The 55,547-nt window shown below is 65.4% G+C and carries 56 protein-coding genes, 1 pseudogene and 1 riboswitch (2 of these 58 running past the window's edge); of the genes and pseudogenes, 32 read left to right on the top strand and 25 right to left on the bottom strand.

What is annotated here, in order from left to right:
- Positions 1-483: the 5' portion of an SDR family oxidoreductase gene (locus MTX34_RS01380; protein ID WP_243608186.1), read on the bottom strand. The gene continues 393 nt to the left of window position 1, outside the view; 483 of the gene's 876 nt are visible here — the first part of the coding sequence; it begins with the start codon at positions 481-483; its stop codon lies beyond the left edge, outside the window.
- Between the two features lie 43 nt (positions 484-526).
- A complete protein-coding gene (locus MTX34_RS01375; RefSeq protein WP_243608185.1) occupies positions 527-991 on the bottom strand; it encodes a tRNA (cytidine(34)-2'-O)-methyltransferase in 465 nt (154 codons plus the stop codon).
- A 33-nt stretch (positions 992-1,024) separates the two neighbouring features.
- On the opposite strand from MTX34_RS01375, the gene MTX34_RS01370 reads away from it, so the two are divergent.
- From MTX34_RS01370 to MTX34_RS01360, 3 genes are read left to right on the top strand one after another with little or no spacing between them, the layout of a single operon-like run.
- Positions 1,025-1,633 carry a pentapeptide repeat-containing protein gene (locus tag MTX34_RS01370; RefSeq protein ID WP_243608184.1) on the top strand — a complete coding sequence of 203 codons (609 nt, stop codon included), beginning with the start codon at positions 1,025-1,027 and terminating at the stop codon, positions 1,631-1,633.
- A 56-nt stretch (positions 1,634-1,689) separates the two neighbouring features.
- On the top strand, positions 1,690-2,547 hold the full coding sequence (locus tag MTX34_RS01365) for a bifunctional methylenetetrahydrofolate dehydrogenase/methenyltetrahydrofolate cyclohydrolase (protein WP_243608183.1): 858 nt from the start codon (positions 1,690-1,692) through the stop codon (positions 2,545-2,547).
- Positions 2,548-2,558: 11 nt separating this feature from the next.
- A complete protein-coding gene (locus MTX34_RS01360; RefSeq protein ID WP_243608182.1) occupies positions 2,559-2,876 on the top strand; it encodes a DUF3017 domain-containing protein in 318 nt (105 codons plus the stop codon).
- Positions 2,877-2,912: 36 nt separating this feature from the next.
- Here the strand turns inward: MTX34_RS01360 and MTX34_RS01355 are convergent, their stop codons facing one another.
- Positions 2,913-4,061: a homoserine O-acetyltransferase gene (locus tag MTX34_RS01355; protein ID WP_374638805.1), complete on the bottom strand. Its 1,149-nt coding sequence runs from the start codon at positions 4,059-4,061 to the stop codon at positions 2,913-2,915.
- On the bottom strand, positions 4,055-5,404 hold the full coding sequence (locus MTX34_RS01350) for a bifunctional o-acetylhomoserine/o-acetylserine sulfhydrylase (protein ID WP_243608180.1): 1,350 nt from the start codon (positions 5,402-5,404) through the stop codon (positions 4,055-4,057). The genes MTX34_RS01355 and MTX34_RS01350 overlap by 7 nt, the downstream gene beginning before the upstream one ends.
- Positions 5,405-5,575: 171 nt before the next feature.
- Positions 5,576-5,698: riboswitch (SAM riboswitch) on the bottom strand.
- Between the two features lie 338 nt (positions 5,699-6,036).
- On the opposite strand from MTX34_RS01350, the gene MTX34_RS01345 reads away from it, so the two are divergent.
- The 10 genes from MTX34_RS01345 (at position 6,037) to yhjD (ending at position 15,293) form a co-directional block, all read left to right on the top strand.
- Positions 6,037-7,176 (top strand): MFS transporter, encoded by a 1,140-nt coding sequence (locus MTX34_RS01345; protein ID WP_243608451.1) that lies wholly within the window; start codon positions 6,037-6,039, stop codon positions 7,174-7,176.
- 169 nt (positions 7,177-7,345) lie between these two features.
- Complete coding sequence (locus tag MTX34_RS01340; protein WP_243608179.1) at positions 7,346-8,020, top strand: response regulator transcription factor; 675 nt, start codon at positions 7,346-7,348, stop codon at positions 8,018-8,020.
- On the top strand, positions 8,017-8,991 hold the full coding sequence (locus tag MTX34_RS01335) for a HAMP domain-containing sensor histidine kinase (RefSeq protein WP_243608178.1): 975 nt from the start codon (positions 8,017-8,019) through the stop codon (positions 8,989-8,991). The genes MTX34_RS01340 and MTX34_RS01335 overlap by 4 nt, the downstream gene beginning before the upstream one ends.
- A gap of 88 nt (positions 8,992-9,079) precedes the next feature.
- Positions 9,080-10,510 (top strand): DUF4153 domain-containing protein, encoded by a 1,431-nt coding sequence (locus MTX34_RS01330; protein WP_243608177.1) that lies wholly within the window; start codon positions 9,080-9,082, stop codon positions 10,508-10,510.
- Between the two features lie 40 nt (positions 10,511-10,550).
- Positions 10,551-10,835, top strand: a complete 285-nt coding sequence (locus MTX34_RS01325) for a DUF6412 domain-containing protein (RefSeq protein ID WP_243608176.1) — start codon at positions 10,551-10,553, stop codon at positions 10,833-10,835.
- Between the two features lie 62 nt (positions 10,836-10,897).
- Positions 10,898-11,236, top strand: coding sequence for a DUF6412 domain-containing protein (locus tag MTX34_RS01320; protein WP_243608175.1), 339 nt, complete (start codon positions 10,898-10,900; stop codon positions 11,234-11,236).
- A 63-nt stretch (positions 11,237-11,299) separates the two neighbouring features.
- Positions 11,300-12,202 (top strand): membrane protein insertase YidC, encoded by a 903-nt coding sequence (yidC, locus tag MTX34_RS01315; RefSeq protein WP_243608174.1) that lies wholly within the window; start codon positions 11,300-11,302, stop codon positions 12,200-12,202.
- A 66-nt stretch (positions 12,203-12,268) separates the two neighbouring features.
- Complete coding sequence (locus MTX34_RS01310; RefSeq protein WP_243608173.1) at positions 12,269-13,075, top strand: exodeoxyribonuclease III; 807 nt, start codon at positions 12,269-12,271, stop codon at positions 13,073-13,075.
- Positions 13,076-13,118: 43 nt separating this feature from the next.
- On the top strand, positions 13,119-14,159 hold the full coding sequence (gene trpS / locus MTX34_RS01305; RefSeq protein WP_243594819.1) for a tryptophan--tRNA ligase: 1,041 nt from the start codon (positions 13,119-13,121) through the stop codon (positions 14,157-14,159).
- A 114-nt stretch (positions 14,160-14,273) separates the two neighbouring features.
- Complete coding sequence (gene yhjD, locus MTX34_RS01300; protein WP_243608172.1) at positions 14,274-15,293, top strand: inner membrane protein YhjD; 1,020 nt, start codon at positions 14,274-14,276, stop codon at positions 15,291-15,293.
- 31 nt (positions 15,294-15,324) lie between these two features.
- On the opposite strand, the gene MTX34_RS01295 is transcribed toward yhjD, so the two are convergent.
- A complete protein-coding gene (locus MTX34_RS01295; RefSeq protein ID WP_243608171.1) occupies positions 15,325-16,635 on the bottom strand; it encodes a D-alanyl-D-alanine carboxypeptidase family protein in 1,311 nt (436 codons plus the stop codon).
- A gap of 255 nt (positions 16,636-16,890) precedes the next feature.
- On the opposite strand from MTX34_RS01295, the gene MTX34_RS01290 reads away from it, so the two are divergent.
- Positions 16,891-17,343, top strand: a complete 453-nt coding sequence (locus tag MTX34_RS01290) for a hypothetical protein (protein ID WP_243608170.1) — start codon at positions 16,891-16,893, stop codon at positions 17,341-17,343.
- 34 nt (positions 17,344-17,377) lie between these two features.
- Here the strand turns inward: MTX34_RS01290 and MTX34_RS01285 are convergent, their stop codons facing one another.
- From MTX34_RS01285 to MTX34_RS01275, 3 genes are read right to left on the bottom strand one after another with little or no spacing between them, the layout of a single operon-like run.
- Complete coding sequence (locus tag MTX34_RS01285; RefSeq protein ID WP_243608169.1) at positions 17,378-18,040, bottom strand: response regulator transcription factor; 663 nt, start codon at positions 18,038-18,040, stop codon at positions 17,378-17,380.
- The gene (locus MTX34_RS01280; RefSeq protein WP_243608168.1) at positions 18,025-19,494 is read right to left on the bottom strand and encodes a HAMP domain-containing sensor histidine kinase; all 1,470 of its coding nucleotides are present in this window, start codon (positions 19,492-19,494) and stop codon (positions 18,025-18,027) included. The genes MTX34_RS01285 and MTX34_RS01280 overlap by 16 nt, the downstream gene beginning before the upstream one ends.
- Positions 19,495-19,518: 24 nt before the next feature.
- The gene (locus MTX34_RS01275) at positions 19,519-19,830 is read right to left on the bottom strand and encodes a hypothetical protein (RefSeq protein ID WP_243594825.1); all 312 of its coding nucleotides are present in this window, start codon (positions 19,828-19,830) and stop codon (positions 19,519-19,521) included.
- 214 nt (positions 19,831-20,044) lie between these two features.
- Here MTX34_RS01275 and MTX34_RS01270 point away from each other — a divergent pair, with 214 nt between their 5' ends.
- The 4 genes from MTX34_RS01270 to MTX34_RS01255 all read left to right on the top strand — a co-directional run bounded on the left by MTX34_RS01270 (position 20,045) and on the right by MTX34_RS01255 (position 24,211).
- Positions 20,045-21,037, top strand: coding sequence for a substrate-binding domain-containing protein (locus MTX34_RS01270; RefSeq protein WP_243594826.1), 993 nt, complete (start codon positions 20,045-20,047; stop codon positions 21,035-21,037).
- 29 nt (positions 21,038-21,066) lie between these two features.
- Complete coding sequence (locus tag MTX34_RS01265; protein ID WP_243608167.1) at positions 21,067-22,125, top strand: ABC transporter permease; 1,059 nt, start codon at positions 21,067-21,069, stop codon at positions 22,123-22,125.
- Between the two features lie 2 nt (positions 22,126-22,127).
- Positions 22,128-22,910, top strand: coding sequence for an ATP-binding cassette domain-containing protein (locus MTX34_RS01260; protein WP_243608166.1), 783 nt, complete (start codon positions 22,128-22,130; stop codon positions 22,908-22,910).
- Between the two features lie 95 nt (positions 22,911-23,005).
- The gene (locus tag MTX34_RS01255) at positions 23,006-24,211 is read left to right on the top strand and encodes an acyl-CoA dehydrogenase family protein (RefSeq protein ID WP_243608165.1); all 1,206 of its coding nucleotides are present in this window, start codon (positions 23,006-23,008) and stop codon (positions 24,209-24,211) included.
- Between the two features lie 62 nt (positions 24,212-24,273).
- Here MTX34_RS01255 and MTX34_RS01250 read toward each other — a convergent pair whose 3' ends face one another.
- Genes MTX34_RS01250 through sdhC form a run of 4 tightly spaced genes read right to left on the bottom strand, consistent with a single transcriptional unit; the run spans position 24,274 to position 27,688 of the window.
- Positions 24,274-25,056 carry a succinate dehydrogenase iron-sulfur subunit gene (locus MTX34_RS01250; RefSeq protein WP_008718029.1) on the bottom strand — a complete coding sequence of 261 codons (783 nt, stop codon included), beginning with the start codon at positions 25,054-25,056 and terminating at the stop codon, positions 24,274-24,276.
- Position 25,057: 1 nt separating this feature from the next.
- A complete protein-coding gene (sdhA, locus tag MTX34_RS01245; RefSeq protein WP_037188148.1) occupies positions 25,058-26,809 on the bottom strand; it encodes a succinate dehydrogenase flavoprotein subunit in 1,752 nt (583 codons plus the stop codon).
- Between the two features lie 16 nt (positions 26,810-26,825).
- Positions 26,826-27,278 carry a succinate dehydrogenase hydrophobic membrane anchor subunit gene (locus MTX34_RS01240; RefSeq protein WP_027496419.1) on the bottom strand — a complete coding sequence of 151 codons (453 nt, stop codon included), beginning with the start codon at positions 27,276-27,278 and terminating at the stop codon, positions 26,826-26,828.
- Entirely contained in the window at positions 27,278-27,688 is a 411-nt protein-coding gene (gene sdhC / locus MTX34_RS01235; RefSeq protein WP_082073728.1) for a succinate dehydrogenase, cytochrome b556 subunit, read from the bottom strand. The genes MTX34_RS01240 and sdhC overlap by 1 nt, the downstream gene beginning before the upstream one ends.
- Positions 27,689-27,953: 265 nt before the next feature.
- Between sdhC and MTX34_RS01230 the strand changes: the two genes are divergently transcribed.
- A complete protein-coding gene (locus MTX34_RS01230; RefSeq protein ID WP_243608164.1) occupies positions 27,954-28,367 on the top strand; it encodes a cytidine deaminase in 414 nt (137 codons plus the stop codon).
- The gene (locus tag MTX34_RS01225) at positions 28,360-29,643 is read left to right on the top strand and encodes a thymidine phosphorylase (protein WP_243608163.1); all 1,284 of its coding nucleotides are present in this window, start codon (positions 28,360-28,362) and stop codon (positions 29,641-29,643) included. Before MTX34_RS01230 ends, MTX34_RS01225 begins: the two co-directional genes overlap by 8 nt.
- 9 nt (positions 29,644-29,652) lie before the next feature.
- On the opposite strand, the gene MTX34_RS01220 is transcribed toward MTX34_RS01225, so the two are convergent.
- Together MTX34_RS01220 and MTX34_RS01215 are read right to left on the bottom strand one after the other, a co-directional pair.
- Positions 29,653-31,020, bottom strand: a complete 1,368-nt coding sequence (locus tag MTX34_RS01220) for an aspartate aminotransferase family protein (protein ID WP_243608162.1) — start codon at positions 31,018-31,020, stop codon at positions 29,653-29,655.
- Positions 31,017-31,481 carry an Lrp/AsnC family transcriptional regulator gene (locus MTX34_RS01215; RefSeq protein ID WP_243594834.1) on the bottom strand — a complete coding sequence of 155 codons (465 nt, stop codon included), beginning with the start codon at positions 31,479-31,481 and terminating at the stop codon, positions 31,017-31,019. The genes MTX34_RS01220 and MTX34_RS01215 overlap by 4 nt, the downstream gene beginning before the upstream one ends.
- A gap of 142 nt (positions 31,482-31,623) precedes the next feature.
- Between MTX34_RS01215 and MTX34_RS01210 the strand changes: the two genes are divergently transcribed.
- Both MTX34_RS01210 and MTX34_RS01205 read left to right on the top strand, forming a co-directional pair.
- Entirely contained in the window at positions 31,624-33,129 is a 1,506-nt protein-coding gene (locus MTX34_RS01210; RefSeq protein WP_243608161.1) for a gamma-aminobutyraldehyde dehydrogenase, read from the top strand.
- Positions 33,126-34,547 (top strand): annotated as a pseudogene (locus MTX34_RS01205) (NAD(P)/FAD-dependent oxidoreductase). Before MTX34_RS01210 ends, MTX34_RS01205 begins: the two are co-directional and overlap by 4 nt.
- Before the next feature lie 73 nt (positions 34,548-34,620).
- On the opposite strand, the gene MTX34_RS01200 reads toward MTX34_RS01205, so the two are convergent.
- Both MTX34_RS01200 and MTX34_RS01195 read right to left on the bottom strand, forming a co-directional pair.
- Positions 34,621-35,475 carry a universal stress protein gene (locus MTX34_RS01200; RefSeq protein WP_243594837.1) on the bottom strand — a complete coding sequence of 285 codons (855 nt, stop codon included), beginning with the start codon at positions 35,473-35,475 and terminating at the stop codon, positions 34,621-34,623.
- A 19-nt stretch (positions 35,476-35,494) separates the two neighbouring features.
- A complete protein-coding gene (locus MTX34_RS01195; protein WP_243608160.1) occupies positions 35,495-36,997 on the bottom strand; it encodes an APC family permease in 1,503 nt (500 codons plus the stop codon).
- Positions 36,998-37,242: 245 nt separating this feature from the next.
- Between MTX34_RS01195 and MTX34_RS01190 the strand changes: the two genes are divergently transcribed.
- Positions 37,243-38,367 (top strand): adenosine deaminase, encoded by a 1,125-nt coding sequence (locus MTX34_RS01190; protein ID WP_243594839.1) that lies wholly within the window; start codon positions 37,243-37,245, stop codon positions 38,365-38,367.
- A 20-nt stretch (positions 38,368-38,387) separates the two neighbouring features.
- On the opposite strand, the gene MTX34_RS01185 is transcribed toward MTX34_RS01190, so the two are convergent.
- The 5 genes from MTX34_RS01185 to MTX34_RS01165 are packed head-to-tail and all read right to left on the bottom strand — an operon-like array spanning position 38,388 to position 41,808.
- Positions 38,388-39,668 carry a primosomal protein gene (locus tag MTX34_RS01185; protein ID WP_243608159.1) on the bottom strand — a complete coding sequence of 427 codons (1,281 nt, stop codon included), beginning with the start codon at positions 39,666-39,668 and terminating at the stop codon, positions 38,388-38,390.
- A gap of 15 nt (positions 39,669-39,683) precedes the next feature.
- Entirely contained in the window at positions 39,684-39,998 is a 315-nt protein-coding gene (locus MTX34_RS01180; protein ID WP_243594841.1) for a YbaB/EbfC family nucleoid-associated protein, read from the bottom strand.
- Positions 39,995-40,333: a hypothetical protein gene (locus MTX34_RS01175; protein WP_243608158.1), complete on the bottom strand. Its 339-nt coding sequence runs from the start codon at positions 40,331-40,333 to the stop codon at positions 39,995-39,997. Before MTX34_RS01175 ends, MTX34_RS01180 begins: the two co-directional genes overlap by 4 nt.
- A gap of 11 nt (positions 40,334-40,344) precedes the next feature.
- A complete protein-coding gene (locus tag MTX34_RS01170) occupies positions 40,345-41,469 on the bottom strand; it encodes a C40 family peptidase (protein WP_243608157.1) in 1,125 nt (374 codons plus the stop codon).
- A gap of 6 nt (positions 41,470-41,475) precedes the next feature.
- Complete coding sequence (locus MTX34_RS01165; RefSeq protein ID WP_243608156.1) at positions 41,476-41,808, bottom strand: type VII secretion target; 333 nt, start codon at positions 41,806-41,808, stop codon at positions 41,476-41,478.
- 133 nt (positions 41,809-41,941) lie between these two features.
- Here MTX34_RS01165 and upp point away from each other — a divergent pair, with 133 nt between their 5' ends.
- Positions 41,942-42,565, top strand: coding sequence for a uracil phosphoribosyltransferase (upp, locus tag MTX34_RS01160; RefSeq protein WP_243608155.1), 624 nt, complete (start codon positions 41,942-41,944; stop codon positions 42,563-42,565).
- Positions 42,566-42,645: 80 nt separating this feature from the next.
- Positions 42,646-43,494: a DUF2797 domain-containing protein gene (locus MTX34_RS01155; RefSeq protein ID WP_243608154.1), complete on the top strand. Its 849-nt coding sequence runs from the start codon at positions 42,646-42,648 to the stop codon at positions 43,492-43,494.
- Between the two features lie 14 nt (positions 43,495-43,508).
- Here the strand turns inward: MTX34_RS01155 and MTX34_RS01150 are convergent, their stop codons facing one another.
- On the bottom strand, positions 43,509-45,110 hold the full coding sequence (locus MTX34_RS01150; RefSeq protein ID WP_243608153.1) for a phospho-sugar mutase: 1,602 nt from the start codon (positions 45,108-45,110) through the stop codon (positions 43,509-43,511).
- Positions 45,107-46,009 (bottom strand): purine-nucleoside phosphorylase, encoded by a 903-nt coding sequence (locus tag MTX34_RS01145; protein WP_279392708.1) that lies wholly within the window; start codon positions 46,007-46,009, stop codon positions 45,107-45,109. The genes MTX34_RS01150 and MTX34_RS01145 overlap by 4 nt, the downstream gene beginning before the upstream one ends.
- Here MTX34_RS01145 and MTX34_RS01140 point away from each other — a divergent pair.
- The 4 genes from MTX34_RS01140 to MTX34_RS01125 all read left to right on the top strand — a co-directional run bounded on the left by MTX34_RS01140 (position 46,008) and on the right by MTX34_RS01125 (position 49,627).
- A complete protein-coding gene (locus MTX34_RS01140; RefSeq protein ID WP_243608151.1) occupies positions 46,008-46,712 on the top strand; it encodes an enoyl-CoA hydratase-related protein in 705 nt (234 codons plus the stop codon). The two genes, MTX34_RS01145 and MTX34_RS01140, sit on opposite strands and share 2 nt — an antisense overlap.
- Before the next feature lie 112 nt (positions 46,713-46,824).
- Positions 46,825-47,988, top strand: a complete 1,164-nt coding sequence (locus MTX34_RS01135; protein WP_243608450.1) for a M20 family metallopeptidase — start codon at positions 46,825-46,827, stop codon at positions 47,986-47,988.
- Complete coding sequence (locus tag MTX34_RS01130; RefSeq protein WP_243594850.1) at positions 47,985-49,148, top strand: M20 family metallopeptidase; 1,164 nt, start codon at positions 47,985-47,987, stop codon at positions 49,146-49,148. Before MTX34_RS01135 ends, MTX34_RS01130 begins: the two co-directional genes overlap by 4 nt.
- Before the next feature lie 14 nt (positions 49,149-49,162).
- A complete protein-coding gene (locus MTX34_RS01125) occupies positions 49,163-49,627 on the top strand; it encodes a TrmO family methyltransferase (RefSeq protein WP_243608150.1) in 465 nt (154 codons plus the stop codon).
- Between the two features lie 13 nt (positions 49,628-49,640).
- Here MTX34_RS01125 and MTX34_RS01120 read toward each other — a convergent pair whose 3' ends face one another.
- Positions 49,641-50,105, bottom strand: a complete 465-nt coding sequence (locus tag MTX34_RS01120) for a gamma-glutamylcyclotransferase (protein ID WP_037188123.1) — start codon at positions 50,103-50,105, stop codon at positions 49,641-49,643.
- Positions 50,106-50,286: 181 nt separating this feature from the next.
- Between MTX34_RS01120 and MTX34_RS01115 the strand changes: the two genes are divergently transcribed.
- The 3 genes from MTX34_RS01115 to glpD all read left to right on the top strand — a co-directional run bounded on the left by MTX34_RS01115 (position 50,287) and on the right by glpD (position 54,900).
- Complete coding sequence (locus MTX34_RS01115) at positions 50,287-51,690, top strand: NAD(P)H-quinone dehydrogenase (RefSeq protein ID WP_243594852.1); 1,404 nt, start codon at positions 50,287-50,289, stop codon at positions 51,688-51,690.
- A gap of 139 nt (positions 51,691-51,829) precedes the next feature.
- Entirely contained in the window at positions 51,830-53,050 is a 1,221-nt protein-coding gene (locus tag MTX34_RS01110; RefSeq protein WP_243608149.1) for a PLP-dependent aminotransferase family protein, read from the top strand.
- A gap of 119 nt (positions 53,051-53,169) precedes the next feature.
- Complete coding sequence (gene glpD, locus MTX34_RS01105) at positions 53,170-54,900, top strand: glycerol-3-phosphate dehydrogenase (RefSeq protein ID WP_243608148.1); 1,731 nt, start codon at positions 53,170-53,172, stop codon at positions 54,898-54,900.
- A 148-nt stretch (positions 54,901-55,048) separates the two neighbouring features.
- Here glpD and MTX34_RS01100 read toward each other — a convergent pair whose 3' ends face one another.
- Positions 55,049-55,547 carry the end of an RNA polymerase sigma factor gene (locus tag MTX34_RS01100; RefSeq protein ID WP_243608147.1) on the bottom strand. 758 nt of this gene lie beyond the right edge of the window, so 499 of the gene's 1,257 nt are visible here — the last part of the coding sequence; the start codon falls outside the window, past its right edge — the gene reads right to left on this strand; its stop codon occupies positions 55,049-55,051.

Raw genomic sequence — 55,547 nt, 5'->3', positions numbered from 1 at the left:
CAACGCGAATTTTCCAGCGGAGTACGAGCCCGCACCAGGGAACGAGATGCGGCCGCCCTGGCTGCTCATCTGCACGATCGTGCCGGTGCCTCGCACGCGCATTCCCGGCAGCACGGCGCGGGTGAGAGCGGCAGGACCGACCACATGCTGTTCGAGCATGTCCCGCAGCCGGGCGTCGTCGATTTCCTCGGCGGAACCGATCTGTCCGACGCCACCGTTGTTGACGAGTACGTCGATCCGTCCGAACCGGCTGATTGCCGCCTCGATCACGGCGGGCGCGGACCCGGTGTCTCGGACATCGAACTCGATCGGCAGTAGCGACTCCGGATACTCGGCGAACAGGTCGTCGATGCGTTCGGGGCGACGCATCGCCGCGACCACGGTCTCACCTGCTGCCAACGCGGTCTCGGTCAGAGCGCGACCCAGACCGGAGGATGCCCCGGTGACGAGCCATGTTCGTGGTGGAGTAGGTGTCCGAGTCATGAAACGCACGCTATGACTTCGAGCGCGCTCGAACGCAAACCCGTCAGACGCTGCCCTGATAGCCGTGTTGCCGCCAGGCCTCGTACATCGTGACCGCCGCCGCGTTGGCCAGGTTCAGGGATCGGCGGCCGGGGATCATGGGGATTCGCAGTCGATCGGTCACGTGTGGGTCGTCCAAGACGTCGTCGGGCAACCCGGTGGGTTCCGGCCCGAAGAGGAGGACATCGCCGGGTTCGTACGCGACGTCGGCGTAGGACCGGGTCGCGTGGGCGGTGAAGGCGAACACACGCGTCGGAGCCATCGCTGACCAGGCCGACGGCAGGTCGGCATGCACCGTCACCGACGCCAGATCGTGGTAGTCGAGCCCGGCCCGCTTGAGCTTCGGTTCGGACATGTCGAAGCCGAGCGGGCCCACCAGGTGCAGTTCGCAGCCGGTCCCGGCGACCAGGCGAATCGCGTTTCCGGTGTTCTGTGGGATGCGGGGCTCGAAGAACATGAGTCGAAACACCCGGTTCACTCTGCCATCACGAACCCGGGAAGTATGGGGCAGGTGGACGACGAACAGACGATCGGCGAGGACTTTTCCGACACGCGACTGGACGGGCAGGAGTGGACCGGCAGGCAATTCGTGCGGTGCACCTTCCGCGACGCGGACATGAGCGGCGTCCGAACCGAGTCGGTGGTGTTCACCGAATGCGACTTCACCGGCACCGACCTGACCGAATCGATTCACACGAACTCCGCATTTCGATCGTGCACCTTCACTCGTACCAATCTGCAGCACAGCACTTTTCGTCACTCGACCATGATGGGGTCGATGTTCGTCGACAGTCGCATGCGTCCAGCGACGTACGACGAGGTCGACTTCACCCTCGCGTCACTGGGCAACGCGGACCTTCGGGGCCTCGATCTGACGGGGTGCCGGATGCGGGAAGCGAACCTTGTCTCCGCAGACTTTCGGAAGGCCACTGCACGCTCGGTCGATTTCACAGGTGCCCGTACCGTCGATGCGAAGTTCGACGATGCCGATCTCCGCGGAGCCGTCGCCGACGCATCGCTGTGGGTGAGCGCGAGCTTGCGTAACGCGAAGATCGAACTGATGCAGGCCGTGGCGCACGCGGGAGCACAGGGGCTCGTCGTCGAGGGCTGACGGCGGTGACCGGACCGGCGCGCCGCTGCTGACGCCGAACCTGGAACAATGACCGGGTGACTGCAACGATTCTCGATGGCAAAGCGACCCGTGACGAGATATTCGTCGATCTCACCGCCCGCGTGGCGACGCTGCGTGAGAAGGGCATCACCCCGGGTCTGGCGACCGTGTTGGTGGGCGACGATCCCGGTTCGGCCGCGTACGTCCGGGGCAAGCACAACGACTGCGCCAAGGTCGGCATCACCTCGATTCGTCGAGACCTGCCTGCGGACATCACCCAAGCGGATCTCGAAGCCGTCATCGACGAACTCAATGCCAACCCCGATTGCACGGGTTACATCGTCCAGCTGCCGTTGCCGAAACATCTCGACGAGAATGCTGCCCTCGAGCGAATAGATCCGGACAAGGACGCGGACGGTCTGCACCCGATCAACCTCGGCCGTCTCGTGCTCGGCAAGGAGGCCGCACTGCCGTGTACGCCTCGCGGGATCGTGCACCTGCTCCGCCGGTACGACGTCGAGCTCGACGGTGCGCACGCGGTGGTCATCGGCCGCGGTGTGACGGTCGGGCGACCCATCGGCCTGCTGCTCACGAGACGTTCGGAGAACTCGACGGTCACGTTGTGCCACACCGGAACTCGCGATCTGGCGGCCGAGGTCTCACGCGCAGACATCGTCATCGCCGCGGCCGGGGTGCCCGGATTGATCACTGCGGACATGGTCAAGCCCGGCGCTGCCGTGCTCGACGTCGGGGTGACCCGCACCGAGGACGGACTGCGCGGCGATGTCGCCGACGGTGTCGCGGAGGTGGCCGGATTCCTGTCGCCCAACCCCGGCGGCGTCGGACCGCTGACGCGGGCCTTCCTGCTCACCAATGTCGTCGAGCGCGCCGAACGCGTCGCCGCCGAGAACTGAGCGAACCGGACGTGAACGACACAGAGGATGCGCGGAGCGAGCCCGACGCGGGATTTCGCGCGGCAGTTGCGCGCAACCTACCGATCGTCGCAGTCTCGGTCGTCGTCCTCGCCGCGCTGATCCTGGTGCTGGCCGATCGCTGGCGGCGCGGTTCGTTCATCTTCGGGTGTGCCGCGCTGCTCGCAGCCGTGTTGCGGCTGTGTCTACCCGAAACCCGTGTCGGCACACTGCAAGTACGCAGCCGCGGGTTCGATGTGCTGGCGCTGGGCTGCGTCGGCGGAGCGATCGTGTTCCTGTCGCTGTCGATCGATCCGTTGGGAACCGACTGACTCAGGGCCGACGCGCCGGTCCGGACAAGAGCGGCGTCAGCGTCGTCCGAGGCGGGCCAGCTCCATCGTCTCGGCGAGCAGCTTCGCCACCGAATCGGCCTCGGTGAGGAAGCCGTCGTGTCCGTCACGAGACTGGATCACTTCGAGTCCTCGGCACTGGGGGAGTTCGCGAGCGATCTCCTTCTGCAGTCGAAGCGGATACAGCCGATCGGAATCGACTCCGCCGACGATGGTCGGAACAGCTGTGGACGCAAGGGCTTCGGCCACTCCGCCGCGGCCGCGGCCCACATCGTGGCGGTTCATCGCCTCGCTGAGCAGGACGTACGTCGCAGCGTCGAACCGGTTGACGAGCTTGGCAGCCTGATGCTCGAGGTAGCTCTGTGCGGAGTATCTGCCACCGGCCCACGGGTCTTCGTCGTTCTGCGGTGAGTTTGCGAACCTGATGTCGAGTTCGCTCTCGGTCCGGTACGTCAGGTGCGCGATGCGCCGAGCGATGCCGAGTCCGGCCGTCGGCGAGGTGCCGGTGTCGTGATAGTTGCCACCGAGCCATCCTGGATCTGCCTTGATCGCGGCGATTTGCGTTGTCTGCGTACCGATCTGGTCGGCAGTTGCCCTGGCACCGACCGCGAGGACCAACGCGGCAGCCACTCGGTCGGGATGGCCCACGATCCATTCGAGTGTGCGCATCCCGCCCATCGAGCCGCCGACGACGGCTGCGAACCGCTCGATTCCGAGGACGTCGGCCACGGCCGCCTCGGCAGCGACCTGATCGCGGATGGAGATGTCCGGGAAGCGAGACCCGTAGGGCGTTCCGTCGGGAGAGACGCTGCTCGGGCCCGTGGTACCGCCGCAGCCACCGAGCACGTTGGTCGCCACGACGCACCACTCGTCGGTGTCGATGGGGCAGCCGGGACCGACCATTCCGTTCCACCAACCTGGCAGAGCGTGATCGGCGTCCGGCGGACCGGACACATGCGAGTCCCCGGTGAGGGCGTGTTCGACCAGCACGACGTTGCTGCGGTCGGTGGCGAGTTCGCCCCACCGCTGCACCGCGACGGTGACCTCGGGGATTCGCGCGCCGTTCTCGAGATCGAGACCGCCGATGTCGATGGTTCCCAACCGCCCGTCCGGAGACGGAAGAACCGCCTCCGGACGAACGCCTGTGTCGCAGCTGTGACTCAAGATGCCGCCGCGCTGAATCCGACCTCTAGATCGGCGATGATGTCGTCGATTCCTTCGATGCCCACGGCGAGACGCACCAGGCCGGGCGTGACGCCCGATGCCAGTTGCTCTTCGGGGGTCAGCTGGGAATGCGTGGTGGATGCGGGGTGGATGACGAGTGAACGCACGTCTCCGATGTTAGCGACATGGCTGTGCAGAGTCAGAGCGTCGACGAACTTCTTACCCGCGTCCACACCACCCTGCAGCTCGAACGCGATGATCGCGCCCTGGCCCTTCGGCAACAATTCCTGCCCGCGCTGGTACCACGGGGACGATTCGAGTCCGGCGTAGTTGATCGAGACGACATCCTCGCGTCCGGCGAGGAAGGCTGCCACCTTCTGAGCGTTCGCCACATGCCGCTCGATCCGCAGGCTCAATGTCTCCAGACCCTGACTGATGAGGAAGGCGTTGAACGGCGAGACCGCAGCACCGATGTCACGCAACAGTTGAACGCGTGCCTTCAATGCGAACGCGGGCGCACCCAGATCGGCGAACACGACGCCGTGGTAGCTGGGATCCGCGGTGGTGAAGTTGGGATGACGGCCCTGCGTCCAATCGAAGGTGCCACCGTCGACGATGACGCCCGCGATGGCCGTTCCGTGCCCGCCGAGGTATTTCGTCGCCGAGTGCACCACGATGTCGGCACCGTGCTTCAGCGGCTGCAACAGGTACGGAGTCGCCACGGTGTTGTCCACGATCAGCGGGATGCCGTTCTCGTGGGCCACTGCCGAGATCCCGGGGATGTCGAGAATGTCGTTCTTCGGGTTGGAGATCGACTCGCCGTAGAAGGCCTTGGTCGACGGAGTGATCGCGGCGCGCCACTGCTCGAGGTCGTCGGGATCGTCGACGAACGAGACGGTGATGCCCAGCTTGGGGAGTGTGTAGTGGAACAGGTTGTACGTGCCGCCGTAGAGGCGCGGGCTCGAGACGATGTGGTCGCCTGCTTCCGCGAGGTTGAGAATCGCGAACGTTTCGGCGGCTTGACCCGACGCCACCAGTAGTGCCGTAACGCCGCCCTCGAGTGCGGCGATGCGCTGCTCGACGACATCCTGCGTGGGGTTGATGATGCGGGTGTAGATGTTGCCCGGCTCGGCGAGACCGAACAATGCAGCCGCGTGATCGGTGTTGTCGAACGTGTACGAGGTGGTCTGGTAGATCGGCAACGCGCGAGCGTTCGTGGTGCCGTCCGGGGTCTGACCGGAGTGGATCTGCTTGGTCTCGAAGCTCCACTCGGCCGAGGGGTCCGTGAACGGATCCTCGGTGGGAGCTCCGGTGGCGTCGACGACGTCTGGGGTCGAATCGGTCATGGCTGGTGATACTCCGTTTTCTGAGACGAGTCTGTCTAAGACGAATCGAATGTCGAATGAAGCTCGAGAAGTCGAGCGCTACGGGGCGTATCGGTACAGCAACACATGAGAGAACCTCCTGACAGGCTTCGGACCCTGAGGTCCGAAGGTTCAGTGGGTCCGCTTCCTGCGGACCCGCGCTTGTCGATCCGGCACTGGCGTGCCGGATCGGCCTGGTCGTTCACCCGGGGCACCCCACCGCGGTTGGAGGGTTGCCGGCCAGCAAGCCGGGGCTCGATGCTGGCACTCATGACCTGGCGAAGATCTTAGCGGGTACGGCAGTGCCGCAGGAAGAAGGGCTCGGGTAGAGCTCGAGCAGATGCTCTGGTGAGCACAATCACCACGGAGAAACTCGAAAGCTCGTCGATTCGAGGAAGACAATGGACTGCAGGTGCGTTCCCTACGGGGTCGTGCCACCGTCGCGGTCGCTCGCCGACTCGAAGTTCTTGCTCGTTTCCCCTGATGCATACGAAGGTAGTACCGCTGTGACTGTCACCGATTCCGCTCTGTCCCGAGTCAGCGCTGTGCGCGGCAAGGTGTCGAGTGGCCTGAGTGTCAGTCATCGACCGCACTCGACCCGCCGCAAGCTCGCGATGTTGGCGCTGTCCATCGGCGGATTCGGGATCGGCACCACGGAGTTCGCGTCGATGGGACTGCTGCCGGACATAGCGACGACGATGGGGATCTCCGAGCCCTCCGCGGGCCACATGATCTCCGCGTACGCGCTCGGCGTGGTCGTCGGCGCACCGACCATCGCGGCCCTGGCTGCCCGCGTTCCGCGCCGGATGTTGTTGCTGGCACTGATGGTGGCCTTCACCCTCGGCAACCTCGGCACCGTCTTCGCACCCAGCTTCGACGAGTTGGTGGCCTCGCGGTTCGTCGCAGGTCTGCCTCACGGTGCGTACTTCGGTGTGGCGGCCCTCGTGGCTGCCCACCTCGCCGAACCGGGCAAGCGAGCCAAGGCCGTCGCGATGGTGATGATGGGACTCTCGGTGGCCAACGTCGTCGGCGTGCCGGTGGCGACCTGGATCGGGCAGGCGCTGGGATGGCGCAGTGCATTCACTCTCGTGGCGGTCATCGGTGCCCTCACCGTCGCCGCACTCGTCCTCTGGATGCCACGACTCGACGCCATGCCGACCACCAGTCCCATCACCGAGCTGGGCGCACTGCGCCGCAGCCAGGTGTGGATGACCCTGTTCGTGGGCATCGTCGGATTCGGTGGCATGTTCGCGGTGTACACGTACATCGCGTCGACTCTGACCGACGTCGCCGGTCTCGCCCGCGCGCTCGTTCCGGTCGCCCTGATGATCTACGGACTCGGAATGGTCGCCGGAAACTATGCAGGCGGATGGCTCGCCGACCGGTACCAGCTCAAGGGCACCTTCGTCGGCCTGGCCGCAACGGCCGTGTCCCTGGCCGCGTTCGTGGTGGCGGCACACAACCCGGTGACCGCGCTGCTTCTCGTCTTCCTGATCGGGGCATCCGGCTCGTCGGTGGTCCCCGGACTACAAACTCGTCTGATGGATGTTGCGGAGGACGCTCAGACGCTCGCCGCGTCGCTCAACCACGCAGCGTTCAACCTGGCCAACGCCATCGGAGCGGCAGTCGGTGGAGCCGTGATCGCCGCAGGCTTCGGCTACACGGCACCTGCCGCCGTCGGCTCGGGCCTGGCGGTGGCCGGTCTCGGTGTGCTGGCAACCGCCATGTGGATGGACAAGCGTTCCGCCGCATAGAAACGCCCAGGGTCGGTGGCCAAGGGCTGGTCGCCGTACCGCTCGGTGACGCCGGCCGGAGTGTCAGGACCGTGTCCCGACTCGACGTGAAGCGCCTGGCCTCAACCTTCACCGAACCTCCACATTTCCCGACGGGCTCCTCCACGTGCGCCCTCTAGGGTCAGTTCTCATGAGCCGCACAGTTCTTGTCGTCGACGACGAGCCCACGATCTCCGAGGCCGTCGCAGCTCGGCTGCGCGGCGAAGGGTACGAGGTCGTCACCGCCGCCGACGGCCCGTCTGCCGTCGACGCGTGCGCCCGGATCGATCCCGACGTGGTGGTGCTCGATCTGATGCTGCCCGGGTTCGACGGGCTCGAAGTGTGCCGCCGTATCCAGGCCTCCCGCCCGGTCCCGGTGCTGATGTTGACCGCCAAGTCCGACGAGACGGACATGCTCGTCGGCCTGGGCGTCGGCGCGGACGACTACCTGGGTAAGCCGTTCAGTATGCGCGAGTTGGTCGCTCGCGTGCATGCCCTGGTTCGGCGTGCCGAGCGTTCGGTGGCCGCCGAACCCCACGCGGTTCGAGTCGGTGACGTGCAGATCGATCACCGGGAACGGCGGGTGACCAATTCCTCCGGTGACATTCACTTGACCAGAACAGAATTCGACATTCTCGCCTATCTTGCCGCTCGGCCGCGCACTGCGGTCTCGCGGGAAACGCTGCTGTCGGAACTGTGGGGCTGGGCCGATTCGGCCAGCAGTAGGACGGTCGATTCTCACGTGAAAGCGTTGCGTCGCAAACTCGGTGGCGAGCTCATCCGCACCGTGCACGGCGTGGGCTACGCCGTGGAGTCGCCGCGATGACGCGCATGCTGCCGCGCCCGTTGGATCCGTTGCGGTCGTTCAAGCTCAAGGTCTCGCTCGTCGTGGGCATCGTGCTGGTGCTCGCGAGTGTCGTCTTCTGGATCGGGGCGGGCTGGCAATTTCGCTACACCCTCCTCGCCGCGCTCGTCGTGTCCTTGGCCGCAACACAATTCGTCGCCCATGGGATGACGTCACCGCTGCGCGAGATGACCTCGGCCGCCACAGCGATGGCGCGAGGCGACTATTCGACGCGAGTGCGGGCAACGTCCAGGGACGAGGTGGGCGAGCTCGCGACGGCGTTCAACACCATGGCGAGTGATCTGGAAGCCGCCGAGAAGTACCGCCGCGAACTCATCGGCAACGTCTCGCACGAGTTGAAGACGCCCATCGCTGCCCTGCGTGCCGTGCTCGAGAACATGGTCGACGGGGTGACCGACGCGAATCCCGCGACACTGTCGGTGGCGCTGCGCCAAACCGAAAGACTCGGAGACCTCGTCAGCGAACTGCTCGACCTGTCGCGGGTGGAGGGCGGTGTGCTCACCATCGACCCGGAGGAGTTCGCGGTGCGGCAATTCCTCGAGGATGCGACCTCCGTTCACCGAGAACGAGTGTCGATCGTCGTCTCGCCGGGCGCTTCGACAGTCGTGGCCGACCGATCTCGCATGACACAGGTGATCACCAACCTCGTCGACAACGCCGTGCGGCATTCCCCCGATGCGAGCACCGTGACGCTGCGGGCCCATCGAATCGGCGGAGCGTACGCATTCGACGTTGTCGACCAGGGCCCGGGCATCGCGCTCGCCGATCGCCATGCGGTGTTCGACCGATTCACTCGCGGCGGATCCACCGATGGCGGAACAGGTCTGGGTCTCGGCATCGCCCGCTGGGCCACCGAACTGCACGGCGGAACCATCGAAGTCCTCGACAGCGAGTTCGGCTGCCACATCAGAGTGGCCATCCCCGAGCACTGACTCCCTCGATCCATCCGAACCGCGACTGTACGGCCCCGGACTGCAGCCGCCGACCTTCCATGCCCGAAACACAGAAGAAGGAAGCGCCATGACCACGATCGACACTCCGATTCATCCGACAGCGAAGCACGGTCACTCTTTGTGGGGTCCTCGCACCTGGCCGGTGTTGCGGTATGCGCAGGCCCCCCGTGTGGTGCTCCTCGGGTCCGCTGTTGCCGGGCTTATCGGAGCAGTGACATTGGTGGACAACACGTTCGGTGTGCTGATCACCGCACTGGCCTTCGTGGTCGTTGTGCTCGCAGCGCGCAGCGGCAGGCTCTCGCGGTGGGAATGGGCGGGCGTGGCAGGAGTGCTGGCGTTGTCGAGCGTGTCTGCGCTGCGAGCGGCCGAGTGGATCGTGACGATGTCGACGACGCTTGCCGTTGTGGTCGCAGTGGTGGTGCTCTCCCGTGCCTGGACGTGGACGGGAATCGCACTCGGCGGTCTACTGCCGGTGTTTCTGCCGGTGCGCGTGGCTCGGTGGACCGGGCGCGGAGCCGGTTCGATCGATCTGGAGGGGCCACGGCCGGTGCGGATCGGCATGGTCTCCATTGTCACGATCGCGCTCCTCGTCGTGTTCGCAGCGTTGTTCGGTGCGGCCGACAAGCGTTTCTCGGATGCATTGGGCGCGGTGACACCCGAGTTCGATGCCGCGTCGATCGTCGGTCGTATTCTCGTCTTCGTGCTCACCGCAGCAGGTGCGCTCGCCGTCGCCTACGTCGCGCTGCATCCGCCTCGGTTCGATCGCCTCGCACCGTCGCCGCGTCGAACACTGCAGTTGTGGGAGTGGATGGTTCCCCTCGGGGCGGTGGTGGCCCTGTTCGTCGTGTTCGTCGGGTTCCAGGTGCCGACACTGTTCGGCGGGCAGGGACACGTTCGCACCACCGAGGGGCTGACCAACGCCGAATACGCCCGGCAGGGCTTCTGGCAATTGCTCGCGGTCACGGTGCTGACACTGCTCGTCATCGCGGTCACGGTCGCGAAGGCTCGGCGAGAAGACCGGGGTGATCGAATTGCGTTGCGGGCGTTGCTCGGAGCGCTGTGCCTGCTGTCGTTGGTGATCGTTGCGTCGGCCCTGCATCGAATGTCGTTGTACGAGCAGCAGTACGGCTACACGACGCTGAGGTTGTTCGTCACGGCCGTCGAGTGGTGGCTGGCATCGGTGTTCGTACTGGTTCTGGTGTCGGGCGTGCGGATGTCGGGGCGCTGGCTACCGAGAGCTGTGGGAGTCGGTGCGGTTCTCACCGTGCTCGCGCTGGCGGCTCTGAATCCGGATGCGTACATCGCACGGCACAACGTCGATCGGTTCGAGCGGACCGGACGCATCGATACGTCCTACGTGGGTGGGTTGTCGGCCGATGCCGATGCGGAGCTGGAGCGACTGCCCGACTACGTGCGTCCCTGCGTAGAAGCTCGCGGTCCGGTGTTCGTCGGCGATACCTGGCACCTGTGCACGGACCCTTCGGTATCTGTACCCTGAGCAACGACTCGGGTTCGGTGACACGTCAGGGAGGTGCGGAATGAGATACCAGAGCATGGTCGTCACGTCGCTGCTCCTCGTGTCGCTGTACCTGACGATGCCGACCGCAACCGCAGACGTGGCCCTTATCCTCGTCGCGGCGCTGGCAACGCTGATGGTGCTCGCGCACCGGGTCGATGTGCCGGCACTGCTGCGCCTACTGCCGAACGTCGGCCCCGCCGCGGAGGAACGCCACCGTCGAGGTGCGTTCCGGCGTCAACATCGCCCGGATGCCCCGGGCCGCCCACAACCCCGCGCACCCGGTGCACTGGTGGGGGCACTGTAACTCGAAAGTTCCCCCACACCTTCGCAACCTGTTGTCCGCGAGGCTGTGACAAGGAACCGAAAATGCTCGACTCTCGAACCCTTCACCTGGCAATTCGACGCTACGCCGGGACGCTGGTCGGCGTCCTCGCCGTCCTGCTCGTCGTCTTCGCCGTCGTCGACGCCCAACCCGCCGCACAGATAGCTATGTTCGGTGCGCTCGTCGCGGCATCCCTGGTCGTCCTCGTTGCACCGTCCGACCTCGCCGTGATCGCACCGCTGTCGTCGTGCGCTGCAGGCGCGGACGGGCGGCGACTTCGGGGATCGTTCCGCAGGCAACAGCAACCCGATGCGCCAGGTCGCCCCATGCCCAGAGCCCCCGGTCCGGTCCGTGGACCGGACCGGTGGCTCCAGGTCTCCTGAGCCACTGCGAGATCCGGTCGAGACGCCAACCGACCGACTTCTCTCACAGTGAGGTGCTCCACCATGCTCGATCTCGTCTACTATCCCGTATCCGCGGTGTTGTGGTTCTGGCACAGAGTCTTCGGGTCCGTGCTCGGCCCCGACAACGGGTTCGCCTGGGCCTTGGCCGTGATATTCCTGGTCTTCACATTGCGCTTGCTGCTGATCAAGCCGTTCGTCAGCCAGATTCGTTCTCAGCTCGCCATGAAAAGACTCCAACCACAGATCAAGGCCGTACAGAAGAAGTACTCGGGGAACCGTGCCCGGCAGGCAACCGAAATGCGGAAGTTGCAGCAGGAACACGGTTTCAACCCCCTGATGGGGTGCCTGCCACTGCTGGCGCAGGGCCCGGTTTTCATCGGTTTGCTACACGTGCTGCGCTCGTTCAACCGAACCGGAACCGGATTCGGTCATCTCGGAATGACGGCGCAGGAGAATGCGAACACCGCGAACTACGTCTTCAGCGCCGCCGATGTGCAGTCCTTCCTCGACGCTCGGCTCTTCGGTGCGCCGATCTCGGCTGCCGTCAACAGTTCTCGGGAGGTGCTCGAGGCCTTCGGTCCGTTCGGGGGAGTGCCGTCGGTGTGGAGCATCGCGTTCGTTGCGGTCCCTCTGATGATCGTCGCTGCGGTGGCCACGCACCTGAACTCGCGGGCGTCCGTCGCCCGGCAGGACGCAGCGGCGCTCGCCAACCCACAGGCCGCGATCATGAACAAGCTCGTGCTCTGGGTGTTCCCGGCAGGCGTGCTCGTCGGTGGGCCGGTCCTTCCGGTCGCGGTGTTGCTGTACTGGGTGAGCAACAACATCTGGACCTACGCCCAGCAGCACCTCGTCTACCGACGCATCGACCGAGAACCGGTGGTAGTGCCGGAGGTGACATCGGTGGTCACTGCGCCCAAGCCCGGGGCCAAGCCCAGGCGTCGGTAGCGGGCCAGTGCCGCCCACCAGAAGGCGGCCCGCCGTCTGTCGGTTGGCTCCGCTACCGTCGTCGGCGTGCCGATCACTGTTTCCACTGTCAACGTCAACGGAATTCGCGCAGCTGTTCGTAAGGGCATGCTGCCGTGGCTCGAGGCCACCGATGCCGACGTCATCTGCCTGCAGGAAACCCGTGCCAACGACGGGGAACTGACGAAGGCGCTGGCCCCTGCCCTCGATGCAGGCTGGCACCTGGCCTCGGCCGAGCCGTCCGCGAAAGGACGCAACGGGGTGGCCTTGCTGTCGAAGGCGGCTCCCGATGCGATTCGCACCGGCATCGGGGCCGCCGAATTCGCCGATGTCGGTCGCTACATCGAAGGCGACTTCGGCGATATCACCGTCGCGAGCCTGTACCTGCCCTCGGGCGAGGTGGGAACCGAGCGTCAGGACGAGAAGGAACGCTTCATGGCGGCGTTCGCGAAGTACCTGGCCAAGACGGCCAAGGCAGCGAAGTCCGACGACCGGGACGTGGTGGTGTGCGGCGATTGGAACATCGCCCACACCGAGGCCGATCTCAAGGCTTGGAAGACCAACCGCAAGAACTCCGGCTTCCTGCCCGAGGAACGCGAGTGGGTGACGCGATTGCTCGCCGAGAAGGCTCCCTGGACCGACGTCGTACGGGCGCTGCACCCGGACGTCGACGGTCCGTACAGCTGGTGGTCCTACCGCGGCAAGGCCTTCGACAACGACGCCGGCTGGCGGATCGACTATCAGTTGGCCACGAGTGATCTGGCCGAGCGCGCCAAGGAAGCGAGCACCGAGCGGGCGGAGGCGTACGACCAGCGGTGGTCCGATCACGCTCCGGTGACAGTGCGCTACCGCTAGAGCCAGGAAGTGGGCGTCGACGGGGTCGTGAAAAGATTGCGGTATGTCTTCTTCCGACTCCATCGACACTCCGCAGGGTCCGCGTCGGCGGGTGCTCTCCGGCATCCAACCGACTGCCGATTCGTTTCATCTCGGTAACTACCTGGGTGCGGTGCGGAACTGGGTGGAGTTGCAGGACGAGTTCGACGCGTTCTACTTCATCCCGGACCTGCATGCGATCACCGTTCCCCAGGACCCGAAGGAACTGCGTCGCCGCACCCGGGTGGCCGCGGCGCAGTTGCTCGCGGTGGGAATCGATCCGGAGAAGTCGACGCTGTTCGTGCAGAGTCAGGTACCCGAGCATGCGCAGTTGGCGTGGGTCCTGAACTGCATCACCGGGTTCGGCGAAGCGGCGCGGATGACGCAGTTCAAGGACAAGTCCGCCAAGCAGGGTCGCGATCACACCAGCGTCGGTCTGTTCACCTACCCGATTCTGCAGGCCGCCGATATCCTGCTCTACCGGCCGAATCTGGTACCTGTGGGCGAGGATCAGCGGCAACACCTCGAGTTGACTCGTGATCTGGCGCAGCGTTTCAACACTCGGTTCAAGAAGACGTTCGTCGTGCCCGATGCGCACATCATCAAGGGCACCGCGAAGATCTTCGATCTGCAGGATCCCTCCGCGAAGATGAGCAAGTCCACGTCGAATCCGGCGGGCATCGTCAACATTCTCGACGACCCGAAGGTGTCGGCGAAGAAGATTCGGTCAGCGGTGACCGATAACGAGCGCGACATCGTGTTCGATACCGAGAACAAGGCGGGGGTCAGTAATCTGCTGGTCATCCAGTCTGCCTTGTCAGGTACGAGTATCGAGGATCTCGTGGCCGGTTACGCGGGTAAGGGATACGGCGACCTCAAGTCCGACACCGCGGACGTCCTGACCGAATTCGTAGTTCCATTGCGCGAGCGGATGGACGGCTTCATGTCCGACGTCGCCGAACTCGATCGCATCCTCGCGGCCGGTGCGGATCGAGCCAGGGAAGTTGCGGGTCGAACGCTTGCTCAGGTCTACGACCGGGTGGGTTTCCTGCCTCCGGGCGCATAGCATTTACGACACACTGGATGTCGCCGTGCAGTCCTTCGCGAAACGGCGTATCGAAGTGCAGCACCGTGGCAACACGATCCGACAGCGGCCGACGACAGCGAGAAGGTGAGTGCCATGCCAGATTTCAAGGCCATGCTCGACGACCGGCGCAACCGGTGGCCGTGGCTCGATCACACCGTCGTTGCGGCGCAGCGATATCAGGGTCAGAAGGGCGACTACTACGCGGCAGGCATGACGTATTTCAGTGTGCTGGCGTTGTTCCCGCTGCTGATGGTCGCCTTTGCGGTCGCCGGTTTCGTGCTGGCGAGTCAGCCCGAGTGGCTTGCCGAGATCCAGTCCCAGGTTGCCGAGAACGTGCCCGGCAGCTTCGGTGAGACCATCAGTTCGTTGATCCAGACGGCCATCGAATCGCGGACGAGCGTCGGCATCATCGGTCTGCTCGGCGCTCTGTACGCAGGTCTCGGATGGATCGCCAACCTGCGGGAGGCACTGACCGCCATGTGGGAGAGCCAGCACGAGCAGGGCGGTTTTCTCGCGACCAAGGCAAAGGACTTCGCCGCGTTGCTCGGGCTGGGCACTGCGCTGGTGTTGTCGCTGGCGCTCTCGGCGCTTGCCGGTGGTGATGTGATGCGCAGCATTCTCGAGTGGGCCAATCTCGACTCCGTTCCGGGAGTCGGTATCGCACTGCGTGTGTTCTCGATTCTCCTGGCATTGGCGGGCACGTGGGCGTTGTTCACCTGGGTGATCTCGCGGCTGCCGCGCGAGCCCGTGTCGTGGCGCAGTGCAGCCAAAGGTGCTCTGCTGGCCGCCGTCGGGTTCGAGATCTTCAAGCAGCTCGGTGCCATCTACCTCGCGTCGGTGACGAGTGGCCCCGCTGGCGTGGTGTTCGGACCGATCATCGGTCTGCTGGTGTTCGTCTTCACGACGTCACGGCTGGTGCTGTTCTCCACGGCGTTCGCTGCGACGACTCGCGAAAGCCTCGCAGAAGCGCATGTTCCGGCACCGGAACCGGCCGTGATCAACACCAGGGTCGAGGTCAGCGAAGGACCGGGCGTGACGGGCGGGCTGGCGCTGGTGGGTGCCGGTGCCCTCGCTGCACTCGGTGTCGCGGGATTGCGCAACAGACGCCGCTGAATCTCTCGCGACGGCTTGTGGCGGAGATGGTTCAGCGGTTGCGCGAAAGCCGTCGAGCTCCCCACAGCAGCCCGATCACCACGATCGAACCGATGACACCTATCGCGATGCGCACGACGGTGTCGCCTTGGGCCTGCATCTCGGACTGGCGGGAGCTCGACCCCGAGGCCGATGCGGGCGGCTGGGCCAGAGTCGGCGTGGCCTCGGGCGCGCGTGTGCTCGTCGCCGCGGACGTCGACTGCGGCTCCACGAGTTCGCCTACGCCGCGGCTCGAATCGAGCGCGAACCCGTAGTCCAACAGGCGGGCCGCTTGCTCCCACGGCCGGATCGGCAGCACATCGCCTTTCACGATCGTCACGACGAGACGTCGACCGCCCCGCTCAGCTCCTGCGACGAATGTCTGGCGAGCATCGTCGGTGTACCCGGTTTTGCCGCCGAGTGCTCCCTCGTAGTTGTAGAGCAGCTGATTGTCGTTCGAGAGGGTGAACCCGGGCCGGTCTTGGTCGTCCGGGATCATAGGATCCCTCGGGTAGCCGGGAAACTGAACGGTCTCGGTCGAAATCAGTTGCGCGAAGGTCGGATTACGCATGGCCGCTCGGTAGATGAGGGCCAGATCGTAGGCCGAGCTCGCCATGCCCGGACCGTCGAGACCCGACGGCGTGGCGGTGCGAGTGTCGAGTGCACCCAGTTCGGCAGCCGTGGCATTCATCTTCTCCACCGTGGCCGCGTCTCCGCCCAACTGCCTCGACAACGCATGCGCTGCATCGTTTCCCGAGGCCATCACCAGACCCTGCATCAATTGAAGATTGGTGTAGACGCCGTTCTTTCCGATGCCGACGGCACTGCCTTCCGCATCGGCATCCTCGGCGGTCGCGGTGATCTGGGTACTCAGGTCCAGCTCGTTCAGAGCGACGATCGCGAGGAGCACCTTGATGGTGCTCGCCGGACGGTGCCTCCCGTGCGGATCCTTGGCGGCCAGAACGGAACCGGAGTCCATGTCGGCCACCACGAAGCCGGTGGCCGAGATGTCTGCAGGCAGTGGGGGAGCACCGTCCGGTAGCACTGCGCCGCACTCGGCGAGTCGATCGCCGCCGACGGCCTCTGCGGGGATCGGAAGCGGCTGCGGAGCAGTGCTTCCCGGTGCAGGGACCTCGGACAGGTCGATCGCAGGGGGAGGCGACGCCGCGAACGGGCAGCTGTCGGTGTCGGGCGTCGTGAACGGCGGTGTCGTCGTCGCGACGGGTGGCTCGGCGGCAGGCTGTGCGAGAGCCGGTCCACTACCGATGCCGACGAGGACCATCGACACCGCCGATACGGCCACGCACACTCTGATCCTTTTCATCGCGAATCACCATAGGCTCTCGGGGGTCGGTCGACGTGGCGACCCACCGGCGAGCATCACTCGAACGACCGCTCCGGTTCTGGTCTCGACATCGTCACCGGCAACGGCCGACTGTCGCCCCTCGCGTCGCGGCACCCGCCCGTATTCAGTATGAGAACTCGCTCATGTTGTGCTCCTTCGCTTCTCACGTTCGACCGCCATCGTTGAGTCATCACCGAAACGGTGGCCCACAGAACCCGGATCGAAGGAGCAGTCATGAGAATGCCAGGAAAGTTCTTGATCGTCGGCGCAGCAGCCGTTGTCGTCACTCTCGGAAGCGTCGGCGCACTCGCGATCGCCGACGACGACCCCACTCAGCAGCGGCCGTCCTCGATCTCGGTGGAACAGCGGCAGCCTGTCGCCGATCCGGTTCCTGTCCAGCCGGCAGTCCCAGCGCAGCCGCCGGCTCCGACGCAGATCGCTGACGACCGCTACGACGACTGGGACGACCGGAACGACGACCTGAACGGTCGTGACGACGATTGGGACGACCGCAACGACGATTGGGATGACCGGAACGACGACCTGAACGGTCGTGACGACGATTGGGACGACCGGAACGATCGTGACGACGATTGGGACGACCGGAACGATGACGCCGACGATCTGGACGACGACGACAACGACGATGACAACGATCTGGACGACGACAACGGCCGGGACGACTGAGACCGGTGAGCGGCGTCGGCCCGGCCGACGCCGCTCATGTTTCCGACAGCCGGTATCCCATTCCGCGAACGGTCTCGATTTTTTCGGCACCGAATTTCGCTCGTAGATAGCGGACGTAGACGTCGACGACATTGGAGCCCGGGTCGAAGTCGTAGCCCCACACCTGCGACAGGAGTTGTTCCCGCGAGAGGACCTGGCCGGGGTGTCGCATGAAGGTCTCGGCCAGGGCGAACTCGCGGGCCGAGAGGTCGACGGTCCGGTCTGCGACCACTGCTCGCCGGGTACGCAGGTCGAGGGTGAGGTCACCGACGGCGAGCTGGGTGGTGTCGACGGTTCGTTTGGTGCCCAGGCGAACTCGGATACGCGCGAGCAGTTCCTCGAATCGGAACGGCTTGGCCATGTAGTCGTCGGCACCGGTCTCGAGACCGGACACCACGTCCTGGACGCTGTCGCGGGCGGTCAACACGATCACCGGTATCTCGCAGTGCTCTCCACGCAACCGCTGCAGTACCTCGAAGCCGTCCATGATCGGCAGACCGATGTCGAGTACCACCAGATCGAAGTCACCACTGCGGGCGTGTTCGTACGCGGATCTGCCGTCGGAGACCGTCGTCGTGCTGAAACCGCTCGCTCGCAACCCCTTGTGCACGAACGAGGCGATACGAGGTTCGTCTTCGGCGATCAGGATGCGGGCCATGGTCGATCCTTCTGCGGAGGTAGGGAATCGGTCAGTGGAATCGTGATGGTGAACGTGGCCCCGTGCCCCGGTGCGCTGCCGACACTCACCCGTCCTCGGTGTGCCTGTGCGATGGCGGTGACGATGGACAATCCGAGCCCCGCGCCCTCGGTGCGTCTGGTTCCGTTTCGACCGCGGGCGAAGCGCTCGAAGATTCTTTCCTGCTCGTCGCGCTCGATTCCCGGGCCCGAGTCGGTGACCCAGAACCGGATGTCGCCGTCGGACAGTTGTGAACCGATACCGATGCGGCTGCCGGGCATCGTGTGGTGAGTGGCGTTGTCCGCCAACGCCAGCAGTGCTTGGGTCAGTCGTTGTGCGTCGATCGGCGCGTGGACGGTTGCGCTCGCCTCCAGCACCCATTCCCGGTCGGCGAGGGTGGTCACCTTGTCGAACACGCTTCGAGTGAGCGCGTCGACATCGGTGTCCACGGGCGTGACGAAGCTCGTCTGGTCGGCCCGGGTGAGCAGCAACAAGTCGGCGACGAGTCGGTTCATCCGATCGAGTTCGTCGTCGACGAGCGCGACGGTATCGCGAACGTCGACGGGGTCGTCGTGGTCGAGCACGTCGAGATGACCGCGGACGATGGTGATGGGAGTGCGGAGTTCGTGGCCTGCGTCGTCGAGGAATCGACGTTGGCTCGCCGCGCCGGACTCGAGCCGGTCGAGCATCGAGTTCAGCGTGTCGATCAGGGCTCCTATGTCGTCGCCTCGACCCGTCGTTCTGGCGTCGGTGATTCGGCCGGACAGGTCGGTCTCGGTGATCGTTCTGGCGGTGGCGGTGATGTGTCTGATCGGCGACATGATGCGGCCCGCGACGAACCACGCCCCCACTGCCGCCAGCACCGAGGTGACGCCGCCGACGACGAGCATCAGAGTCGCGGTCTCGTTCGCCGAGGCGCGTTCCTGGTCGGCGAAGTAGGCGGCGACCACGACCCCGGTCACCGGGTCGCCCGCCAGGGAGACCGGTACCGCGAGGTACACCACCTCACCTGCTGCGCTCGAATACGAACCCTCCACCGGCGCGGTGACGGTGCCGACCTCGGCGGTGAAGCCGGTGTCGTCGGAGAGACGCACCGGTGCCTGCTGCCTGCTCTGCACGGCGAACGTACCGTCCACGTAGCCCAGGAATTTCTCGTTGGGCCGGGCGAGGTTGTAGGTGATCACCACGCGGAGCACGTCGTCGATGTCGTCGAACGGTGCACCGGTTCCCGGATCGACGCCTGCGTCGGTGAGGGTGGTGAACTCGGCGATCTCGGTGCGCAGCGATTCGCGCATGCGATTGTCGGTCGCACGGATCATGAGCAGCCAGGTGGTGACGGTGACGGCTGCCAGAGATGCCAGCACCAGCAGAAGGACCCACGAGAGGATGCGGCTTCGGGCGCTCGTCGGGCGTAGGGCGAGCAGTCGCGTCCGCATCACGTGGTCGGTCTCGCAGCGGAGTCAGTCGTCGTCGTCATCGTCATCCCAGTCGTCGTCGAAATCATCGTCCCAGTCGGCAGGAGGCAGCGGCGGTGGGGGCACGAATCCGTCCGGTGCCACCGGCTGTGGCGCGGTGGTCGGCGCGGGTTCGCCCGGTACCGGTGCCGGGGGAACGGGTTGCGGGGTACCCGGGGCGGATTGCGTGGGTGCGGCGGGTGCGACGATGGGTGCGGGCAACGGGGTCTGCTCGCCCGTCGATCGCGTCGTCAGCAAGGCCGTGACGAGTACGGCGAGCGTGAGCAGTCCCAGGGCCGAGACGATGATGGTTCGCACACAGCCGAGTCTGACGACGATGGATTGTGGCTACGTGAATCCGAGATGAGAGTTCTCTCATGTCGTCCGAGGTCCGATGGTGCGCACACGGTTTCCTCGACCGACGAATAATCGTCGAAGATGCGTGACAGGTACCCATCGTTTCTTACAGTGATCAGGTCGGCGGGTCGGATTCGTCGGTGTTCGACAGCCGGTTGTTGGAAAGGGAAGTGCAATGAAGGTTCGGCAAAGGCGCGGGCCGATCGCGGTATGCGCGGTCGCGGCACTGACTCTCGCTGCCTGTTCGAGCACCGGTGGTGCTCCTCGGTCGTCCGACGACGGGAGCAACGCGGGCGTCGCCGACACGCCGTCGGCGACGATCGCGATGATCACGCACGAGGTTCCCGGCGACACCTTCTGGGATCTGGTTCGCAAGGGTGCCGAGGCCGCGGCGGCCAAGGACAACATCGAGCTGCGCTACTCCGCAGATCCCGAAGCACCCAACCAGGCCAACCTCGTCCAGAGTGCGATCGACTCGAAAGTCGACGGAATCGCGGTCACTCTGGCCAAACCCGACGCGATGGCGCCCGCCGTCGAGGCGGCGACCGCCGCGGGCATCCCGGTCGTCGCGTTCAATTCCGGCTACGACTCCTGGAAGGACATGGGAGTCCAGCAGTACTTCGGTCAGGACGAGACCATCGCCGGACAGGCCGCCGGGGCTCGCCTCACCGAGGACGGTGCACGCAAGACTCTGTGCATCATCCAGGAGCAGGGTGCCGTGGCACTCGAGGCGCGCTGTGCAGGCGTGAACCAGGGCTTCGGAGGTACCACCGAGATCCTCAACGTCAACAGCAAGGACATGCCGTCCGTCGAGTCGACCATCACCGCCAAGCTGCAGCAGGACCCGACCATCGACCACGTCATCGCGCTGGCCGCTCCGATCGCGCTGACCGCGGTGCAGTCCAAGAACAATGCGGGCAGCGACGCCACGATCGTCACCTTCGACACCAACGCTGCACTCGTCGATGCGATCGAGTCCGGTGATGTGGCGTGGGCCATCGATCAGCAGCCCTACCTGCAGGGTTACCTGGCCATCGACTCGTTGTGGCTCTATCTCAACAACGGCAACACGATCGGCGGCGGCACCCCGGTGCTGACCGGGCCCGCGTTCATCGATTCGACCAACATCGACGCGGTCGCCGAGTACGCCCGCAACGGCACGCGCTGAGTACGTCGCTTCGGCGCGGAAGGAACATCATGTCCACACAGGCCGATCCGGCTCTGTCCGAACACACCGTGATTGCAGACGAGCGGGTCAAGAAGCAGAAACCGTTGCAGCGGTTGCTGATTCGACCGGAGGTCGGTGCCCTGTTCGGCGCGGTCGCCATCTTCGTCTTCTTCTGCATCGTGGCACCGCCGTTTCGATCGCCCGAGGCTCTGGCCACCGTGCTGTACGCATCCTCGACCATCGGCATCATGGCGATCGGTGTCTCCCTGTTGATGATCGGCGGAGAATTCGACCTCTCCACCGGGGTTGCGGTGACGTTCTCCTCGATCATGGCCTCCATGCTGGCCTACAACCTGCACCTGAACGTCTGGGCGGGCTCTGCGTTGGCGCTGCTGCTGGCACTGGCGGTCGGGTTCCTCAACGGATACCTGGTGATGACGACGAAGATTCCGTCGTTCCTGATCACGTTGGCGTCGTTCCTGATGCTCACCGGCATCAACCTCGCCGTCACCAAGCTCGTCACCGGCCAGGTCGCCACCCCGTCCATCTCTGACATGGAGGGATTCGACTCGGCGAAGGCCGTGTTCTCGTCCTCGTTCTCGCTGCTGGGGGTCTCGGTCCGCATCACCGTCGTGTGGTGGATCGTGTTCACCCTCGCCGCGACCTGGGTGCTGATGAAGACCCGAATCGGCAACTGGATCTTCGCAGTCGGCGGCAACCAGGAATCGGCGCGAGCCGTCGGTGTCCCGGTCACCCGGGTCAAGATCGGCTTGTTCATGTTCGTCGGCTTCTGCGCCTGGTTCGTCGGCATGCACCTGCTGTTCGCGTTCGACACCGTCCAGTCCGGCCAAGGCGTGGGCAACGAATTCCTCTACATCATCGCTGCCGTCATCGGTGGATGCCTGCTCACCGGTGGATACGGCACGGCTGTCGGTGCTTTCATCGGAGCGTTCATCTTCGGCATGACCAACCAGGGCATCGTCTATGCGGGCTGGAACCCGGACTGGTTCAAGTTCTTCCTCGGCGCGATGCTGCTGTTCGCAGTGATCGCGAACAGCTCCTTCCGTAACTACGCGGCGAAAAGGTGACCATGACGTCCTCCGCGAACACGCCCCTCATCGAGCTGAAAGGCGTGGGTAAGAGCTACGGCAACATCATTGCGCTGCACGGGATAGACCTCCGCGTCGGTGCCGGTGAGGTCACCTGCGTTCTCGGTGACAACGGCGCAGGCAAGTCCACTCTGATCAAGATCATGTCCGGTCTGCATCGGCCGTCGGAGGGTGAACTGCTCGTCGATGGCAACCCGACAACGTTCGGTTCGCCCAAGCAGGCGGTGGAACAGGGCATCTCCACGGTCTACCAGGATCTCGCGGTCGTCTCCCTGATGCCGGTGTGGCGCAACTTCTTTCTCGGCCAGGAGCTGCGCAAGGGCAGAGTTCTCAAGACCCTCGACACCCATGCCATGCGCGCGAGAACCATCGACGAACTCCGCAAGATGGGTATCGATCTGCCGGACGTCGATGCCCCCATCGGCTCGTTGTCCGGTGGTCAACGTCAGTGCGTGGCCATCGCTCGGGCCATCTTCTTCGGTGCCCGAGTGCTCATTCTCGACGAGCCGACCGCCGCTCTCGGCGTCAAACAGTCCGGCATGGTTCTCCGGTACATCTCGGCGGCCAGGGAGAAGGGCTTCGGCGTCGTGTTCATCACCCACAATCCTCACCACGCGTACCTGGTCGGAGATCACTTCGTCCTGCTCGATCGTGGACGTCAGACGTTGGACTGTGCGCATCACGACATCTCGCTCGACGACCTCACCAAGGAAATGGCAGGCGGCGACGAACTGGCGACCCTCTCCGACGAACTGCGCCGCTGACCTGCCAGGGCCCCGGTCCATGCGTGAGAATCGGGCGCGGCGGGTAGAAGATCGGTAGCGGTGCCCGACGGAGGCACCAGACGAAGGAGCCGAACATGAGCGAGCACGAGCCCCTCGGACCACTGTCGCCGGACTTTCTCGAATCCGATTTCTACGGGTATCAGAGCATGCTCGACGACTCCGAGACCGAGGCGGTCCTGCGCACCCGTCGGTTCCTGCAGGACGAGGTCGCGCCGCGGGCGAACGAATTCTGGGAGAAGGCCGCCTCTCCGGTGCACCTGCTGCCGAAGATCGCTGAGCTCGAAATCGCCGGTCTCGGCTACGCATTCTCGGACCGTAAGGCCTCCCGCAAGCTGCTCACCGGCTGGCTCGAGATGGAGTTCGCCCGGGTCGATCCGTCCACGGGAACGATGTTCAGCGTGCACAGTTCGCTGGCGATGAGCAGTATCTCGATACTCGGTTCGGAGGAGCAGCGCGAGCGGTGGCTGCCTGCCATGCGCCGAATGGAGAAGATCGGCGCGTTCGGACTGTCCGAACCTCACGGTGGGTCCGACGTCGCAGGCGGACTCGAGACCACCGCTCGACTCGACGGAGATCACTGGATCCTCAACGGCAGCAAGCGCTGGATCGGCAACGCCACCTTCGCTGATCTGACCATCGTCTTCGCCAAGGACGAGGCCGACGGCGAGGTCAAGGGCTTTGTCGTCGAGCAGGGTTTCGAGGGATTCCGGGCCGAGAAGATCGAGGGCAAGTACTCGCTTCGCGCGGTCGAGAACGCGGACATCCATCTGGAGAACTGCCGAGTCCCGGTCGCCAACAAGCTTGCCGAGGCCAACTCGTTCGCCGACACCGCGAAGGTGCTTCGTTTGACCCGCGGAGGAGTGGCCTTCCAGGCCGTCGGCGTGATGATGGGCGCGTACGAACGAGCCGTGGCGTATGCGCGCGAACGCGAACAGTTCGGATCTCCGATCGCGTCGTTCCAGCTGATCTCCGATCTGATCGCGCGCATGACGGCGAACATCACCGCTTCGCTCGGCATGGCGATTCGTGTCGCTCAGTTGCAGGACAACGGCGTCCACTACGACGAACACGCGGCGCTGGCCAAGACGTTCTGTACGACGCGACTGCGCGAGGTCGTCGGCTGGGCGCGAGAGATACTGGGCGGCAACGGAATTCTCATCGAACACGACGTCATCCGATTCTTCGCCGATGCCGAGGCCCTGTACTCCTACGAGGGCACCGCACAGATCAACAACCTGATCGTCGGCCGCGGAGTGACGGGCTTCGGCGCGTTCGTGTGACGGACAGACGAAAGCGCCCCTTCGCGTGTGCGAAGGGGCGCTTTCGTCGTCGGATTCGGTGACTAGCGGGCGAAGAGCAACGCGCGCTTGACTTCCTGAATCGCCTTGGTGACCTGGATGCCGCGAGGGCATGCGTCGGTGCAGTTGAAGGTGGTGCGGCAACGCCACACGCCCTCGACATCGTTGAGGATGTCCAGACGCTCGGTTGCACCCTCGTCACGGCTGTCGAAGATGAACCGGTGTGCGTTGACGATGGCGGCCGGACCGAAGTAACTGCCGTCGCTCCAGAACACGGGGCACGAGGTGGTGCAGCACGCGCACAGGATGCACTTGGTGGTGTCGTCGAAACGGGCGCGGTCCGCCGCGGACTGGATCCGCTCGCGGGTCGGCTCGTTGCCCGTCGTCATCAGGAACGGCTTCACGGCGCGGAACGCGTCGAAGAAGGGCTCCATGTCGACGATGAGGTCCTTCTCCACCGGCAGACCCTTGATGGGCTCGATGGTGATGTTCAGCGTCTTCGACGAGTCCTTGGGGAGCATGTCGCGCATCAGCACCTTGCAGGCGAGACGGTTGACACCGTTGATACGCATCGCGTCACTCCCGCAGACACCGTGTGCGCACGAGCGACGGAACGTGAGCGTTCCGTCCAGGTAGCCCTTCACGTACAGCAGGAGGTTGAGCAGACGGTCCGTGGCCAGGGTGGGGACCTGGAAGGTGTCCCAGCGCTGACCGTCTCCGCTCTCGGGATTGAAGCGCGCGATCTTGAGGTTGACCATCACCGCGCCCTCGGGGACGGGCGGGAGATCGGACTCGTTGGACTTCTTGTCCAGTGTGGGTGCGCTCATGTCAGTACTTCCGCTCCATCGGCTCGTAGCGGGTTTGGATTACCGGCTTGTAATCCAAGCGGATATCGGTGAGCAGACCTTCGCCCTCTTTGTAGGCCATGGTGTGCTTCATGTACTCGGCGTCGTTGCGCTCGGGGTAGTCCTCGCGAGCGTGTCCGCCGCGCGATTCCTTCCGGTTGAGTGCGCCGACGACCGTGACCTCCGCCATTTCGAGCAGGAAGCCGAGTTCGATGGCCTCGAGCAGGTCGCTGTTGTAGCGCTTGCCCTTGTCCTCGACAGTGATCTTGTTGTACCGCTCCTTGAGGGCGCGGACATCCTTGAGCGCCGTCTCGAGACGCTCCTCCGTACGGAACACCGATGCGTTGTTGTCCATCGACTGCTGCATCTCGGTACGGATGTCGGCTGCGCGCTCGTGACCGTGGTCGGACAGGATCAACTCCAGCCAGTCCTGCACCATCTTCGCCGGCTCCTCGGGGAGCGGGGTGAAGTCGACCGAGTTCGCGTACTCGGCCGCCGCAATGCCGGCACGACGTCCGAAGACGTTGATGTCGAGCAGCGAGTTGGTGCCGAGACGGTTGGCACCGTGGACGGACACGCAGGCACATTCACCGGCCGCATAGAGGCCGGGAACGATGTCCTCGTTGTTGCGCAGTACCTCGCCGCGGATCTTGGTGGGGATACCGCCCATGACGTAGTGACACGTCGGGTAGACGGGCACCGGCTCCTTGACGGGGTCGACGCCGAGGTAGGTGCGCGAGAACTCCATGATGTCCGGGAGCTTCTCGTCCAGAACTTCCTCGGGGATGTGCGTGACGTCGATGTAGACGTAGTCCTTGTTCGGGCCGCCGCCGCGTCCTTCGAGTACCTCGAGCACCATCGAGCGCGCGACGATGTCGCGGGGCGCGAGGTCCTTGATGGTCGGTGCGTAGCGCTCCATGAAGCGTTCGCCCGACTCGTTCCGCAGGATGCCGCCCTCGCCTCGCACGGCCTCGGAGATGAGGATGCCCAGGCCGGCGAGACCTGTCGGGTGGAACTGGTGGAATTCCATGTCCTCCAAGGGGAGACCCTTGCGGAACACGATGCTCATGCCGTCACCGGTGAGGGTGTGGGCGTTGGAGGTGGTCTTGTAGATTCGGCCCGATCCTCCGGTGGCGAAGATGATCGACTTCGCGTGGAAGATGTGCAGCTCACCCGTGGAGAGCTCGTAGGCGATGATGCCGGTCGCGACGGGACCGTCGTCGGTCTCGGTCAGACACAGATCCAGTGCGTAGAACTCGTTGTAGAACTCGACGTCGTGCTTGACGCAGTTCTGGTAGAGCGTCTGCAGGATCATGTGGCCGGTGCGGTCGGCTGCATAGCACGCACGACGCACCGGAGCTTTGCCGTGATCACGAGTGTGGCCACCGAATCGCCGCTGGTCGATCTTGCCTTCGGGGGTCCGGTTGAACGGAAGACCCATCTTCTCCAGATCGAGAACTGCGTCGATGGCTTCCTTGGCCATGATCTCCACCGCGTCCTGGTCGGCGAGGTAGTCGCCGCCCTTGACGGTGTCGAACGTGTGCCACTCCCAGTTGTCTTCCTCGACATTGGCCAGGGCGGCGCACATGCCGCCCTGAGCAGCGCCGGTGTGCGAGCGCGTGGGGTAGAGCTTGGTCAGTACGGCTGTGCGAGCGCGGGGTCCGGCCTCGATCGCAGCACGCATACCGGCACCGCCTGCGCCGACGATCAGTACGTCGTAACGATGTTCCTGCATGTAAGCGTCAGTGTCCTTAGCTCGCCGAGATGTTGGGATCGAACGTGAAGATGACGTAGGTGCCGACACCCATGATCAGGATCATCGACAGCACCAGCAGCGTGGTCAGCCAGAATCGCGTCGAGTCCTTGCGGGAGTAGTCCGCGATGATCGTCCGGAGGCCGTTACCACCGTGCAGCTGAGCCAGCCACAACATCGTCAGATCCCAGAACTGCCAGAACGGGCTGGCCCAGCGACCGGCGACGAACGCGAAGTTGATGCGGTGCACACCGTCGTCGAGCATCAACATGATGAACATGTGTCCCAGGACGAGCACGACGAGTGCCAGGCCGGAGAATCGCATGAACAGCCACGCGTAGAGCTCGAAGTTGCCCTTGCTCTGGCGTCGCGGCGAACGCGGGTTCGCCAGGCTGGCCGGACGGTCGTAGTTCGTGCCGAGGACCTTCGCCTCGGGACCCTGCGTCGACATCAGTGACCACCCGCCGTGAACATGTTGTAGAAGATTCGTCCCGCGCCGGGGATCATGACGACGAGCCAGACGACTGCGATCGCCCACAGCATCGGCTTCTGGTACTGCGGTCCCTTGGACCAGAAATCGATCAGCATCACCCGGATGCCGTTCAACGCGTGGTACAGCACTGCTGCGACGAGACCGATTTCCATCAGACCGACGAGCGGAGTCTTGTAGGTTTCGATGATGGCGTCGTACGTCTCGGGGTTGACCCGAACCATCGCCGTGTCGAGGACGTGGACGAACAAGAAGAAGAACGTCAACACGCCAGTGATGCGGTGCAGAACCCAGGACCACATGCCCGGATCCCCGCGGTACAGAGACCGCTTGCGCTCCTTGACCGGAGCGACTTCCGTCGTGCTACTCATCGAGTGCAATGCCTCCAACGTCGTTGGTGGACGCATCGAGCCCCGGTAGCCGGTCTTGCCTGGCTCGATTTGTCGCGATTCGGCCCTAGTGCTGGTTGTACTAGCCGCTTACTCGAAACTGTAAACCCATTCGAAACACGGAACTAATTCGACTCGAGGTTCGTACGGTGCCGAAATGCGGTGTTAGGTTTGCCTTCCCAATTGATGGACGTTGTTTCGGTCGGATCTCTGCATCAATTCAGACGCCGTGCTTGGATGGGTAACCATGAACGAAATCGACTGGAATACGTTGCGCGACAATGCTCATGAGGCAATGGGCCGTGCGTACGCCCCGTACTCGAACTTTCCGGTCGGCGCAGCAGCTCTGGTGGACGACGATCGGATTGTGACCGGGTGCAATGTGGAAAATGTCTCATACGGTTTGGGGCTCTGTGCGGAGTGCGGGTTGGTCTCGAACTTGCACTCGACCGGCGGCGGCAGACTCGTGGCCTTTTCCTGTTGCGATTCCCGGCGTGAAATCCTGATGCCGTGCGGGCGATGCCGACAGCTGCTGTACGAGTTCGGCGGCCCGGATCTGCTCGTCGACACCGTCTCGGGACCGGCTCGCCTGGCAGAGTTGCTCCCGAACGCATTCGGCCCCGACAACCTCGACGAAGGACGCGTGAACAACCATGCCTGACGCCGTATCCATCATCAGCGCCAAGCGCGACGGTCGCGTTCTGGACGACGAGCAGATCGAGTGGGTGATCGCGGAGTTCACTCGCGGAACCGTCGCGCCGGAACAGATGTCGGCACTCGCGATGGCAATTCTGTTGCGCGGATTGTCTCGCCGGGAACTGAGCACGTGGACCCGCGCGATGATCGCCTCCGGTACCCGCATGGACTTCTCCGCGCTACCGCTGCCCACCGTCGACAAGCATTCGACCGGTGGTGTGGGAGACAAGATCACGTTGCCGCTGGCTCCACTCGTGGCCGCCTGTGGGGCCGCGGTACCGCAGCTGTCGGGTCGAGGGCTCGGGCACACCGGGGGGACGCTCGACAAGCTCGAGTCCATCCCCGGGTGGCGAGCAGATCTCAGCGGTGAGGAGATGCATCGCATCCTGGCCGATCCGGCGATCGGTGCCGTCGTGTGCGCCGCCGGTGCCGATCTGGCTCCGGCCGACAAGAAGCTCTACGCGCTGCGAGACGTGACCGGCACCGTCGAATCGATTCCGCTGATCGCCAGCTCGATCATGAGCAAGAAGATCGCGGAGGGCACCGGTGCGCTGGTGTTGGACGTCAAGGTGGGCGGTGGCGCGTTCATGAAGAACGTCGACGATGCGCGCGAACTCGCGACCGCGATGGTCGAGCTCGGAACCGATGCGGGCGTACGGACTCTGGCGGTGTTGACGGCGATGGACACCCCACTCGGGCTCACCGCGGGCAACGCGCTCGAGGTGGAGGAATCGGTCGAGGTACTCGCGGGAGGTGGTCCGGCCGACATCGTGGAGCTGACGATCACGCTGGCGCGCACAATGCTTGCCGCGGCCGGCATCGAGGGCATCGACCCGGCCGACAAGCTCGCCGACGGGTCCGCCATGGATCGGTGGCGAACGATGATCGCCGCGCAGGGCGGCGATCCCGATGCCGCGCTCCCCGTCGCCCGGGAGAGCCAGGACTTCACCGCCACGGCCGACGGCGTCGTCACCGGGTTGGACGCGATGGGCGTCGGCCTGGCGGCGTGGCGTCTCGGGGCAGGTCGCGAACGACAGGGTGAGCCGGTGCAGAGTGCAGCCGGTGTGCGTCTGCACGCCAAGCCCGGCGATCGGGTGCGTGCAGGAGATCGGCTCGCAACCCTGTACACCGACACCCCCGAGCGCTTCGAATACGCGCAGCAGGCACTCGAATCCAGCTGGGAGATAGGGACCACGGCGGTCGAGCCGAGCCCTCTCGTCATCGACCGCATCGGGCAGTAACGCCGTCGGTCAGATCAGGTTCCCCGCCTCGGTCAGAACGCTGCGCAGAATCTGTTCCATCTCGTCGAACTCCTTCTGACCGCAGATGAGCGGCGGAGCCAGCTGTACCACCGGATCGCCGCGATCGTCGGCGCGGCAGTACAGCCCTGCGTCGAACAGAGCCGTGGACAGGAACCCGCGCAGGATGCGTTCGGCTTCGGCGTCGCTGAACGTCTCCTTCGTGGTCTTGTCCTTGACCAACTCGATGCCGTAGAAGAATCCCTCGCCGCGCACGTCTCCGACGATCGGCAGGTCGTGCAGCTTCTCGAGCGTCGCGCGGAACGCCGGTGCGTTGTCTGCGACGTGCGCGTTGATGCCCTCGCGCTCGAAGATGTCGAGATTGGCCATGGCCACGGCGGCGGAGACGGGGTGGCCGCCGAAGGTGTAGCCGTGCGCGAAGCTCGACGTGCCGTCGTCGAACGGCTCGAAGAGCTTGTCGGAGGCGATCATTGCGCCGATGGGGGAATAGCCCGAGGTCATTCCCTTCGCGCAGGTGATGATGTCGGGTACGTAGCCGAAGTCGCTGCAGGCGAACATCGACCCGATCCGGCCGAAAGCGCAGATGACTTCGTCGGAGACGAGCAGAACGTCGTAGCGGTCGCAGATCTCGCGGACCCGCTCGAAGTATCCGGGCGGGGGAGGGAAGCAGCCGCCGGCATTCTGAACCGGCTCGAGGAACACCGCGGCAACCGTGTCGGGGCCCTCGAATTCGATGGCCTCGGCTATCCGGTCCGCAGCCCAGATTCCGAACGCCTTCGGATCGGTGTCCAGGGGAGCGGGGGCGCGGTAGATGTTGGTGTTCGGCACTCGGAACGCGCCCGGTGTCAGCGGCTCGAAGGGTTCCTTGAGCGCGGGGATTCCGGTGATGGCCAGCGCGCCCTGCGGGGTGCCGTGGTAAGCGATCGCTCGCGAGATCACCTTGTGCTTACCGGGTTTGCCGACCTTCTTGAAGTACTGCTTGGCGAGCTTCCATGCGCTCTCGACGGCCTCGCCCCCGCCGGTGGTGAAGAAGACGCGATTGAGATCGCCGGGGGCGTACCCGGCGAGCCTCTCCGCGAGCTCGATCGCGGGTTCGGTGACGTACGACCACAGCGGGAAGAACGCCAATTCCTTGGCCTGCTTCGCGGCAGCCTCGGCCAGTTCCTCGCGGCCGTGCCCCACCTGCACCACGAACAGCCCCGAGAGACCGTCGATGTAGCTCTTGCCGTTCGAGTCCCAGATGGTCGAACCCTCACCGCGGGTGATGATCGGGGGTGTGACCCCTGCGCCGTGGCGGGTGAAGTGGCCCCACAGATGCCTGGCTGCGGAAGCGTCGAGCTCGGATGTCGTTCGCGTCATCGTGTACCCCAATTGTATTGCTGCTTGACGAGTTTGAGATAGACCAGCGTTTCGGTGCTGGTGACACCGGCCAGGCTGCGGATCTGCTTGTTCAGGATCTGCAGGAGTTGTTCGTCGTCCTCGCACACCACTTCCACGACGACGTCGAACGACCCTGCGGTCAGCACGACGTAGTCGATCGCATCGATCGCCGACAGTTCTTCGGACAGCGCATGACTGTCCCCGGTGCACTTGATGCCGATCATGGCCTGCCGCTTGAATCCGACCTGCACCGGATCGGTCACCGCCACTATCTGCATGACCCCGGAGTCCGTCAGGCGCTGAACTCGTTGACGGACAGCCGCTTCCGAGAGTCCGACGGCCTTGCCGATGGCGGCGTACGAGCGACGCCCGTCCTCCTGGAGTTGCTCGATGATCGCCTTGGAGACGTCGTCGAGTGCGATGGGCGGTTGCTCGGGCATGGGTCGATCTTGTCACTGTCGCGGCCGTGAACACAACCCGTCGACGATGAAAAGCGTGTCGATTCTCGATCTGAACGACAGAATCGGTTGTCGAAAGGTTGAAAACAGAGAGAATCCGTGGAACCGACGGTACTCTGCAGTAATGGCGAACATTCCTGGTTGTTGGATCGGTGGACGCTCGGTCGACGGTAGCGGTGATCGGTACGAGATCGACGATCCCGCGACCGGAGCCGTCGTCGCCGACGTCGGCCTGGCCACCGCCGAAGACGTCGATTCTGCTCTCGCACATGCCCGATCGGCATTTCCCGCATGGTCCACTGCCACTCCCGCGCACCGCAGCACTGTGTTGATGGAGCTGGCGAGACTGGTTGCGGCCGATGTGGACGGTTTCGTGTCCGAGGAAGTGGCGCAGACCGGCAAATCGACAAGACTGGCAACGGAATTCGATGTTCCGGGCAGCATCGACAATATCGAGTTCTTCGCCGGAGCGGCGCGGCACCTGGACGGCAAGGCCGCGGCCGAGTATTCGGGTGAGCACACCTCGGTCATCCGGCGCGACGCCGTCGGAGTGGTCGGGTCGATCACTCCGTGGAACTATCCGTTGCAGATGGCGGTGTGGAAAGCGATGCCGGCGTTGGCAGCCGGGTGTTCCATCGTGCTCAAGCCCAGTGAACTCACGCCGTTGACCACCTTGCGGTTGGCGCGTTTGGCCACCGAGGCAGGTGTGCCCGACGGGGTGTTCAACGTCGTCACCGGAACCGGTGTCGACGCCGGAGTCGCGCTGTCCTCCCATGGGGGCGTGGACCTGATGACGTTCACCGGGTCCACTCCCGTCGGCAGGCGCGTGATGGCACAGGCGGCCGCGCACGGCACGCGGGTGCAGCTCGAGCTAGGCGGCAAGGCACCGCTGGTGGTGTTCGAAGACGCCGATCTCGATGCAGCCATCCACGGAGCCGTCGCGGGATCGTTGATCAACGGCGGCCAGGACTGCACGGCGGCCACCCGCGCCATCGTCGCAGAATCCCTCTACGACGACTTCGTTGCCGGAGTGGCGGAGTTGATGGGTCGCGTCGTGATGGGAGACCCGACCGACCCGGCAACCGACATGGGCTCGTTGATTTCCGTCGCGCACCGAGATCGGGTGGCGGCGATGGTGGATCGGGCCCGGGACGCAGGGGCGAGAGTGGTGATCGGAGGTCGCGTTCCTGAGGGCCGGGGTGCGTTCTATCCGCCCACCCTGATCGCCGATGTCGGTGAGCAGGACGAGATCTATCGCGACGAGGTGTTCGGTCCAGTGCTCACGGTCTCGAAGCATCACGGGGACGACGATGCGATCCGACGCGCCAACGACACCGAGTTCGGACTCGCCGCCTCCGCCTGGACCAAGGACGTCTACCGCGCAGGCCGAGCGACTCGGGAGATTGCCGCCGGCTGCGTCTGGATCAACGACCACATCCCGATCATCAGCGAGATGCCGCACGGCGGATTCGGGGCCTCGGGGTTCGGGAAGGACATGTCGAGCTACTCGCTCGACGAGTACCTCACCGTCAAGCACGTCATGACCGACATCACCGGTGTGGCCCGAAAGTCTTGGCACAGAACGGTCTTCGCGTCCGTCGATGCTGCAAGGCAGGGAGATGTCCGATGAACGCACCATGGGCAACCACACCCACCGATCGCGGCGTGGCGATGGTGGCGGGCGCGGCACCGGAGTCCTACTGGCTCGACCGTCCCGAACGCCCGGCACCGCGGGCACGCCACACTGGTTCGACTGCAGAGGATCTGGTGATCGTCGGCGGCGGGTTCACCGGCCTGTGGGCGGCGGTGCACGCCGCCGAAGAGAATCCCGACAGATCGATCGTGTTGCTCGAAGGCGACCGCATCGCGGAGGGTGCAACCGGACGCAACGGGGGCTTCTGCGCGGCCAGCCTGACGCACGGATTGAGCAACGGGCTCGACCGCTACGCCGACGAACTACCCGAGTTGCTGCGCATGGGCACCGAGACGCTCGACGCCATCTGCGCGACTGCGGACCGCTACGGAATCGACGCCGACATCGAGCGCACCGGCGAACTCGACATCGCCAATTTCGACTGGCAGGTGGACGACCTGAGGGAACTCAGCGACGAGGGGAGGCGACTGTCGCAGCCGATGGAATATCTCGACGCCCATGCGGTGGCGTCCAGAGTCACCTAGCCGATGGCGCGGGGCGCATTGTTCGACCCCGACGTCGCCATGATCGACCCCGCCAAACTGGCCTGGGGCCTGGCCGATGCGGCGGAGTCGCTCGGCGTTCGCATCCACGAGAACACCCGAGCGCTGTCGATCGACAGATCCGGCAACGGTATTCGAGTGAAGACGGGCTACGGCACCATCGATGCCGCCAAGGTTCTGCTGGCCACGTCGGCATCGAAATCGTTGCGCCGCAAACTTCGTCACTGGATCGTCCCGGTATGGGATTACGTGATCATGACCGAACCGCTGACGTCGGCGCAGCTCGCCGACATCGGCTGGTCGGGCCGCGAAGGATTGGCCGACTCCGGCAACAGATTCCACTACTTCCGGTTGACGGCGGACAACCGCATCCTGTTCGGCGGGTGGGACGCGCATTACTTCTACGGTAGCGACACCGACCCACGCCGAACCCAACATCCCGAAGAGTTCGCATTGCTTGCCGAACACCTGCTGCAGATGTTCCCGAGCCTCGAAGGAATTCGCGCCACCCACGCCTGGGGCGGATCGATCGACACGTGCTCGCGGTTCAGCGCCTTCTGGGATCTCGGCATGAACGGACGGGTGGCATCGGTGGCCGGGTTCACCGGCCTCGGCGTCGGCGCGTCGCACTTCGGCGCCCGCACCGCCCTCGATCTCCTCGACGGCAAGGACACCGAACGGACACGCCTGAAGATGGTGCGCACCAAGCCGTTGCCGTTCCCACCCGAGCCCCTCAAGTCGATCGGCATCAACATCACTCGTGCGGCATTCGCCCGAGCCGACCGGAACGAGGGACGGCGGGGACTGTGGCTGAAGGGCATGGACGCGCTGGGACTCGGCTTCGACAGTTAGAGCGGCTTCGCCGCACGTGCACGGAAATTCGTTCTCTACTACGAACTATCGCTCACATGCGGCGAAGCCGCTCTTACTCGTGCGGGACCACGACCACCGGCACCGGGGCAGCACGCAGAATCTTGGCCGCACTCGAACCGAGGAACACCCGCTTGGGAGTTGCCAAACGACTCGACCCGAGAAACAACACATCTCCCGGCTTCCAGTCGAGGTTGCCCATCGCCTCGTCCAACGAGGACCCGTCGGCGACGATCGACTCCAGGCCGTCGATGTCGGGGAGAGTACGTGCTGCGAGCTCGAGGTTCTCTTGCGCGGCAGCGACCTGTCGGCGACGCGTATCCAGCGAGGTCTCGTCACTGGGGGCCCCGGTCGATTCGAGCGAGACCAGCGACACCAGTCGAACCGGTACGTGCGCCGCGCTGGCGATTGTGATCGCGAACGGTAACGGATTGGGGGAGGAGGCCCGAGTGGGCACGGCAACGGTCAGATCGGTGATCGGCGCGTCCGAGAGCCGGTAGCCCCGAGGGGCAAGTGCCAGCGGCACTTCCGAGGCATGCAGCAGCTGACCGGCGACCGAACCGATCGAGTGCCGGTTCAGCAGGCCGTCTCCGGCACCGCCGACGACGATGAGGTCGGCATCGGTGTGTACGGCGAAGTCGATGAGGGCGCGGGCGAACGACTCGTGCGAGAGCACGTGCGTGGTCGCCTCGATGCCCGACGGCACCTGGGCGGCTGCGTCGTCCACCCAGCCCTTCGCCCTGGCCTCGAGGATTTTTCGGTACGGTCCGCTGCCTTCCATGACAGGGTCGTCGACAGCCATGACCAGAACGATGTCGATGGATGCGTCGAGGGCGCGAGCGAGGGCGATGGCCAGGGCTACGCCGTCGTCGCCGCTGGGGGTGGCGAGATAGCCGACGGTGATCTTCATGAGTTTCGGTCCTTCTCTTCTAGTAAGTGTCCGGAACCTTGACTTCGGTGGACGCGGTGAGTGTCTTGCCCTGGAAGAAGTCCTTGTTCCCCACGAAGCGCAGCAGCATCAGCGGAATGCCGAGTACCAGCATGCCGACACCGAGAACGAAGACTCCGCCGACGGGACCGTAGACGGTGAAACCGTAGTCGGGCTTGATCATGTCCACGGCGCTCTGGACGAACGCCCATGTCATGGACAGCCCGCCGAGAAGTGGAAAGATGCCGCGCATGAACAGGTTTCGGACGGATGAGAACAGCGTCCGGCGGAAGTACCACGTGCACGCGTATGCGGTGATGCCGTAGTAGAACGCCACCGCGAGCCCGAGCGACGCCACCGAATCCTGCAGCGCGTTGGCGCTGACGAAGGTGAGCACCAGGTAGAACATCAGGGCTGCGGCACCCATCACGAGTGTGCCGAAACCGGGCGTCATGTACTTGGGGTGCACGCTGGCGAACCGCTTGGGGAGGGCCTCGTAGTCGGCCATCGACAGGGTTCCGCGCGCGGTCGGCAGGATGGTCGTCTGGGTCGAGGACAGCGCCGAGATGGATACCGTCAACAGCAGCAGCGACGCCACGATCGAGCCGGCGACCGGGCCGCCGAGGATGGTGAGCACATCGTCGACATTGTCCGGATTGTTCAGGCCGATGCCGGTATCGCCGAACCCCGCGAACGACTGCACCGCGTATCCGACGAGAACGTAGGTCGCGACGAGGATCAGCGTCGTGATCACCGCGGCGCGTCCCGGCGTCTTCTCCGAGTCCTTCGTTTCCTCGCCGACGGCCAGGCAGGCATCCCAGCCCCAATAGATGAAGATGCACAGGATGATGGCCTGCGCCGCGTCGGACATCGTGACTCCGGTCGGCACCAACCAACTCCACTGGGGCGTGATGGCCTGCGGCCCTGCGGTCCCTGCCCCCACCTTGACCAGTGCCGTCACCGACACTCCGATGAGCACTCCGAACTGCACGACCAGCAGCACGTTCTGCATACGTTCGCTGATGAGGATGCCGCGAAAACTGACATAGGTCATCGAGGCGATGAAGAACGAGCCGAGGGCGACCTTTGCGGCGGTGGACTCCGCCAATCCCGACAGCCCCAGGAACTCGAACAGGTAGATGGCGGCGATCTCGGCGACGTTGGCCAGCACGATGATCGCCGAGACTGCGAGTCCCCATCCCGCCATCCAGCCGACCCAGGGTCCGAATGCCTTGGTGCCCCAGGTGAACGACGTTCCGCAGTCCGGGGTGTCGCGGCCGAGTTCGCGGTATGCGAATGCGGTGAGCAGCATCGGAACGAAGGCGATGAGGAACATCGAGGGTGCTTTGTCGCCGACGGCGAGAACGACGTAGCCGAGGGTCGCGGCGAGGCTGTAGGCCGGCGCGACCGCCGACAGGCCGATGACGATGTTGCCGACCAACCCGAGTGCGCCGGTGTTGAGTCCCTTCCCTGGAAGGGTGTTCGGCGGTTCCACAGTGGACATATGTCTCTCCGAGGTTCGAGTCGACCGAGGACGTCGGAGGGGACCCGACAAGAATCGGCCGCGTGTGTGCGATGAACACTACGATTTCCGTCGCCGATCCGCTGTGTATCGACGGAATTGTTTTCATCGGAGTAACAAAGCAACGAAATACCTCGAAGAATCGGGAGGGATCGGGGGAATCCGCGGACTCGCCGAGTGGCAATGACCGGCGCGCGTGCGCGCGGGCCGCACGCTACCGTCGTCACATGAGCACCGCGGAGAACACTCAGTCCTCGATCGGTGGCAGTGCGCCACTCGATCTCGCGTCGATCAGGACAGCTCCGAAGGCGTTGCTGCACGATCATCTCGACGGCGGGCTCCGCCCGCAGACCGTGCTGGAACTGGCCGACGAGTGCGGTTACGGCGATCTTCCCGCCACCGACGGCGCGGCACTGGGTGAGTGGTTCCGCGAGTCCGCGGACAGTGGCTCGCTCGTGCGGTACCTCGAGACGTTCGCGCACACCGTCGCCGTGATGCAGACCCCCGAAGGACTGTTCCGAGTGGCACGTGAGTGCGCCGAGGATCTGGCCGACGACGGCGTCGTGTACGCCGAGGTGCGCTTCGCGCCGGAGCAGCATCTCGAACGCGGCCTGACCCTCGACGAAGTGGTCACCCACACGCTCGCCGGATTCGAGGCCGGGATCTCCGCGGCCAAGGTTCGCGGCAAGAACATCACGATCGGCACCCTGCTCACCGCGATGCGGCACGCGGCGCGTTCGCGGGAGATCGCCGAACTGACGGTCCGATTCCGTGGCCGCGGCGTCGTGGGCTTCGACATTGCCGGTGCCGAAGCGGGATTCCCTCCCAGCCGCCACCTCGACGCCTTCGAATACATGCGAGCGAGCAACGCACACTTCACCATTCACGCAGGAGAGGCGTTCGGTCTGCCGTCGATCCAGGAAGCAGTGGCGTTCTGCGGCACCGACAGGCTCGGTCACGGGGTTCGGATCACCGACGACATCACCACCGACGACGCCGGTACACACGAACTCGGTCTGCTCGCCGCCTACGTCCGCGACACGAGGATGCCTCTGGAGTTGTGCCCGAGCTCCAACGTCCAGACCGGTGCCGCCGAATCGCTGGCCACGCACCCGTTCGATCTGCTTGCCCGACTACGATTCCGAGTCACCGTCAACACCGACAACCGGTTGATGAGCGACACCTCGATGAGTCGCGAGATGGCCAAGCTCGTCGAGACGTTCGGCTACGGCTGGAGCGATCTCGAGCGATTCACCATCAATGCGATGAAGTCGGCGTTCCTGCCGTTCGACGAGCGACTGGCGCTCATCGACGACGTCATCAAGCCGGGTTACGCAGTATTGATCGGCTGACCGCCCGACCCGACCGGCGGCTACTTCTTGCGTAGTCGGCTCTCGAACTCACGCTCGAGGGCGCGCCACGCCTCGGCCTCGACGTCGAACGGTGCGCTCGGAGCCAGCCGATCGGGACTGGGTTCGAGAGTGTAGGAGACGTACCAACCCAACGGCGTGGACGTGGCGAGCGCCTCGTCCACGGAATCGTCACCGGCGAAATCGGCTGCATCGGTAAACAATTCGACAGCCAGGTCCAATTGGTCGACGTCCACTGCAGTGGGGCCCTCGGCGAGATCGTCGGCCAGACCGGGCAGCACGTACACGTTGTCGTCGGTGATCTGAATGTCGAGTGAACCGTCGATAGCGGCGGTCTGAACGTCCGAGTACGTGCTGACCTGCGCCAGATCGTGGTCGTGGTCGTCGGCCAGATACCGGGCCAGCGAACGCTCGGAACCGAACACGCTGATGGCACCACCGCGGCCGAGGAACACCGGCTTGTCACCGAGGTAGCACCGCAGGGTGTACACCGTGTCGTCCGAGGTGATGATACGAATCGGGTCGATGCCGACGGTGGTCCAGAACGTCTCCTCGGCAGCTGCCGCGGCGATCGGATCCCGGTCCACCTCGGCTGTGTCTTCGTCCGAATCGTCGTCGTCCGAGTCGTCGTCGGAATCGGAGTCGATGTCGTCGGTGACATCGTCGGCGTCGACGGCGTTCTCTGCCGCGGCGGTGATCTCGGCTTCGGCGACGGCAACGGCAGCGGAGTCGACAGCGGGCGAGGTGACGATGGAATCGACTGCGTCGAGGACGTCGTCCCAGTGCTTGGCGACCGCTGCTCCGATGCGGTCCCACAGCTCGCTGCCCTCGCGACCGAGGAAGCTCTCGACGCCTCCGCCGACCGCGCCTACGAACGAGTTGGAACCGAAAAAGCTTGTGATGGGCCGTAGTTCGCAGACATCTCCGATCGAGGAGACGATGTCGAAGGTGGCCTGCAGTTCGGCGAGAACGTCCGCTTCCGGGTCGGAAGCCACCAGCTCCGGTACCGCCACCAGATCGAAGCGGTGTAGATCGTCGGGCTCGAGTTCGTGTGCCGCCAGTGCGGAGACCACCCTCCACGACGGATGGTCGACCAGGTCGTTGTCGTCGTCGGACCTGACGAACGCCGCAAGCTCGGCGACGGTCGAGAATCCGTACAGGTCTTCCTCGTGTCCGAGGAATGCCTCCCACTCGTCGTCGCCTTCTCGCCACTCCGGTGCCCACAATGTGGAGAAGTCACCGGCGGTGAGACCGAGTTCGATCGGGATGATGTCTCCAGCCATGGCGCGAAGCCTATCTCAGGAGTCTGTGAAGGAACCCTGCAGACTTTGCAGGATCGCCTCGCGCTGGTCGAGTGCGGCGGCGGCGGCCTCCGCGGCCGTTCCGGTGATCGTCGCAGCGAGTGCGTGGGCGGCAACCGATCGGAGATTCTCGGCGAGTTCGAGCTCGACCATGGCACCGGATCCATCGGCGACGACGGTCACCAGGTTGTCCGGCGAGGTGCGTCGAATTCTGATGCGGTCCAGACGCTCGTGCGTTTCGCGAAGCGCATCCAGTCGGTACTGAGCGCTGCCGACCAGAGTGTCGAGTTCGGTGGTGTAGTTGTGGGTCATACCTGCTTCAACCAACTCGTGGGTGCGGAGTCCTCTGCGAGATTCTCGTTCGCTTCGGCGGCGACTCCGGCCCGGGTGGGCAGACCGAGGCGATCGAGAACCTCGGTGGGAACACCGTCCTCGGCCAGTAGCGTGCGGCGCTGAGCTCGTGCGGCCGCACTCGCCCGTAGGCACTGCTGGAGAATCGTCGACGCCAATGCGCCTCCGCCGTATCGCAGTTCGCGCTCGTCGATCGCGATCCCGATCGGCAGTCCGTGTTCGGTGGCGCGCACCGTCACCGATCCCGATCGAGTTCCCGATACCGCGCTGACGACGGTGGTGTCCGAGTCCGTCATCGGCCGGCCCTTCATTCGGTCGGACGGTAGAAGCCTTTGAAGCCCATACCGCTGTTGGTCGTTCTGATCGGTCCCACCTGTACTGGATCGCCTGCCTCGACGAGCTGACCGTTGCCGATCACCATGGCCACGTGTCCGTCCCAGACTGCGAGATCACCGGGCATCACCTCACCCGGTGCCACGGCGGAGCCGATGTCCTGTTCCTGCGCCAGACGCGGAATCTCGACGCCCTGCTGGGCGTACGCCCACTGGGTCAATCCGCTGCAGTCCAGTCCGCTGCCCGGCGTGGTGCCGCCCCACGCGTACGGCACACCCTGTTGAGTCAAGGCGCTGCGGACGGCACCCGCGGCCTCGGCGTTGGGCGCAGTGACGGTACTGCCGTCGGGTAGCCGTACGTCGACTCCCCGGCCGGTGTGCTCGCGGGAGCGGGCGGGGTCGGCTCCCGGATTGCCCAGGTAGTTGTGTGCACCGCCGGTGCTCGTTGGCTCGGCCCCGGCCGCAGGCGACGTGACGGACTGCGCGAACGTCTTCGCCAGCTTCTCGCCTGCTTCGATCACCTGTGATGTCGCGGGTGAGGTCATGAGATTCGAGGGGGAGCCGGGGGACGGTGTCGGTCCGCCGACCACGGGGGCGGGAATGGTCGGCGGAGCGGCCAGTTCACCGACTTTCGCGGTGTGGACGGCCAATTCGCCGCGAACTCGGGCCACCACCACGAGGGCTCGTTCGAGGTGCTCGATGGCTGCCGTGATCAGCATCGTCTGTCCGGGCGGGGTGGCGATGATCGGCCCGGCCGACAGTGCGATTCCCACGAAGGACTGCACGATCGCCTGCAGTTCGAGGAAGCCTCTATTGGTGTCGCGGCAGGCCTGATCCACGACGGCAGCGATGTCGTCGGCGTGGTCGGCGAGGGCGATTGCGCTCGTATGAGCGTTCTCGGCGTAGCGAATGGCCGCGTCGGCGGCCTCACCGTTCCAGTTGGCAGCGAGCTCCGTGACCGCGACCCTGCCGATTCCCTGCGCCGCCTCGATCGCTGCCGAGGACACCCGCAGCACGTCGGCCGGTCCGCCGGTGGGGAGCGCGCCGTTGCCGAACGCTCCGAGTAGATCGACGATGGGACGGGCCAGAAGATCTATCATCGGCGCTTACCGTGCGTCCTGCGCGATACCGGCGGCCGAAGCCGCAACGGTTGCGCCGGTGCCGGCATCGGTGAGGGCATACGACACCGCGGAGGCGGTGGCCGCGGAACCGATGCTCGCCACAGCGCCGGCCAGGCGCACCACGGCATCGGTGTGCGCCAGATGGGTGCCGGTGACTGCGCCGAGAAACTCCTGTCCGATCAAACCGAAGACCGGAGCCAGCACAGCGGGGCCGCACGCAGCCGCGGCAGCACCCGCCGCGGCGATCTGCTCGGCCATGGTCGACGCCACCGCACCGTATGCGAGGACCCCCTCGGTTTCCACGACGAGCTCGGCCATCGGTGCCCCCTGAGAATGCAATCGATTCACGGCCGCCGAATGCGACGCCCAACTGGTTCGACGCGGGTGCCCGCCATTCGGTTCCCGTGACTTGCCGTTCGCGTCCTGCCCCCGAAGTCCTATCCTTGTCGGCATGGAAACACACGTGGTCGATCACCCACTGGCCGCAGCCCTGCTCACCAGGATGCGGGACGAGCGCAGCGACAATGCCACGTTCCGGTCGGCTCTGCGGCAGCTCACCCACATGCTGGTCTACGAGGCCACCCGCGATGCTGCGATCGACACCTTCGAGGTGCGTACGCCCGTCGCGGTCACCGAGGGCACTCGGCTGGCCCGCCCGCCGTTGCTGGTCCCGGTTCTGCGCGCAGGCCTCGGCATGGTGGAGAAGGCCAGTGGTCTCATCCCGCAGTCCCGCGTCGGTTTCGTCGGGATGGCGCGCGACGAGGAAACCCACCAGCCCGTGCCGTACATGGAATCCCTACCCGACGACCTGTCGCAGACACCGGTCTACGTCCTGGACCCGATGCTGGCCACCGGCGGATCGATGGTTCATACGATCGAGCTTCTCGTCGGCCGCGGGGCGGCGGACGTCACGGCCATCTGTGTCGTTGCTGCTCCCGAAGGTGTTGCCGCGCTGGAAGCCTCGGGTCTGCCGGTGCGACTGGTGGCAGCGAGCATCGACGACGGCCTCAACGTCAACGCCTTCATCGTTCCCGGCCTCGGTGACGCCGGCGATCGTCAGTTCGGCCCGCGCTGATCTCCGATACCGCCGACCGGTTGGTCCTGGGAGTCTCCTGGCCCTCGGAGGCGTCGCCTGAACCGCGCCCGAGACTGCGGGTGCTCGACGTCGAGACCGAGCAGATCGAGTTCCACGAACTGGTCGGCCGCAGGCTCGGCTTCCATGCGCCGGGTGCGGCGACCGATCGGTACTGCACCGGGCGCACGGCTTTTCGGGCCGACGGCCCGCCGCGCTACGTACCGTGCCCAGGCCGGGAGCGAGCCGTTGTGTCGGGGCAGTGCGCGACGTGCGCCGACAAGGACAGCTTTCGGTTCGTGCACACCGTGCATCGCAGCGGGTTCGTCTCGCGGGATCTCGAAAAGCATGTCATGCAACCACATTGGCTGTATCTGGCGGCGTTTGCCAACGGCACCTTCAAGATCGGGACGGCAGCGGACACGCGTAAATGGGGCCGGCTCGCCGAGCAGGGTGCCATCTGTGCGCGGTACGTCGCCCACGCCGATGACGGAAAAGCCGTCCGGGTGGCCGAGGATCTCGTGACCGAATCGATGGGGCTACGGCAGGCGGTGCGGTCCACGGCGAAAGCCGCCTCGCTGTGTCTGCCGATCGACGTGGGCAGGCTCGAGGCCGCCACCGCTGCCCGGGCCGAGCAGGTCCGCAAGATGCTGACCGAGGCAGGGATTGCAGGCTGCACCCCGATCGACGAACGCTGGGCCCCGCCCGCAGGCCGGGAAGCGTTGAGCGAGAACATCAGTCGCGTCGCCTACCCCGCGGATGTCGCAACGGGTTCCCACGGACTCGAGATCAGGACGTGCGTCGGGCAGGCGGTGATCGCGACCGTCGACGACGACACGTACGTCGCCGATCTGGCGGCACTCAAGGGTCGACGCATCGAACTCGGGGCCTTCACGTCCGATTTGCCTGCGGTGCAGTCGGCGCTGTTCTGAAGGCTCGTCGACGCCTAGAGGTGCTGGGCGAAGTCCGTCAGTTCGGCGAGGATCTCGCCTGCTGCCGTCCGCGCTCTCGGCAGGTCCTCGGGGCCGTCGACCTGCTCGATCACTTCGAGGTAGGCCTTGAGTTTGGGTTCGGTGCCGGACGGCCGCACGATCATCCGCAGCCCCGATCCGCTGATCTCGACTGCGTCGGTGCGTAGTTCGTCGTCGCGCTGGGCGTAGTCCAGCACGGTGACAGCTCGTCCGGCCAGTTCCGACGGCGGGGCGTTGCGCAACCGATGCATCATGGTCCCGATCTCGGCGAGATCCTGCACCCTCCGCGACACCTGCGCACCGAGATGTACGCCGAACTCGACCGCGAGGTCGTCGAGCACGTCGAGCAGGGTGCGACGATCCTGTTTCAATTCGGCAGCCAGATCCGCAAGCACCACCGCGGCCGAGATACCGTCCTTGTCGCGCACCACATTCGGATCGACGCAGTGCCCGATGGCCTCCTCGTAGGCGTAGACGAGGCCCTCGCCCGCACGGACGAGCCACTTGAATCCGGTCAGCGTGCGGGCGTAGCGGGCACCGCGCGCCGGGGCGAGCGCGGAGAGCAGTTGCGACGAGACGATGGTGTTGGCCACCAGTGAACCGGCGGGAGCATCGACGAGGAGATGATTCGCCAGCAGGGCCCCGGTCTCGTCGCCGGTCAGCATGCGCCAGCCGCTGTCCGTCGGCACGCCGACGGCACAACGATCGGCGTCGGGGTCGAGTGCAATCGCGATGTCGGCCTCGATCTCGGCCGCCAGTTCGAGTACCGCGTCGGCAGCGCCCGGCTCTTCCGGGTTGGGGAACGTCACGGTCGGGAATGTGGGATCGGGCTCGAACTGTTCTTCGACCACCCGGATGTCGCGGAACCCCGCGCCACGCAGCGCAGCCATCGCGAGTTCACCGCCGACGCCGTGCAGGGGAGTCAGCGCGATGCGGATGTCCCGAACCGTCGAACGTGGTAGTGCGACAACGGAATCGAGATAGCGCGCAGCGATGTCGGAGCCGCCCGGCTGCACGATCGCCCGCGGAACCTCGATCGCGTCGGGAGTGGCCTCGATGAGTGCTTCTATCTGGGCGTCGCTCGGCGGGATCAATTGCGAGCCGCCGCGGAGATACACCTTGTACCCGTTGTCCGCGGCGGGATTGTGCGACGCGGTGATCTGCACGCCGAGCTCGGCATCGAGTGCCCGCACCGCGAACGCGACGACGGGGGTAGGGAGAGGCCGAGGCAGCATCACCACGGAAAAGCCCTGGGCGGAGAAGGTTTCGGCGGCCGCGAATGCGAACTGTTCGGAGCCGTTCCTGGCGTCGCGACCGACCACGACCGTGGAACCACCCAGACCGTTCTCGATCAACCACGCTGCGATGCCGGCCGAGGTCTTCGTCACCACCGCCACGTTCATCCCGTTCGGTCCCGCGCGCACCGGGCCACGTAGACCTGCGGTACCGAATGTCAGGGGACCGCTGAACCGGTCGGCGAGTTCGGCATCGGGCAGGCCGTCGAGTTCCTCGCGAGCAGCGGGGTCGGGGTCTCCTGCGATCCAAGCCCGTACCCGCTCGGTGAGCTCCTCGGTCACAGGCGGGAGACCAACTCGTGCAGCAACGCTCCCATGCGGGCGGCGGACTCCTTACCGGCGGCGAGAACTTCGGTGTGATCGAGATGTTCACCGGTCATTCCGGCCGCGAGGTTGGTCACCAGTGAGATGCCCAGAACGCGAGCGCCCTTCGCCCGAGCGGCAATCGTCTCGTGCACCGTCGACATGCCCACGAGGTCCGCACCGAGCGTGCGCAGCATTCTGATCTCGGCGGGAGTTTCGTAGTGGGGGCCGGGCAGACCGGCGTAGACGCCGTCCTCGAGCGACGAATCGATCTCGGCCGCGAGCGCGCGAAGTTCCGGGGAGTACGCGTCGACCAGGTCGACGAACTCGGCCCCGACGAGGGGTGAACGAGCCGTGAGGTTGAGATGGTCCGAGATGAGCACGGGCTGTCCGACGCTCATGCCGTCTCGGATACCGCCCGCAGCGTTGGTCAGCACGACGGTCGTGGCACCTGCGGCGATAGCGGTCCGCACCGGATGCACGACGCGTCGCAGGTCGTGGCCCTCGTAGGCATGCGTGCGTCCCTGTAACAAGAGCGTGTGGGTGCCGCCGACGTCCACCGAGGTGATGGTGCCGGAGTGACCCGACGCCGACGGTGGCGCGAAGCCGGGCAGGTCGGCCATGCGCACGGTTGCGGTGGGGGAGCCGAACACGTCGGCTGCTGCCTGCCAGCCGGAGCCGAGGACGATGGCCACGGTATGGGTATCGATCCCGGTTGCTGCGGCGAGTGCGTCGGCGGCGGTGCGCGCGGCACCCTCGGGATCGGTCACGGGGTCGGTCGCATGTGCGTCGGTGATTGCCACGATGAACAACAGTAGGAGATCGACGCCGCGGATGTGCGACCGGCGGAAGTTACCGTTGGGTAGTATCCGCTGCATGCCTTATCTCGAACGCGACGGCGACGTCCACATCCTGTTCCTCGGTGCCGAGAACGGCTCGGACAATCCGGAGAACCGACTCCACCCGGACTGGATCGACTCCGTACATGCGTTGCTCGACGAGGTCGAGGCCTCGACCGGCCCCGCGGCGCTGGTCACCACGTCGGCAGGCAAGTTCTACAGCAACGGGCTCGACACCGATTGGCTGTTCGCCAACCTGGACAAGATCACCTGGTACCTCGACCGAGTCCACACGCTCTACACCCGGTTGCTTGCTTTCCCGATGGCCACCGTCGCCGCTGTGCAGGGCCACGCATTCGGTGCGGGCGCGATGTTCGCCACCTCCCACGACTTCCGCATCCAACGCGTCGATCGCGGTTTCTACTGCTTGCCCGAGGTGAACCTGAACATGCCGTTCACCGTCGGAATGTCGGCACTGATCAACTCCCGGCTTCCCAAACAGACCGCCGTGGAGGCGATGACGACCGGTCGCCGCTACGGCGGTGCCGACGCCGTGTCCGCCGGAATCGTGGAGGCGACGGCATCGGAAGAGTCGCTGGTGTCCGACGCGGTCGCGAAGGCGGCAGCGTTGACGAGCACCCGAGGTGCGAACCTGGCCGGGATCAAGAGTCGTATCCACGTGGATCTGCTCGCCGCGCTGAACACCGCGACCGACGACAGCAACTTCAGCTTCGGGAAGTAGCAGGACCGTCTTCGCCCGCGACTGAAGCACAGCTGTTCCGACAGTCGGCCGCGCTAGTGACACACTGTCTCTCGTGATCGACGAATCGAACAGTGCCGACGTGGGCGAGGTGATGGACCGCGCCCTGGCCGCCGCGACCGACGAAGTGGTCGCGCTCTCGCACTCGATTCACGCGGAACCGGAGCTCGCGTTCGCCGAACATCGCAGCGTCGCCAAGATCCTCGACACGCTCCGAGCCCACGATTTCGAGGTCGAGACGGCCGTCGCAGGTATGGACACCGCGTTCACCGCGTCGGTCGGCAGCGGCGATCTGGTGATCGGGATCTGTGCGGAGTACGACGCCCTGCCCGAGATCGGGCATGCGTGTGGGCACAACATCATCGCGGCCTCGGCCGTGGGTGCTGCGCTCGCGCTCGCTCCGGTCGCCGACGCTCTCGGCATCACCGTGCGTGTGCTCGGTACCCCGGCCGAGGAGACCGGCGGCGGCAAGGTGTTGATGCTCGAGCGTGGGGTGTTCGACGGTGTCGGCGCGGCGTTGATGGTCCATCCCGGCCCCTTCGACATCGTGGGCGCAACCTCGCTGGCGCTGGCGGACATCGCCGTGAAGTTCACCGGCCGGGCCGCGCACGCGTCGGCAGCTCCCGAATGGGGAATCAACGCAGGCGATGCGGTGACCATCAGTCAGGTGGCACTCGGGCTGCTGCGTCAGCACCTCTCGCCGGGTCAGCAGTTGCACGGCATCGTCAGTGACGGGGGTGTGGCACCGAACATCGTGCCCGGCCACGCCGAGTTGCTCTACTACCTGCGCGCGAACACCACCGAATCGCTCCACGCTCTGACGGCCAAGACGTACGCGTGTTTCGAGGCGGGAGCCATCGCCACCGGGTGCACACACGAGATCCGTACGGTGTCGCCCACCTATGCGGCGTTGACGCCGGATTCGTGGCTGGTCGCGGCTTTTCGGCAGGAGATCGAAGCGTTGGGCCGATCGCCCCTGGCTCCGGATTTGGAAGGATTTCGCCCGTTGGGCAGCACAGACATGGGAAACGTGACGAATGTTCTACCCGGTATTCATCCCGTCGTCGGACTCGATGCAGGAGGGGCGGTGACGCATCAGCCGGAGTTCGCCGCCGCGTGTGTCACCGAGTCGGCCGATCGAGCCTTGCTCGACGGCGCTCTCGGTCTCGCCAGAACCGCCGCGCGTGCCGCAGCCGACCCCGGTACTCGCGCCCGCCTGCTCGACGGCGTGATCGCCCGCTCGGCGGCGCAGTCGTGAGTATCCGCGAAGACGCGATCGATCGGTGGATTCACGCGCACACGGCAGATCTGTCGCTGTGGCGTCGGCACATTCACGCCAATCCGGAACTTGCTCGACGCGAATTCGGTACCACCGCGTTCGTGATGGAGCATCTCGAAGCAGCAGGTCTGTCGCCCAAGCCGCTCCCCGGCGGAACCGGCTTGATCTGCGACATCGGACCCGACGGTCCCCGGGTGGCGTTGCGGGCGGACATGGACGCCCTGCCGCTGCAGGAGAACACCGGCGCGGAGTACTCGTCGACCGTGCCGGGGGTGTCGCACGCCTGTGGGCACGACGCACACACCACGGTGCTGCTCGCGACCGGGCTGGCGCTGGCGTCGCTGCCGGACCTGCAGCACGGGGTACGCCTGATCTTTCAGCCCGCCGAGGAGGTCATGCCGGGCGGTGCCCTCGACGCGGTGGCCGCGGGAGCGCTCGACGGCGTCACCAAGATCTTTGCGCTGCACTGTGATCCGCGGCTCGAAGTGGGGCAGGTCGGCGTGCGCCTGGGCGCGATCACCTCTGCTGCCGACACCGTCGAGCTGCGCCTGGATTCACCCGGCGGACACACGTCTCGGCCGCACCTGACCACCGATCTCATCTATGCATTGGGCACCGTCATCACCGGCCTACCCGGAATGTTGAGCAGGCGTGTCGACCCGCGGACCAGCACGGTCATGGTGTGGGGAGCGGTGGTCGCGGGCCAGGCCCCCAACGCCATTCCGCAGACCGGCATGCTGACCGGCACCGTCCGCACCGGCGACCACGAGACCTGGGCATTGCTCGAACCGCTGGTCCGCGAGATCGTCACCGGATTGCTCGCACCGACAGGTGTCCGCTTCGAGCTGCACTACCGTCGCGGCGTGCCTCCGGTGGTCAACGATCCGGCGTCCACGCACACGTTCGAGAAGGCGATCGGCAGGGTCGGACCCGACGCGCTGGCCGATACCGCCCAGTCCGGCGGCGGCGAGGATTTCTCGTGGTACCTCGAACGAGTGCCGGGCGCGATGGCTCGACTCGGTGTGTGGCCGGGCACCGGCCCGCAACTCGACATCCACCAACCCACCTTCGATCTCGACGAACGAGCACTGGCGGTGGGCGTGAAGGTGATGACCGGCATCGCGCTGGATCCGAACTAGAGGCAGGGGACGAGATGGCCTTCGACGTGTCGCCGATCGGGATGGTTCGATCCGATCGGGACGAGGTGGTGGACGACAACTGGGGAGCGGTCGAGTCCGTCATCGACCTCGACGAGAGTGTGCTCGACGTCGACGCGACCCTCGGTCTCGCCGAGTTCTCCCACCTCGAGGTGGTCTACGGCTTCCACCTGTGTGATCCGGCCGCGACGACCACCGGCTCGCGCCACCCTCGTGGCGACACGACGCTTCCTCGGGTGGGCGTCCTCGCTCAACGGGTCAAGGACCGGCCCAATCATCTCGGGGTGTCGCGGTGCCAGATCGTCGACGTGGACGGATTGCGCATCCGAGTCCGAGGTCTCGACGCGATCGACGGCTCACCGGTGTTCGACGTCAAGCCGTTCCTGCAGTCCATGGTCCCGGCGCGTGAGGACGTGGCCGAGCCGACGTGGGTGGCGTCGGTCATGAAGAACTACTTCTGAGCGGTACCGCCGGCTACGAGGCGGTACCGGGACCGACGTTGCGGCTGTTGCGGGTTCGTAGGTCTCGCACGTATTCGGCTGGGGCACCGGCGATTTCGGCTGCCTCTGCCATGACGCCGAGGTAACGCGCGGACGGCAGGCCACCCTCGTAGGCGTCGAGCACGTACATCCACGCGAGCACCGGCTCCCGGCCGGTCTCGATGCGCAGCCGGATCTTGCGATGAATGCCGAGTTCGGAGCCCTCCCAGCGATCCAGGCTCTCCTCGTCCTCCTCGGATACGTCGTAGAGCACGACGAAGACCTGTGAGTCGGGATCCTCCACGACCGTGGCCAGCGCGCCTTCCCAGCCGATGTCGCCGCCGCCGAAGGTCAACCGCCATCCGTGCAGCCACCCGGTTCCCGACAGGGGCGAGTGTGGGCATCGCTGCAACATCTGCTCCGGATGCATGTTCGATCCGTAGGCGGCATAAATTGGCACGTCGGCCAGCCTAAACCGTATCGGTGCCCACTGACGCCTCGTGGTCGTGTTTCGGTGCGTCGCCCCAGGTCCGACCTCCTGTCGGGCGAACGAAGCCAGCCCTACCGACGCGCGGGGGCAGCCTCTGGAATACCGTTGACGCGACACAGCGAGAGATTTCGAGCATGCGAGAAGAGGATCAATGACCCGGATTGTGATCATCGGTGGTGGTCCGGCAGGGTACGAAGCAGCGTTGGTTGCCGCACAGCACGGCGGAGAGGTGACGCTCGTCGATTCCGACGGTATCGGCGGTGCCTGCGTTCTCTGGGACTGCGTGCCGTCGAAGACGTTCATCGCGTCGACCGGCATTCGCACCGAGATGCGTCGAGCCAGTGACCTCGGCATCTCCCTCGATCCGTCGCAGGCCGCCGTGGCGCTGCCGAAGATTCACGACCGAGTGAAGAGCCTCGCGCAGGCGCAGTCCTCCGACATCGCCCAGCGCGTCAGGTCCGTCGGCGTGCAGCTGCTGGCCGGGCGCGCCGAGATGATCGACTCCCACGTGGGGATGGCCTCGCACCAGATCAAGGCGGTGCTCGCCGATGGTGAAGAGCGCATCCTCGACGCCGATGTCGTCCTCATCGCGACCGGGGCCCGGCCCCGCGTGGTCAAGGGAGCCGAGCCCGACGGCGAGCGCATCCTCAACTGGCGTCAGCTCTACGACCTCGAGGCCCTCCCCGAGCACCTGGTTGTCGTCGGATCCGGTGTGACCGGTGCCGAGTTCGTCTCCGCCTACACCGAGATGGGCGTCAAGGTCACCGCGGTCTCGAGCCGCGACCGCGTCCTTCCGCACGAGGACGAGGATGCCGCGCTGGTGCTCGAGGACGCGTTCAACGAACGTGGCGTCACCCTCGTCAAGCATGCCCGCGCCGACTCCGTGGTCCGCACCGAAAACGGTGTTCTCGTCACGCTCTCGGACGGCCGCACCGTCGAGGGCAGTCACGCGCTGATGACCGTCGGGTCGGTGCCCAACACCTCCGGTCTGGGACTCGAGAACGTCGGCATCGAACTCGACAAGGGCGGATACCTGCGGGTGGATCGCGTCTCGCGTACTGCCGTCGCGGGCATCTATGCAGCCGGTGACTGCACCGGTCTGCTGCCGCTGGCCTCGGTCGCGGCGATGCAGGGACGTATTGCGATGTATCACGCACTGGGCCAGGCCGTCAGCCCGATCAAGCTCAAGACCGTGGCCTCGGCGGTGTTCACTCGGCCCGAGATCGCGTCGGTCGGCGTCGCGCAGTCCAAGATCGACGCCGGTGATGTACCCGCGCGCGTGGTGATGCTGCCACTGACCACAAATCCGCGAGCGAAGATGAGTGGACTCAAGCGTGGTTTCGTGAAGATCTTCTGCCGCCCGGCCACCGGCGTCGTCATCGGTGGCGTTGTGGTCGCCCCGAGTGCGTCGGAGCTGATCCTGCCCATCGCGATGGCCGTGCAGAACAACCTCTCGGTGAACGACCTGGCGAACACGTTCTCGGTGTACCCGTCGCTGTCCGGTTCGGTCATCGAGGCCGCGCGTCAGCTGATGGCGCACGACGATCTGGACTGATCTCACAATGCGAGAACTGCGTTTCATATTTCGGTAGCACGTGAGACAGTCGAAGGAGCGGACACACCCGTCCGCTCCTTCTTCGACTCAGCGGATCCGCGGGCCGTACTCCCATTCCTGCTGCCCCGGAGTCTCTCTCATGTCCTCCACGTATCTTCCCGCCGGCTTGGCCGGACGCACCGCATCGCTCACCAGCTCGGCCATTCGTGACCTCCTCGCTCTCACCGCACGCGACGATGTCATCAGCCTGGCCGGAGGTCTACCGGCCACCGACCTGATACCGATCGACCGCATCGCCGCAGCCGCTGAGGCCGTGGTTCGCCGCCCCGACGCGGTGCAGTACTGCGAGACATCCGGCCATCGCACGCTGCGGAGCGTCATTGCGGCCAGGGAAGCGCACGCTCGCGGGGGAGTCCCCGTTCCGGTCGAGTCCGTCATCGTGACGCACGGTTCGCAACAGGCGCTGACGTTGCTCGCGCAGGCCCTGATCGACCCGGGCGCTCCCGTCGTGGTCGACGAGCCCGCGTACACCGGTGCGCTGCAGGTCTTCTCGATCGCCGAAGCGCGCATCGAGTCCATTCCCATCACCGATACCGGAATGGACACCGAGGAACTCGAACGCAGGCTGGCGGCGGGGCTGCGGCCCGCGCTGGTGCACACCGTCGCGAACTTCCACAATCCGCGCGGAGTCACGATGAGCGAGCAGCGTCGACGCCACCTCGCGGCGCTGGCGGATCGCTACGGATTCTGGGTGATCGAGGACGACCCCTACGGTGAGATCTGTTTCGACACAACTGAATCCGGTATCGAGGCCCCACCGCTGCCGATCGCGTGTCACAGCGACCGCGTCATCCGACTGTCGAGTGCGTCGAAGATCCTGGCACCGACGCTCCGGGTCGGCTGGTTCGTCGCCCCGCCCGGCGTCTGTGCGGCAGTGGAACTGCTCAAGCAAGGCGCGGATCTGTGTGGATCCTCGATGACACAGTTGATGGCAGCGGAGATGCTCGCCGACACCACCTGGCTCGATGCGCACCTGACCGTTCTGCGGCGTGAGTACGGCAGTCGCGCAACGGCATTGACGTCCGCTCTGGCCGCCGAGTTCGGATCTCGGCTCACCGTCTCTCGCCCCGAAGGCGGGATGTTCGCGTGGGCCTCCTTTCGGGACGGGACGGACAGCAGCGAGTTGCTCGATTCGGCGCTCGACCACGGAGTGGCCTTCGTGCCCGGCAGTGCGTTCGCTTCGGCCGCGCGGTACCGTCACTCGCTCCGGCTGAGCTTCGCCGGATCGACACCGTCCGTGCTGGAGGAAGCAGTGCGTCGACTGGGCACCGCGCACTCGGCCTCGGCCCGAGTGCTCTGACCGGGATGCTCTGACCCGCGCGATCCGGGCCCGGCAGGTTCTGCGCCCGAAGGACCTGGGGCGGTAGCCTGACATGCACGCATTGCGCGAGGATTTTCGAAGGAGAGGGAGCGTTCGAGATGAGCAACCGATCGAATACGAAGTTCCTCGGACCCGAGCAGCGGGTGGAGGCGTGGGGCCAGCTCGGAACCGAGCAGTTCGACGTGGTGGTGATCGGCGGTGGCGTCGTCGGCTCCGGTGCGGCTCTCGACGCGGCGACGCGCGGACTCAAGGTGGCGCTGGTCGAGGCCCGCGACTACGCGTCGGGAACGTCGTCTCGCTCGTCCAAGATGTTCCACGGCGGGCTTCGCTACCTCGAGCAGCTCGAGTTCGGGCTCGTGCGCGAGGCGCTGCACGAACGCGAACTCTCCCTGTCCACGCTCGCGCCGCACTTGGTCAAGCCGCTGAAATTCCTCTTCCCGTTGACGCATCGGTTGTGGGAGCGGCCCTACATCGCCGCGGGCATCTTCCTGTACGACCGCATGGGCGGGGCCAAATCGGTGCCGCAACAGAAGCACCTGACGCGATCCGGCGCGCTGCGCATGTCGCCCGGAATCAAGCGTAAGTCGTTGATCGGCGGAATTCGGTACTACGACACCGTCGTCGACGACGCCCGGCACACCATGACCGTTGCCAGAACGGCCGCCCACTACGGCGCTGTGGTGCGTACGTCGACACAGGTGGTCGGTTTCCTGCGGGAGGCCGATCGGGTATCGGGTGTGCGAGTACGTGATTCGGAGACCGGTGCCACGACCGACGTGCGCGCACACGTGGTGATCAACGCCACCGGGGTCTGGACCGACGAGATCCAGTCGCTGTCGAACATGCGCGGACGGTTTCGGGTACGTGCCTCGAAGGGCGTGCACATCGTGGTGCCGCGGGATCGGATCGTCAGCGAAGCCGCGATCATTCTGCGCACCGAGAAATCCGTACTCTTCATCATCCCGTGGGGTGCGCACTGGATCATCGGCACCACCGACACCGACTGGAATCTCGATCTCGCGCATCCGGCCGCGACCAAGGCCGACATCGACTACATCCTGGGCGAGGTCAACGGCGTCCTCGTCACGCCGCTCACCCACGAGGACATCGACGGTGTCTACGCGGGTCTGCGCCCGCTGCTGGCCGGCGAGAGCGACGAGACCTCGAAGCTCTCGCGCGAGCACGCGGTCGCTCGTGTTGCGCCGGGACTCATCGCCATCGCCGGCGGCAAGTACACGACCTATCGGGTGATGGCCGAGGATGCCGTCGATCTGGCGGCGGAGGACATCCCGGTGCGGGTGGCGTCCTCGATCACCGAGAAGGTGCCCCTCGTCGGTGCCGACGGCTACTTCGCGCTGGTCAATCAGGCACCGCACCTGGGTGAGATGTACAACCTGCATCCGCATCGGGTAACGCATCTGCTCGATCGATACGGTTCGTTGATCGACGAGGTGCTGGCCATGGCCGACGGTAAACCCGAACTGCTGCAACCACTCACCGACGCGCCGGCATACCTCCAGGTGGAGGTGGTGTACGCCGCAGCGGCGGAGGGCGCGCTGCATCTCGAGGACGTGCTGTCGCGTCGTACCCGGATCTCCATCGAGTACTCGCATCGCGGGATGAACTGCGCGGGTCAGGTGGCGGCGTTGATCGCGCCGGTCCTGGGGTGGGACGAGGCCATGGTCGATCGCGAAGTCGAGACCTACCGAGCCCGGGTGGAGGCCGAAATCGAATCGCAGCGTCAGCCCGACGACGCATCGGCGGACGCCCTGCGTGTCGTCGCGCCGGAGGCCCGACAGGAAATCCTCGAGCCGGTTCGAACGATCTAACGCAGTCTGACCAGCGTCCGGGGTGCGCGAGCCGCCGTTGCGCCGGAGACGGCCATGACCAGCAGGGTGAGTATCGCCAATGTCAACATGCGGTCCATGGTGATCGGCGAAGCTGTGAGCAGGCTTGGTCTTCGCTGACAACGAGCCGTCAGATTTGTTCGCCGCGGTGCTGATCAGGGCGCGAAGGCGAGTCGAGTTGCGCTCGAAGGAACGCCCTTTCTGCCGGCGATGGGTCGAGAGTCAGAGCGGTTCTTCGCGCAGCTCTGGCCTCCTCCGCCCGGCCGAGTCGATCGAGCATCACAGCTCGACAGGCATGCCAGAGATGAAGCCCGGTCAGAGACTCGATGGCGTCGAGTGCATCGAGCCCGGCGGCAGGACCCTGGCTTTCACCGATGGCAACACCTCGGTTGAGTGCCACGATCGGTGTGTTCTCCACAACCGCAAGCGCGTCGTACAGCACGACTATCCGAGGCCAATCGGTGTCGGCGTACGTCGCTGCGCCGGAGTGACATGCTGCGATGGCTGCCTGGATGGTGTACCGGCTGGGTTGGGTGTCGTTGCGCCGCAGCGCACTGTCCATCCACTGCATGCCCTCCTCGATCGCCTCCCTGTTCCAGCGAGAGCGGTCCTGATCTTCGAGCCTGACC

Origin of the sequence: Rhodococcus sp. ARC_M5 (assembly GCF_022810405.1) — a bacterium.
In the GTDB taxonomy this organism is placed as follows: domain Bacteria; phylum Actinomycetota; class Actinomycetes; order Mycobacteriales; family Mycobacteriaceae; genus Rhodococcoides; species Rhodococcoides navarretei.
Note: the sequence above shows the minus strand (reverse complement) of the source record. Positions and strands in the feature narration are given on the sequence as shown.

What these genes read in the sequence shown, in the direction of transcription:
- MTX34_RS01230 (WP_243608164.1), top strand. Translation starts at nt 27,954, where the DNA reads ATGAACGAAATCGACTGGAATACGTTGCGCGACAATGCTCATGAGGCA.
- MTX34_RS01345 (WP_243608451.1), top strand. Translation starts at nt 6,037, where the DNA reads ATGTTGGCGCTGTCCATCGGCGGATTCGGGATCGGCACCACGGAGTTC.
- MTX34_RS01145 (WP_279392708.1), bottom strand. Translation starts at nt 46,009, where the DNA reads ATGCAGCGGATACTACCCAACGGTAACTTCCGCCGGTCGCACATCCGC.
- yidC (WP_243608174.1), top strand. Translation starts at nt 11,300, where the DNA reads ATGCTCGATCTCGTCTACTATCCCGTATCCGCGGTGTTGTGGTTCTGG.
- sdhA (WP_037188148.1), bottom strand. Translation starts at nt 26,809, where the DNA reads ATGCAGGAACATCGTTACGACGTACTGATCGTCGGCGCAGGCGGTGCC.
- MTX34_RS01240 (WP_027496419.1), bottom strand. Translation starts at nt 27,278, where the DNA reads ATGTCGACGCAGGGTCCCGAGGCGAAGGTCCTCGGCACGAACTACGAC.
- MTX34_RS01280 (WP_243608168.1), bottom strand. Translation starts at nt 19,494, where the DNA reads ATGCGGACGCGACTGCTCGCCCTACGCCCGACGAGCGCCCGAAGCCGC.
- MTX34_RS01265 (WP_243608167.1), top strand. Translation starts at nt 21,067, where the DNA reads ATGTCCACACAGGCCGATCCGGCTCTGTCCGAACACACCGTGATTGCA.
- MTX34_RS01170 (WP_243608157.1), bottom strand. Translation starts at nt 41,469, where the DNA reads ATGATAGATCTTCTGGCCCGTCCCATCGTCGATCTACTCGGAGCGTTC.
- MTX34_RS01370 (WP_243608184.1), top strand. Translation starts at nt 1,025, where the DNA reads ATGGGGCAGGTGGACGACGAACAGACGATCGGCGAGGACTTTTCCGAC.
- MTX34_RS01340 (WP_243608179.1), top strand. Translation starts at nt 7,346, where the DNA reads ATGAGCCGCACAGTTCTTGTCGTCGACGACGAGCCCACGATCTCCGAG.
- MTX34_RS01185 (WP_243608159.1), bottom strand. Translation starts at nt 39,668, where the DNA reads ATGGCTGGAGACATCATCCCGATCGAACTCGGTCTCACCGCCGGTGAC.
- MTX34_RS01115 (WP_243594852.1), top strand. Translation starts at nt 50,287, where the DNA reads ATGACCCGGATTGTGATCATCGGTGGTGGTCCGGCAGGGTACGAAGCA.
- MTX34_RS01210 (WP_243608161.1), top strand. Translation starts at nt 31,624, where the DNA reads ATGGCGAACATTCCTGGTTGTTGGATCGGTGGACGCTCGGTCGACGGT.
- upp (WP_243608155.1), top strand. Translation starts at nt 41,942, where the DNA reads ATGGAAACACACGTGGTCGATCACCCACTGGCCGCAGCCCTGCTCACC.
- trpS (WP_243594819.1), top strand. Translation starts at nt 13,119, where the DNA reads ATGTCTTCTTCCGACTCCATCGACACTCCGCAGGGTCCGCGTCGGCGG.
- MTX34_RS01250 (WP_008718029.1), bottom strand. Translation starts at nt 25,056, where the DNA reads ATGAGCGCACCCACACTGGACAAGAAGTCCAACGAGTCCGATCTCCCG.
- MTX34_RS01350 (WP_243608180.1), bottom strand. Translation starts at nt 5,404, where the DNA reads ATGACCGATTCGACCCCAGACGTCGTCGACGCCACCGGAGCTCCCACC.
- MTX34_RS01335 (WP_243608178.1), top strand. Translation starts at nt 8,017, where the DNA reads ATGACGCGCATGCTGCCGCGCCCGTTGGATCCGTTGCGGTCGTTCAAG.
- MTX34_RS01165 (WP_243608156.1), bottom strand. Translation starts at nt 41,808, where the DNA reads ATGGCCGAGCTCGTCGTGGAAACCGAGGGGGTCCTCGCATACGGTGCG.
- MTX34_RS01330 (WP_243608177.1), top strand. Translation starts at nt 9,080, where the DNA reads ATGACCACGATCGACACTCCGATTCATCCGACAGCGAAGCACGGTCAC.
- MTX34_RS01215 (WP_243594834.1), bottom strand. Translation starts at nt 31,481, where the DNA reads ATGCCCGAGCAACCGCCCATCGCACTCGACGACGTCTCCAAGGCGATC.
- MTX34_RS01125 (WP_243608150.1), top strand. Translation starts at nt 49,163, where the DNA reads ATGGCCTTCGACGTGTCGCCGATCGGGATGGTTCGATCCGATCGGGAC.
- glpD (WP_243608148.1), top strand. Translation starts at nt 53,170, where the DNA reads ATGAGCAACCGATCGAATACGAAGTTCCTCGGACCCGAGCAGCGGGTG.
- MTX34_RS01175 (WP_243608158.1), bottom strand. Translation starts at nt 40,333, where the DNA reads ATGACGGACTCGGACACCACCGTCGTCAGCGCGGTATCGGGAACTCGA.
- MTX34_RS01200 (WP_243594837.1), bottom strand. Translation starts at nt 35,475, where the DNA reads ATGAAGATCACCGTCGGCTATCTCGCCACCCCCAGCGGCGACGACGGC.
- MTX34_RS01295 (WP_243608171.1), bottom strand. Translation starts at nt 16,635, where the DNA reads ATGAAAAGGATCAGAGTGTGCGTGGCCGTATCGGCGGTGTCGATGGTC.
- MTX34_RS01140 (WP_243608151.1), top strand. Translation starts at nt 46,008, where the DNA reads ATGCCTTATCTCGAACGCGACGGCGACGTCCACATCCTGTTCCTCGGT.
- MTX34_RS01255 (WP_243608165.1), top strand. Translation starts at nt 23,006, where the DNA reads ATGAGCGAGCACGAGCCCCTCGGACCACTGTCGCCGGACTTTCTCGAA.
- MTX34_RS01190 (WP_243594839.1), top strand. Translation starts at nt 37,243, where the DNA reads ATGAGCACCGCGGAGAACACTCAGTCCTCGATCGGTGGCAGTGCGCCA.
- MTX34_RS01325 (WP_243608176.1), top strand. Translation starts at nt 10,551, where the DNA reads ATGAGATACCAGAGCATGGTCGTCACGTCGCTGCTCCTCGTGTCGCTG.
- MTX34_RS01135 (WP_243608450.1), top strand. Translation starts at nt 46,825, where the DNA reads ATGGACCGCGCCCTGGCCGCCGCGACCGACGAAGTGGTCGCGCTCTCG.
- MTX34_RS01270 (WP_243594826.1), top strand. Translation starts at nt 20,045, where the DNA reads ATGAAGGTTCGGCAAAGGCGCGGGCCGATCGCGGTATGCGCGGTCGCG.
- MTX34_RS01220 (WP_243608162.1), bottom strand. Translation starts at nt 31,020, where the DNA reads ATGACGCGAACGACATCCGAGCTCGACGCTTCCGCAGCCAGGCATCTG.
- MTX34_RS01320 (WP_243608175.1), top strand. Translation starts at nt 10,898, where the DNA reads ATGCTCGACTCTCGAACCCTTCACCTGGCAATTCGACGCTACGCCGGG.
- MTX34_RS01180 (WP_243594841.1), bottom strand. Translation starts at nt 39,998, where the DNA reads ATGACCCACAACTACACCACCGAACTCGACACTCTGGTCGGCAGCGCT.
- MTX34_RS01260 (WP_243608166.1), top strand. Translation starts at nt 22,128, where the DNA reads ATGACGTCCTCCGCGAACACGCCCCTCATCGAGCTGAAAGGCGTGGGT.
- MTX34_RS01110 (WP_243608149.1), top strand. Translation starts at nt 51,830, where the DNA reads ATGTCCTCCACGTATCTTCCCGCCGGCTTGGCCGGACGCACCGCATCG.
- MTX34_RS01195 (WP_243608160.1), bottom strand. Translation starts at nt 36,997, where the DNA reads ATGTCCACTGTGGAACCGCCGAACACCCTTCCAGGGAAGGGACTCAAC.
- MTX34_RS01285 (WP_243608169.1), bottom strand. Translation starts at nt 18,040, where the DNA reads ATGGCCCGCATCCTGATCGCCGAAGACGAACCTCGTATCGCCTCGTTC.
- sdhC (WP_082073728.1), bottom strand. Translation starts at nt 27,688, where the DNA reads ATGAGTAGCACGACGGAAGTCGCTCCGGTCAAGGAGCGCAAGCGGTCT.
- MTX34_RS01225 (WP_243608163.1), top strand. Translation starts at nt 28,360, where the DNA reads ATGCCTGACGCCGTATCCATCATCAGCGCCAAGCGCGACGGTCGCGTT.
- MTX34_RS01290 (WP_243608170.1), top strand. Translation starts at nt 16,891, where the DNA reads ATGAGAATGCCAGGAAAGTTCTTGATCGTCGGCGCAGCAGCCGTTGTC.
- yhjD (WP_243608172.1), top strand. Translation starts at nt 14,274, where the DNA reads ATGCCAGATTTCAAGGCCATGCTCGACGACCGGCGCAACCGGTGGCCG.